The 44910-nt window shown below is 60.0% G+C and carries 41 protein-coding genes and 1 tRNA gene; 21 read left to right on the top strand and 21 right to left on the bottom strand.

The genetic code is table 11. The features are described 5' to 3' along the window. From P7A97_RS19845 to P7A97_RS19775, 15 genes are all read left to right on the top strand, one after another. Positions 1–650 (top strand): DUF932 domain-containing protein (locus tag P7A97_RS19845; protein WP_277692175.1); only part of this gene is annotated, 650 nt, incomplete at its 5' end. Between the two features lie 79 nt (positions 651–729). Further along, positions 730–1734 carry a lambda-exonuclease family protein gene (locus tag P7A97_RS19840; protein WP_277692174.1) on the top strand — a complete coding sequence of 335 codons (1005 nt, stop codon included), beginning with the start codon at positions 730–732 and terminating at the stop codon, positions 1732–1734. A 92-nt stretch (positions 1735–1826) separates the two neighbouring features. Beyond that, positions 1827–2777 carry a hypothetical protein gene (locus tag P7A97_RS19835; RefSeq protein ID WP_031299400.1) on the top strand — a complete coding sequence of 317 codons (951 nt, stop codon included), beginning with the start codon at positions 1827–1829 and terminating at the stop codon, positions 2775–2777. Beyond that, positions 2749–3297, top strand: a complete 549-nt coding sequence (locus P7A97_RS19830) for a JAB domain-containing protein (RefSeq protein ID WP_010487172.1) — start codon at positions 2749–2751, stop codon at positions 3295–3297. Before P7A97_RS19835 ends, P7A97_RS19830 begins: the two co-directional genes overlap by 29 nt. Positions 3298–3548: 251 nt before the next feature. After that, positions 3549–4706 (top strand): iron-containing alcohol dehydrogenase, encoded by a 1158-nt coding sequence (locus tag P7A97_RS19825; protein WP_010953427.1) that lies wholly within the window; start codon positions 3549–3551, stop codon positions 4704–4706. Positions 4707–4788: 82 nt separating this feature from the next. Further along, on the top strand, positions 4789–5466 hold the full coding sequence (locus P7A97_RS19820; protein ID WP_010953426.1) for a type 1 glutamine amidotransferase domain-containing protein: 678 nt from the start codon (positions 4789–4791) through the stop codon (positions 5464–5466). Between the two features lie 9 nt (positions 5467–5475). Next, positions 5476–5778: a DUF1330 domain-containing protein gene (locus P7A97_RS19815; protein WP_128663847.1), complete on the top strand. Its 303-nt coding sequence runs from the start codon at positions 5476–5478 to the stop codon at positions 5776–5778. Between the two features lie 69 nt (positions 5779–5847). Further along, on the top strand, positions 5848–6672 hold the full coding sequence (locus tag P7A97_RS19810; protein WP_010953425.1) for an NADPH-dependent oxidoreductase: 825 nt from the start codon (positions 5848–5850) through the stop codon (positions 6670–6672). 366 nt (positions 6673–7038) lie between these two features. Beyond that, positions 7039–8139, top strand: coding sequence for an NADH:flavin oxidoreductase/NADH oxidase (locus P7A97_RS19805; protein ID WP_010953424.1), 1101 nt, complete (start codon positions 7039–7041; stop codon positions 8137–8139). Between the two features lie 102 nt (positions 8140–8241). Continuing rightward, positions 8242–9633, top strand: coding sequence for an NAD-dependent succinate-semialdehyde dehydrogenase (locus tag P7A97_RS19800; RefSeq protein WP_010487163.1), 1392 nt, complete (start codon positions 8242–8244; stop codon positions 9631–9633). Between the two features lie 250 nt (positions 9634–9883). Then, positions 9884–11383: an aldehyde dehydrogenase family protein gene (locus P7A97_RS19795; protein ID WP_277692171.1), complete on the top strand. Its 1500-nt coding sequence runs from the start codon at positions 9884–9886 to the stop codon at positions 11381–11383. Positions 11384–11446: 63 nt separating this feature from the next. After that, positions 11447–12571, top strand: a complete 1125-nt coding sequence (locus tag P7A97_RS19790; protein WP_277692176.1) for an alkene reductase — start codon at positions 11447–11449, stop codon at positions 12569–12571. 66 nt (positions 12572–12637) lie between these two features. After that, complete coding sequence (locus P7A97_RS19785) at positions 12638–13621, top strand: LLM class oxidoreductase (RefSeq protein WP_277692170.1); 984 nt, start codon at positions 12638–12640, stop codon at positions 13619–13621. 138 nt (positions 13622–13759) lie between these two features. Further along, entirely contained in the window at positions 13760–14065 is a 306-nt protein-coding gene (locus P7A97_RS19780) for a helix-turn-helix transcriptional regulator (protein ID WP_010487150.1), read from the top strand. A gap of 282 nt (positions 14066–14347) precedes the next feature. Further along, positions 14348–14947, top strand: a complete 600-nt coding sequence (locus tag P7A97_RS19775; protein ID WP_024765057.1) for a nucleotidyltransferase family protein — start codon at positions 14348–14350, stop codon at positions 14945–14947. Here the strand turns inward: P7A97_RS19775 and P7A97_RS19770 are convergent. The 9 genes from P7A97_RS19770 to P7A97_RS19730 form a co-directional block, all read right to left on the bottom strand. After that, entirely contained in the window at positions 14925–15893 is a 969-nt protein-coding gene (locus P7A97_RS19770) for a radical SAM protein (protein ID WP_010487148.1), read from the bottom strand. The genes P7A97_RS19775 and P7A97_RS19770 overlap by 23 nt on opposite strands. Beyond that, a complete protein-coding gene (locus P7A97_RS19765; RefSeq protein ID WP_190977283.1) occupies positions 15890–16228 on the bottom strand; it encodes a putative quinol monooxygenase in 339 nt (112 codons plus the stop codon). Before P7A97_RS19765 ends, P7A97_RS19770 begins: the two co-directional genes overlap by 4 nt. A gap of 28 nt (positions 16229–16256) precedes the next feature. Then, positions 16257–17465 carry an XdhC/CoxI family protein gene (locus tag P7A97_RS19760; protein ID WP_196126159.1) on the bottom strand — a complete coding sequence of 403 codons (1209 nt, stop codon included), beginning with the start codon at positions 17463–17465 and terminating at the stop codon, positions 16257–16259. A 13-nt stretch (positions 17466–17478) separates the two neighbouring features. Beyond that, a complete protein-coding gene (locus tag P7A97_RS19755) occupies positions 17479–18699 on the bottom strand; it encodes a cytochrome c (protein ID WP_010487144.1) in 1221 nt (406 codons plus the stop codon). Between the two features lie 10 nt (positions 18700–18709). Next, complete coding sequence (locus P7A97_RS19750; RefSeq protein WP_277692168.1) at positions 18710–20902, bottom strand: molybdopterin cofactor-binding domain-containing protein; 2193 nt, start codon at positions 20900–20902, stop codon at positions 18710–18712. Position 20903: 1 nt separating this feature from the next. Then, a complete protein-coding gene (locus tag P7A97_RS19745; protein ID WP_004574298.1) occupies positions 20904–21365 on the bottom strand; it encodes a (2Fe-2S)-binding protein in 462 nt (153 codons plus the stop codon). A gap of 99 nt (positions 21366–21464) precedes the next feature. Continuing rightward, a complete protein-coding gene (locus P7A97_RS19740) occupies positions 21465–21707 on the bottom strand; it encodes a hypothetical protein (protein WP_004574300.1) in 243 nt (80 codons plus the stop codon). 120 nt (positions 21708–21827) lie between these two features. Continuing rightward, entirely contained in the window at positions 21828–22862 is a 1035-nt protein-coding gene (locus P7A97_RS19735) for an NADP-dependent oxidoreductase (protein WP_010953413.1), read from the bottom strand. Between the two features lie 112 nt (positions 22863–22974). Then, positions 22975–23568 (bottom strand): TetR/AcrR family transcriptional regulator, encoded by a 594-nt coding sequence (locus tag P7A97_RS19730; protein ID WP_010953412.1) that lies wholly within the window; start codon positions 23566–23568, stop codon positions 22975–22977. A gap of 390 nt (positions 23569–23958) precedes the next feature. On the opposite strand from P7A97_RS19730, the gene P7A97_RS19725 reads away from it, so the two are divergent. Beyond that, positions 23959–24579: a glutathione S-transferase gene (locus P7A97_RS19725; RefSeq protein WP_010487132.1), complete on the top strand. Its 621-nt coding sequence runs from the start codon at positions 23959–23961 to the stop codon at positions 24577–24579. A gap of 511 nt (positions 24580–25090) precedes the next feature. On the opposite strand, the gene P7A97_RS19720 is transcribed toward P7A97_RS19725, so the two are convergent. From P7A97_RS19720 to P7A97_RS19710, 3 genes are all read right to left on the bottom strand, one after another. Further along, positions 25091–26059 (bottom strand): inovirus-type Gp2 protein, encoded by a 969-nt coding sequence (locus P7A97_RS19720; RefSeq protein WP_277692159.1) that lies wholly within the window; start codon positions 26057–26059, stop codon positions 25091–25093. Between the two features lie 328 nt (positions 26060–26387). Further along, positions 26388–26618 (bottom strand): AlpA family transcriptional regulator, encoded by a 231-nt coding sequence (locus tag P7A97_RS19715; protein WP_103463265.1) that lies wholly within the window; start codon positions 26616–26618, stop codon positions 26388–26390. 60 nt (positions 26619–26678) lie between these two features. Beyond that, a complete protein-coding gene (locus P7A97_RS19710; RefSeq protein ID WP_277692156.1) occupies positions 26679–28040 on the bottom strand; it encodes a hypothetical protein in 1362 nt (453 codons plus the stop codon). A 205-nt stretch (positions 28041–28245) separates the two neighbouring features. Between P7A97_RS19710 and P7A97_RS19705 the strand changes: the two genes are divergently transcribed. Continuing rightward, positions 28246–28923: a hypothetical protein gene (locus tag P7A97_RS19705; protein WP_192576898.1), complete on the top strand. Its 678-nt coding sequence runs from the start codon at positions 28246–28248 to the stop codon at positions 28921–28923. Positions 28924–29198: 275 nt separating this feature from the next. Next, a tRNA-Met gene (locus P7A97_RS19700) sits at positions 29199–29275 on the top strand. A gap of 58 nt (positions 29276–29333) precedes the next feature. On the opposite strand, the gene P7A97_RS19695 is transcribed toward P7A97_RS19700, so the two are convergent. The 7 genes from P7A97_RS19695 to P7A97_RS19665 form a co-directional block, all read right to left on the bottom strand. Further along, a complete protein-coding gene (locus tag P7A97_RS19695; protein WP_277692150.1) occupies positions 29334–30275 on the bottom strand; it encodes a DMT family transporter in 942 nt (313 codons plus the stop codon). Positions 30276–30320: 45 nt separating this feature from the next. Then, on the bottom strand, positions 30321–31565 hold the full coding sequence (locus tag P7A97_RS19690) for a C69 family dipeptidase (RefSeq protein WP_277692148.1): 1245 nt from the start codon (positions 31563–31565) through the stop codon (positions 30321–30323). Next, positions 31558–32919 (bottom strand): flavin monoamine oxidase family protein, encoded by a 1362-nt coding sequence (locus tag P7A97_RS19685; RefSeq protein WP_277692146.1) that lies wholly within the window; start codon positions 32917–32919, stop codon positions 31558–31560. Before P7A97_RS19685 ends, P7A97_RS19690 begins: the two co-directional genes overlap by 8 nt. A gap of 89 nt (positions 32920–33008) precedes the next feature. Beyond that, entirely contained in the window at positions 33009–33461 is a 453-nt protein-coding gene (rimI, locus tag P7A97_RS19680) for a ribosomal protein S18-alanine N-acetyltransferase (RefSeq protein ID WP_277692144.1), read from the bottom strand. Further along, entirely contained in the window at positions 33458–34246 is a 789-nt protein-coding gene (locus tag P7A97_RS19675) for an energy transducer TonB (RefSeq protein ID WP_277692143.1), read from the bottom strand. Before P7A97_RS19675 ends, rimI begins: the two co-directional genes overlap by 4 nt. Positions 34247–34601: 355 nt before the next feature. After that, positions 34602–35846 (bottom strand): saccharopine dehydrogenase family protein, encoded by a 1245-nt coding sequence (locus P7A97_RS19670; RefSeq protein ID WP_277692142.1) that lies wholly within the window; start codon positions 35844–35846, stop codon positions 34602–34604. A 32-nt stretch (positions 35847–35878) separates the two neighbouring features. After that, positions 35879–36976 carry a carboxynorspermidine decarboxylase gene (locus P7A97_RS19665; protein WP_277692141.1) on the bottom strand — a complete coding sequence of 366 codons (1098 nt, stop codon included), beginning with the start codon at positions 36974–36976 and terminating at the stop codon, positions 35879–35881. Positions 36977–37213: 237 nt separating this feature from the next. Here P7A97_RS19665 and mksB point away from each other — a divergent pair, with 237 nt between their 5' ends. From mksB to mksF, 3 genes are read left to right on the top strand one after another with little or no spacing between them, the layout of a single operon-like run. Further along, a complete protein-coding gene (mksB, locus tag P7A97_RS19660; RefSeq protein WP_277692140.1) occupies positions 37214–38461 on the top strand; it encodes an Mks condensin complex protein MksB in 1248 nt (415 codons plus the stop codon). Continuing rightward, the gene (gene mksE, locus P7A97_RS19655) at positions 38458–39159 is read left to right on the top strand and encodes an Mks condensin complex protein MksE (RefSeq protein WP_277692138.1); all 702 of its coding nucleotides are present in this window, start codon (positions 38458–38460) and stop codon (positions 39157–39159) included. Before mksB ends, mksE begins: the two co-directional genes overlap by 4 nt. Beyond that, positions 39156–41975, top strand: a complete 2820-nt coding sequence (gene mksF / locus P7A97_RS19650; protein ID WP_277692137.1) for an Mks condensin complex protein MksF — start codon at positions 39156–39158, stop codon at positions 41973–41975. Before mksE ends, mksF begins: the two co-directional genes overlap by 4 nt. Positions 41976–42031: 56 nt before the next feature. On the opposite strand, the gene P7A97_RS19645 is transcribed toward mksF, so the two are convergent. After that, positions 42032–42340: a PepSY domain-containing protein gene (locus tag P7A97_RS19645; RefSeq protein WP_277692136.1), complete on the bottom strand. Its 309-nt coding sequence runs from the start codon at positions 42338–42340 to the stop codon at positions 42032–42034. A gap of 77 nt (positions 42341–42417) precedes the next feature. Continuing rightward, positions 42418–44724 carry an MlaD family protein gene (locus tag P7A97_RS19640; protein WP_277692135.1) on the bottom strand — a complete coding sequence of 769 codons (2307 nt, stop codon included), beginning with the start codon at positions 44722–44724 and terminating at the stop codon, positions 42418–42420. Between the last annotated feature and the right edge of the window lie 186 nt (positions 44725–44910).

Raw genomic sequence — 44910 nt, 5'->3', positions numbered from 1 at the left:
AGCTGGAAACCGCTGGCGTGCTCAAGGGCGGTCGCAAGTTCTGGGCGCTGGCGCGTACTGGGCAGGGCGCTGCACTCAAGGGCAACGATCAGGTAAATGGCTATTTGCTGCTAGCGACCTCCTGCGACGGCACCCTGGCTACCACTGCAACGCCCACCACCATCCGCGTAGTCTGCAACAACACCCTGACCATCGCCCTGGACGGCACCAGTCGTGCGATCAAGGTTCCGCACAGCACCCGCTTCGACGGCGACCTGGTGAAGAAACAGCTCGGACTCGCCGTCTCGCAATGGGACGACTTTATGTACCGCATGCGCCACTTGGCTGAGCGCAAGGTGCAATGGCACGAGGCGCTAGGCTTTTTCATGAACGTGATGTGCGAGACCAGCCCGACCGGCGCCCTGCCGGAGCAACTACCCAACGAGCGCGCTCTGCGCAAAGTGCAGGAGCTGTACGAAGGTCGAGGTCGCGGCAGCCAGCTGGACTCAGCACGCGGCACTGCCTGGGGCCTGCTCAATGCCGTCACCGAGTACGTCGATCACGAGCGCCGGGCACGCAGCACGGAGTATCGCCTCGACTCCGCCTGGTTCGGCCAGGGTGCCCAGATCAAGCAACGCGCCTTGGATACAGCCCTGCAATTGGTCGCCTGACCTTTTACCAACCCCAACCCATAACGCCCGACCCGTTTAGTTGCAGGTCGGGCGTTTCTATTTCTGCAAGGTGAACGCTATGAAAGCCACTTCATTGAATCGCAGCACCAGCAAATCTCGTCCAGCTCTGCGCCTGGTCAGCACTAAGGAGCTGCCACGCGAGGACTGGCTGCAGATCCGTAAGCAAGGTATTGGCAGCTCGGATGCAGCTGCAGCCGTAGGACTCAACCCCTACAAGTCGCAGCTGGAACTCTGGATGGAGAAGACCGGCCGTGATGCTGGCATGCCCAAGGCCGACCCACAGGATGAGGAAAGCCCGATGTACTGGGGCAACGTGCTGGAGCCCATCGTGGCCTGGCACTACAGCAAGCGCACCAAGAATAAGGTACGCCGCATCAACGCCGTGCTGCAGCATCCCAATCCGGAGCTGCCCTGGATGCTGGCTAACATCGACCGCGAGGTGATCGCGGCGGACGATGTGCAGATCCTCGAATGCAAGACAGCAGGCATAAATGGGGCACGACTCTGGAAAGAGGGCGTGCCTGAGTATGTGCAGCTGCAGGTGATGCACCAGCTCGCCGTCACCGGTAAGCAGGCGGCGGATGTAGCGGTACTGCTGGGTGGCCAAACGCTGGAGATCCACCGTATCGAACGGGACGAGCAGATGATTGCTCGCCTGATCGAGCTGGAGCGCCAGTTCTGGCACTACGTGGAAACCGACACCCCACCGCCGGCCGATGGCACCGCCTCCGCTGAGTCGGCCCTGCGCTGCCTCTACCCGGAGGACAACGGCCAGGTCGTCGACTTCAGCCAGCATGCTGGTCTGTCAGCGGCTTACATCGAGCTGAAGGCTGTTCGTCAGTCGATTGCTGAGCGGGAAAAACGAGAGGCTGAACTGAAGCAGATGCTGCAGCAGGCCATGGGCGATGCCAGCCGTGCGGAGTTCTCCAGCGGCTACGTCAGCTGGCGCAAGGCCAAGGACAGTATCGGTCTCGATGTCGCTCAGTTGCTCAAGGACAAGCCCTACCTGCAGGCCAAGTACCCACTGCTGAAACCGGGTGCACGACGCTTCCTGGTCGGCTGAAACCCAGCTGTTCCAACCCTTCCCTCCCCCTTGGCCAGCTGATGCAGTTCGCGCTGCGTGGCTGGCCTTTTTTCATTTCCAGGAGACTCACCATGCTCAAAGGTCTGGCTATCACTCCGCCGGTACTCGGGCGGATTTCCATCGGTAAGGTCATCGAGAAGAATGGCAAGCGACTGCCGGAGAAGGATGACCAATTCACCATCACGTCCCAGGTGCAGGGCAAGGACGGCTGGCTTCTGCACCCGCTCAATGACGAGCTGCGTCAGGGCAAGGACGACAAGCTGCGCAGCATTCCGGTACGCCTGCTGTTCAACGAACCGGAGCTGAATTTCCGGGCTGACTACACGCTGTTCGACCGGCAATCGGGGCGCCCGGTTTGCGTCGGCAATGGCGAAACCTGCAAGCGGGTCACGCAGGACGGCATGCAGTCGATGCCATGCCCGTCACCGGATGCCTGTCCGCTCGCCAAGGGCGGTGCCTGCAAGCCCTATGGCCGACTGAATGTGGTCATTGGTGATGAGGATCCGCTAGGCAGCTTCGTGTTCCGCACCACGGGCTTCAACAGCATCCGCACCCTGGCAGCTCGCCTGCATTACTTCCAGGCCATCTCGGGCAACCGCCTGGCCTGCCTACCGCTGGAGCTGCGTTTACGCGGGAAATCCACCCGACAAAGCCATGGCACGCCGATCTTCTACGCCGACCTCACGGTGCGCAGTGGCATGGATATGGCCGAAGCGCTGGTGACCGCCAATGAGCTCGATTCACGGCGACAGGCAGCAGGATTCAATCAGGATGCCTTGGATGAGGCGGCACGGCGTGGCTTTGGCAACGGCGCATTCGAGGACAGCGAGGAGGATGCCAGCGCCATCGTTGAAGAGTTCTACCCAGAAGGTGAAGTGCCCGCCTCAACAATCAGACCACAAGCCACCTCCAGCAAGCCCAGCCTGGCTGAGAAGCTGGAAGCGCAAGCCCAGCGCCATACCCCACCGACCGATAACCCTCAAGGAGCCCACCATGCGCTTGCACAAGCTGAAGGCCAGTGAATCGACCGGCACCTACCTGGTCGAGTCGCCGGTCACCGAAACCGAAATCCTGCTGATGGCCCGACAGTTGGCGAATCTGCGTCTGCGCCGGGGGCGAGCACTGACTTCACCAAAGGAAGTGTTCGGCCACCTGCAGGCGCTGCTGGGCGACTACGAGCATGAGGTATTCGCCCTGCTTCTGCTCGACAGCCGGCACCGGGTGATCGTCTTTCACGAACTGTTCCGGGGCACTCTGGACAGTGCCAGCGTCTATCCCCGGGAAGTCGTCAAGACTGCTCTGGAGCACAACGCCGCGGCAACCGTGCTGGTTCACAACCACCCTTCCGGTGAGGCACTGGGTCTCAGGCAGATCCTTCTGCTACAAAGCGAAGTCCGCGTGGTAACGCTTGGCTGCATCAGTCGATGCGCTGCCAATGAAGCTTCTGCTGCTTCATTAGCAACCATCGAAACAGCGTTGTATAGATTATCCACAACCGAAAGTAGACGACCGGTCTATTTTTTTGATACGGTAAACCTATGACTCCCGATGCCCTATCATCAGTGCCTAGCAACAACCCTCGACATCGCGCGGAGCTTACGCTGCTTGGCGGCAACGCCTTTGGCTCGGGACCAGGAATGCAGACGAATGCCACACCAACTTGGTTGCCTTTAGAAGCAAGCTTCTAACCAATCTTCAGCTATTTGGTGCGCAATGCGCGCCGACGAGCTTCTGCAATAAAAATTTCACCAAAAAATATACGACTGGTCTACTTTTAAGGAGTAGAGAAATCTATGCTCAATTTTGACTTCCACAACCCCACGCGAATTATCTTCGGTAACCAAACCATTGCCCGGCTGGATGAGCTGATTCCGACTGAAGCCCGCATTCTGCTGCTCTATGGTGGCCAAAGCGCTCGTGCGAGCGGGACGCTCCACGAAGTCCGAGAGGCATTAGGTTTCCGGGAGGTGCAGGAGTTCGGGGGTATAGAGCCGAACCCCAGCTACGAAACGCTAATCAGGGCCGTTGATACGGTTCGCATCCATCGCTTGGACTTTCTACTAGCCGTTGGTGGAGGCTCGGTCATTGATGGCACTAAGTTCGTTTCCGCCGCTGTTGGCTACGACGGTGATGCTTGGGACATCCTTGAAACGCGGGGCGCAAGTATTCGGCAAGCCTTGCCATTCGGTACCGTACTAACTCTGCCCGCAACTGGCTCAGAAATGAACAACGGCGGTGTGGTAACTCGCCGAGCGACACAAGACAAGTTGCCGTTTCGCAGCCCTCACGTGTTCCCGCAATTCTCGATTCTTGATCCTACTAAGACCCAGACCCTCCCTACCCGCCAACTCGCAAACGGCGTAGTAGATGCGTTCGTGCATGTCATGGAGCAGTACCTTACCTACCCAATCGATGCCCGCGTGCAAGACCGCTTCGCCGAAGGGCTGCTGCAAACACTGATCGAAATCGGTCCGCTGATGCTGGAGGAGTCTGCGGACTACAGCACCCGCGCCAACCTCATGTGGACGGCCACTCTGGCGCTTAATGGCTTGATCGGTGCGGGTGTGCCACAGGACTGGTCTACGCACATGATTGGTCATGAGCTGACCGCACAGCACGGCATCGATCACGCACGGACGCTGGCTATCGTGTTACCCGCAAATCTCGAAGTTCGCCGTGAAGCCAAGCGCGCCAAGTTGCTGCAATACGCCGAGCGGGTTTGGCATATAAGCCAAGGGGACGAAGAACAGCGCATTGATGCCGCCATACAACAGACCCGGACACTCTTCGAGAGTCTGGGCCTACCGACGCGCCTATCGGCCTACCAGCTTGGCGCTGACGTCATCGATGCGCTGATCAACCAGCTCGCCGCTCACCGCCTAACCGCACTCGGCGAACATGCCGACGTCAGCTTAGACGTCAGCCGCAGGGTGCTTGAAGCCAGCCTCTAAGCCGTGCCGCTAGCGTCGCACACCCACGCTAGCGGCGCATAACCAAACAGCCATAACTACTTTTATCCGCAAGGTAAATCACATGAAGATCCTCCTCGTTCTGACTTCCCACGAGCAACTTGGCAACACTGGTGAAAAGACCGGTTTCTGGCTCGAAGAGCTGGCCGCGCCCTACTACGCCTTTATCGACGCAGGCGCGCAACTGACCCTGGCATCGCCCAATGGCGGCCAGCCACCGCTCGACCCAAAGAGCAATGAGCCTGACTTCCAGACCGACGCCACCCGCCGCTTCGAGATTGATTCAGTCGCCACGCACGCGCTGGCCAACACGCTAAAACTCAGCGACTTAAACGGCGCCGAATTTGATGCTGTGTTCTACCCCGGCGGCCATGGCCCGCTGTGGGACTTGGCCGAAGATGCCGCGTCCATCGCCTTGATTGAGCGCTCCATCGCCGCCGGCAAGCCTGTTGCGGCGGTTTGCCATGCGCCCGCGGTGCTGCGTCACGTCAAGGGCAGCGACGGCCAGCCATTGGTCGCCGGCAAGGCGGTCACCGGCTTCAGCAACAGCGAAGAGGAGGCTGTAGGCCTGACCCAGGTGGTGCCGTTCCTGGTCGAGGACATGCTCAAGGCTCAGGGCGGCCACTACAGCAAGACCGCCGACTGGCAGGTACATGTCATCACCGACGGGCTGCTGATCACGGGCCAGAACCCGGCCTCCTCCGAAGCCACCGCCCACGCGCTGCTCAACGTGCTGAGCTAAGGAGGCCCGATGTCCGCCTTCGTGGTTTTCACCCGCGAGCACACCACCGACGCTGCTGAACTGCAACGTTACGCGCAGGAGGCGCCTGCCGCACGAGAAGGGCACGACGTCACACGTCTGGCTTTCTACGGTCAACTGGAGGTGTTGGAAGGTCCATCGATCGAGGGAGCGGTCATTCTACGTTTCGAAGATATGACAGCCGCTCGAGCCTGGTATGCCAGCCCGGCTTACCAGGCGGCGCTAAAGCATCGTCTCTCCGGTGCGGAGTACCGAGTTTTTCTAATCGAAGGCACCGACACATCACCTAACTGACACGCGTGCACAAGTCGTTATGAGCGTATATCTCGGCTTGTGCATGTCATTGCACTGGAACAATCCATCATGAGCCTTCAAGACGAAGCACTCAAAGCCTGGCAAGCCCGTTATGGCGAGCCAGCTAACTTACCTGCTGCCGACACCGTGATCGCGCAGATGTTGCAGCATCGATCAGTACGTGCCTACAGCGATCTTCCTGTGGATGAGCAGATGCTGAGCTGGGCGATCGCGGCGGCCCAGTCAGCCTCGACTTCCTCGAACCTGCAAGCTTGGAGCGTGCTCGCCGTGCGGGATCGCGAGCGTCTCGCGAGGCTTGCCCGACTGTCCGGTAACCAGCGCCATGTCGAGCAGGCACCGCTGTTCCTGGTCTGGCTCGTGGACTGGTCACGCCTACGCCGACTAGCCAGAACCCTTCAGGCACCGACTGCAGGTATCGACTATTTAGAAAGCTACACCGTCGGTGTTGTAGATGCAGCTCTGGCCGCTCAGAACGCCGCACTAGCTTTCGAGGCCCAAGGACTGGGAATCGTTTACATCGGCGGAATGCGCAACCACCCGGAAGCGATGTCCGAGGAGCTTGGCCTGCCAAACGACACTTTCGCTGTATTTGGCATGTGCGTCGGTCATCCCGATCCGGCACAGCCCGCCGAGATCAAGCCACGCCTGGCGCAATCAGTGGTGCTTCACCGTGAGCGCTATGAGGCCACCGAGGCAGAGGCGGTTTCAGTTGCTGCCTATGACCGAAGGATGAGCGACTTCCAACATCGTCAACAACGCGAAAACCGTTCCTGGTCCAGCCAGGCCGTGGAACGTGTAAAAGGAGCGGATTCACTGAGCGGAAGACACCGCTTGCGAGATGCATTAAACACCCTAGGTTTCGGCCTGCGCTGAGATAGTGAGATATCCCATGCCTATTCCCGCCGCCCTGAACCGGAGCACTAATACCTGGCAACTTTGCTTTGCTGCGCTCTCGCCGTTCCTTGTTGAAACGGTAGTGATCCATTGGTCGACATTCACCCGACACTCAAGGTTCCAGTGGCCGGATAGCCGCGCACTGCAAGACTTCGGGCTTTATTCACAACCAACCAACTACACCGACAGACACCTTTCCAGAACGGCAAGGTCAAGCGAGTTAAACCGTAAATGATCTAAGGACTTTAGTTGGACGAGCCTACCTCTTGGTTTCCGGAGCCTCATTGCACGGTTCTATCCGAGCGATGTGGGTGAGTTCCTCCATAATTCAATCGGAGAACCATCGTGTCAGCGCTATTCGAACCGTTCGAACTAAAAAGTCATTGCTTACGTAACCGCATTGCCGTGCCGCCTATGTGCCAGTACATGGCCAACGAGGGGCTGGTCAACGAGTGGCACCACATCCATTACGCGAGTATCGCGCGTGGCGGAGCAGGACTAGTGATAGTTGAAGCGACCGCAGTCTCACCTGAGGGGCGAATCACACCCAGTTGTGCTGGGTTATGGAGCGACAAGCAAGGCGAAGCCTTCATCCCCATTGCCCAGGCAATTAAGGCAGCTGGTTCCGTAGCGGGTATTCAGCTCGCTCATGCAGGTCGCAAAGCAAGCGCGAATCGGCCTTGGGAGGGCAATGGTCATATAGCCGAAGACGACCACCGTGGCTGGCAAACAATCGCACCGTCTGCCATCGCTTTCGGAGCCCATTTATCAAAGGTCCCCAGGGCAATGTCCTTGAGCGATATCGCGCAGGTGCGTGAAGAATTCGTCATGGCTGCACGACGAGCCTTGTCAGCCGGTTTCGAATGGCTGGAACTACACTTCGCGCACGGCTATCTAGGCCAGAGTTTTCTCTCTGCGCATTCCAACCGACGCAGCGATGGCTACGGTGGCAACGTGGAAAACCGCAGGCGTTTTCTCATCGAAACCATGTCTGCAGTGCGCGAAGTATGGCCTGAGCACCTTCCGCTGACTGTACGCCTCGGCGTAATCGAGTACGACAACCAGGATGAGCAGACACTGCTCGAAGCCATTGCGCTGATACGGCAACTCAAGAACGCAGGTGCCGACCTAGTCAACGTTAGCACGGGCTTCAACATCCCGAACACTGACACTCCCTGGGCACCGGCATTCCTTGCACCAATCGCCGAACGCATACGCCATGAGGCGGGCATTCCCGTTGCTGCGGCCTGGGGTATCGAGTCGCCAGCCCTGGCCGACCGCTTGGTGCGCGATGGCCAGGCTGATCTGGTAATGGTCGGCCGGGCCCACCTCGCTGATCCACATTGGCCATACGCGGCAGCTCGCACCCTTGGCGTCGAGCGCCCCGCATGGGTACTGCCCCCCCCTTACGCCCACTGGCTCGAACGGTATACGCCGGTGGAGTAATCCGAGTTTCAGCCCCTGTCACCACGTACGGAAAGACCGGAGCTTTTCATGCCACCATGCCACCATGCCACCATGCCACCATGCCACGAGTAGGAGAATCACATGGCTTACGCCACTATCAACCCCTATAACGGGGAATTGCTCAAGACCTTCCCAGAAACCACCGACGACCAGGTCAATCAGGCGCTGGACGACGCACATAGCGCGTTCCTCGACTGGAAAGAACGCAGCTTTACCGAACGCAGTGCCATTCTCCAGCGGGCAGCTGAGCTGCTACGCGCCCAGGCCAGCGACTATGCCCACCTGCTAACCTTAGAGATGGGCAAGATCACCGCTGAAGCTTTGGGCGAAGTCGAGATTTCAGCGCGAATTTTAGAGTATTACGCTAAGCATGCGGAGGGGCTGCTAGCTCCAGAGAAACTCCCTGTTGCAGAACCGTCCGAGGGAGAGGCAACTTTAACTCACGAGCCGCTGGGAATCATTCTAGCCATCGAACCATGGAACTTCCCCTACTACCAAGTAGCACGCATCCTCGCTCCGCAATTAGCAGCCGGCAACACCCTACTGCTCAAACATGCGTCAAACGTACCGCAGTGTGCTGCAGCCTTCGAACAGTTGATGCTAGATGCGGGCTTACCCTCGGGAGCTTTCCGCAATCTCTACGCAACGCGTCAACAGATCGAAAGCATTATCAGCGATGATCGTGTTCATGGTGTCGCTCTGACTGGCTCTGAAGGAGCAGGCGCCATCATTGCTGCGCAGGCCGGCAAGGCGTTGAAGAAGTCGACCCTGGAACTAGGTGGTGCAGATGCCTTCGTGGTACTGCGCGATGCCGAGCTGGATAAGACTGTGAAGTGGGCCGTAATCGGGCGTCACTGGAACGCTGGACAGGTGTGTATTTCCTCCAAACGCATGATTGTGGTGGACGAGGTCTATGAGGAGTTTCTGAGTCGCTACACAGAAGGAGTGGCGCAGCTTAAGGCTGGTGATCCCTTTGCCCAGGAAACCACGCTGGCCCCTTTGTCATCGCAGGCCGCCGCCGACGAGATTCGTCAGAAGATCCAGGTGGCAGTCGCTCACGGCGCGAGAGCCACCGAAGTCGGCCCCAGAGTCCCTAGACTGGGGGCCTTCGTGCAACCAACTATCCTGACTGACGTAGAGCCCGATAATCCCGCCTATTACTGGGAGTTCTTCGGCCCAGTGTCGATGATCTTCCGTGCCAGGGACGAGCAGGACGCGGTGCGTATTGCCAACGATTCGCCGTTCGGTCTGGGCGGCTCGGTATTCACCGCCGATACTAAGCATGGCGCCGAGGTGGCCAAACGCATCTCCACTGGTATGGTGTTCGTCAACCATCCCAGCACCTCGAGGGCCAACCTACCCTTCGGTGGTATCAAACGCTCCGGCTACGGGCGCGAGCTAATCGGCTTGGGCATCAAGGAATTCGTCAATCACAAGCTGATTAGCGTCATCGATATTGACGCGCCGTTCTAACTTCATCTGCACATCAACGCAAACATCAATACCTGATGCAGCCAGCCTCCTTGATGAATAGATCAAGGGGGCTGGACTACATAGGCAACCCTGGCGCGAAGCACGGCGCGTTCCCGGCTGATCCAGAAGTGAGCTGCAAGGGTGCGGAGATATGCATAAGTGCCGGAATACAAAGCTGCATATTGACATATGTGAATATTACGAATAGCCTGGACTCGTAAACCACCCTAGGCACCTCAGGAGGTACCCCATGAAAGATTCCAGCGATACCCATCCGAATCACCTTCCCGACAGCTGCTACGGCCTGTTTATCGACAACCAGTGGGTTACGGCCGAATACGGTGAAACCCTCGACATTATCAACCCCGCCAACGGAAAAATTCTCACCAACATTCCAAACGCCACAGCTGCCGACGTCGACCGCGCGGTGCAGGCCGCACAGCGCGCCTTCGTGACCTGGCGTACCACCTCACCAGCGGAACGCGCCAATGCGCTGTTGAAGATCGCCGACCTACTGGAAGCCGATGCCGATCGGTTCGCGGTTCTGGAAACCCTTGATGTAGGCAAACCCATTCGTGAAAGTCGCTCCGTCGACATCCCACTGGCGATTGATCACTTCCGCTACTTCGCTGGCGTAATCCGCAGCCAATCGGATGAGGCGGTCATGCTGGATGAGCAAACACTCAGCATCGCTCTCAGTGAACCCCTCGGCGTCGTGGGCCAAGTGATTCCGTGGAACTTCCCGCTGCTTATGGCCGCCTGGAAGATCGCTCCAGCCATCGCAGCGGGTAACACCGTAGTCATCAAACCTTCCGAGCTGACCCCGGTAACCATCCTCGAACTGGCGAAGATCTTCGCTAAGGTACTTCCAGCCGGCGTGGTCAACATCGTCACAGGCTTAGGCACCACAGTTGGGCAGGCGTTACTGGATCATCCGGACCTGCGCAAGCTTGCCTTTACCGGCTCGACGCGTGTCGGCGAACTCGTCGCCAATGCGGCAGCGAAGAAAATCATTCCCGCCACCCTTGAACTGGGCGGCAAGTCGGCCAACATCGTTTTCCCCGATGCGAACTGGGACAAGGCCGTGGAAGGCGCAGTCCTCGCCATCCTGTGGAACCAAGGCCAAGTCTGCGAATCCGGCGCACGGCTGTTCGTTCACGAATCCATCTACGAGCGATTCCTGGCTGAGCTCAAGCATAAGTTCGAAGCTGTGCGTGTGGGTGACCCACTGAACCCGGACACCATGATGGGTGCACAGGTCAGCAAGTCCCAGATGGAACGGATCCTCGGCTACGTCGATATCGCTAAACAGGAAGGCGCTGAGGTACTGATCGGCGGCGGTCGTCTCACAGGTGCCAATTACGATGCCGGCTTCTTCATCCAGCCAACGATTCTGGTCGGTGTTCGCAACGATATGCGCGTCGCCTACGAGGAAATTTTCGGCCCTGTTCTGTGCGTCATTCCTTTCAAGGATGAAGCGGAGGTCATCGCCATGGCCAACGACTCCGAGTACGGCCTAGCCGGTGCAGTCTGGACCCAAGACATCAACCGGGCGTTACGTGTGGCACGCGCGGTGGAAACCGGACGCATGTGGGTAAATACCTACCATGAGATCCCTGCCCATGCCCCCTTCGGTGGCTATAAGAAATCTGGCCTAGGACGGGAAACTCACAAGTCAATGCTGGAAGCCTACAGCCAGAAGAAGAACATCTACGTCAGCCTCAACGAAGCACCGCTCGGGCTCTTCTGACCTCCTTGAACCATGTTTTTTTGACTTATAACATCGAATATTTTAGATATGCAGGTAAGCAAAATGACACACTCAGAACTTTTTAAAACCACTCAGCTGGGCCCATACACCCTCAAGAACCGTATCGTTCTGCCGCCACTGACGCGTTCACGCAGCTCCCAACCCGGCAATATTGCGAACGACCTAATGGCCACATATTACCGTCAGCGCAGCGGTGCTGGCTTCATGGTGACCGAGGGCACACAGATCGAACCTCGAGGACAGGGTTATGCCTGGACACCTGGCATTCATAGCCCGGAACAGATACAAGGCTGGCGTAAGGTCACCGACGCTGTTCACGCCGAAGGGGGGGTGATCTTTGCTCAACTTTGGCATGTGGGCCGCGTGTCGCACACGTCGCTGCAACCCGGTGGTGAAGCGCCCGTCGCGCCATCAGCCATCCGCGCGGACAACGTCAAGGTGTTCATCGAAACTGGCCCCGGCACGGGTACACTGGCCGACCCTTCGACCCCACGAGCCCTGTCCACCAAAGAGGTAAAGGAACTGGTTGAGCTCTACGCCCAAGCAGCCCGAAATGCTTTGGACGCAGGTTTTGACGGGGTGGAGCTTCACTGCGCGAATGGGTACCTGGTAAACCAGTTCATTTCGGCGCATACCAACCAGCGTGATGATGAATATGGCGGTTCGCTGCAGAACCGTCTTCGCTTCCTGCGCGAAATCACCCTCGCCGTTGCTGGTGTCGTCGGCAAGGAGCGCGTTGGCGTTCGCTTCGCCCCGCTGTTCGCGACCACAGACGAAGACCGCGTCTACCTTGGCCTGGTCGAAGAAGATCCTCACCAAACCTACATCGAGGCAGTGAAGATCCTCGAGGAAGTAGGCATTGCCTACCTGTCGCTCGCCGAAGCCGATTGGGAAAGCGCACCCGAGCTGCCTGAGACGTTCCGGGAAGCTGTTCGTAAGACCTTCAGCGGCAAGATTATCTATGCCGGCAAGTACACCGCTGAACGAGGAAATCGCGTGATAAAAGCTGGCTGGGGCGACCTGATCGCTTTTGGCCGCCCCTTCATTGCGAACCCCGACCTGCCCGCTCGCATCGCCAACAACTGGCCGCTTAACCCAGTTGATCCAAGCAGCATGTACGGCGGTACCGATAAGGGCTACACCGACTACCCGACTTACAAATCCTAAACGCTCAGAGCCACGCCCCATAACTCAGGGGCGTGGCTTTGCGTTTGCTGACCGAGGAAGTTAAGCATGTACCAACCGAGCACGATCCCCTACCAAGAGCATAGGGGATTCAAACGAACCTTCAGGCAGGGTCATCTAAGCCTTGGGCTGTTCTTTCCCCTGGAGGCTTTCGAAGGTGATACACCGAGCATGCTAGATCAGGTAGCGCTGGCCAAACGTGCAGAGGCGCTTGGTTTTTCGGCGCTTTGGTTTCGCGACGTCCCACTCAGGGACCCAAGCTTCGGCGATGTCGGCCAGGTTTTCGACCCTTGGGTGTACATGGGATATATGGCCGCCCATACAACAAAAATCGCATTAGGCACGGCCTCCATCGCCCTTACACTGCGTAATCCCCTGCACACGGCAAAGGCCGCAGCAAGCATTGATCAGTTGAGCGGAGGTCGCTTGCTCCTGGGAGTAGCCTCTGGCGATCGTCCCGTGGAGTTTCCCGCATTCAGCATCGATCCCGAAAAGCGTGGCGAGACCTTTCAAGAAAACTGCGAGGTGATACGTCAAGCTCATCGAACACACTTCGAGCCCATTCGCTGGAGTGGAGGCGAGTTGTTGGGGGCCGATCTCATTCCCAAACCCACGACCCGTGAAATACCGCTATTTGTAACCGGACACAGCCGCCAGTCGCTCGATTGGATCGCGCGCGAAAGCCATGGATGGATCAACTATCCACGCCCACCGAAAATACAGCGACTGATCGTGGAGGATTGGCGACAGGAAATATTGAAACAGTGTGGTCCCACCTACAAGCCGTTCTTGCAGTCGCTTTATATCGACCTTGACGAACACCCGTCCACGCCGCCCTCGCATATCCATCTTGGATTCCGCCTGGGACGTGACCACCTTCGGGCCTTACTGGATACGCTTGAGGAAATCGGTGTGAACCACGTCATCCTGAACCTCAAGTACGGTAAACGCCCCGCAGCAGAGGTTATCGAGGAACTTGGCAAGCACATCATCCCGCACTTCGACACACAGACGTCCGATAGCCCGACCTGATAGGGCAATAGGATTTCAGTCCAGAGCAGCCAGTCTTTTTGACAGGCGGGCGCGCAGAGGTCACGGAGACGCCTTCCAATTTTCTACGCGAACTAGGAAAATATCTAAATATCGCAAAAAATAGGTATAGAAAAATCTATGACCATTGATGTCAACGAAGCCCTTAAAGCATTGGCGAACCCGATGCGCCTAGCCATCCTTAATTGGCTCAAGGATCCCAGGACAAACTTTCCCGAGCAGGAGGTAGATCCAGAGACGGTAGGTGTGTGCGTCAGTATCATCCAGGAACGCACGGGCCTCTCGCAGTCAACGACATCGCTTTATCTCGCAGCTCTACAGCGCGCGCAATTGGTGACATCGCAGCGGATCGGCCCCTGGACCTACTACAAACGCCACGATGAGAATATCGATGCCTTCTTCAAGGCGCTGCAAGAAAGAATCTAGGGCTGCACACCCTTGTATTTCTGACTGATTTCAGTCTTTGCCGATGTCAAAAACAGCAATCTGACCAAATAACGATCAGATCATCCGAAGCTTCGAGTGATCGAACAGCATTACCAGTGATGCGGTGCGCGGAAAAAACGCTCCTATAGCAAAACTGCCACTTGATAACGCTGAAACCAGGGGCTGTACACGCAAACGACAGCACACTCCAGAGAGGACGCGAAGCCCTTCAAGTGCTCTTCTACGGCCAACCTTCTTTCGGGGGCAACATAGATTTTCAACATGACAGAACCGCGCCGCAACCCTGAGTGTATTGGCCTGGTACTCGCCGCCGGCACCGGGCAGCGCTTCGGCAGCGACAAACGCTGCGCCAAGCTGGCCGACGGCAACAGCCTGCTACGCGCAACAGTGCTGCGCACGCAAGAAGCCTTCAGCGATGTTCGAGTCGTGCTAAAAGCCGAGGACGATGCCCAGGCCCTGGCTATACCGCCTGGCGTTCAGCTGGTACGTGCGGCCCACGCCAAACAGGGCATGGGCTCAAGCCTGGCTGCCGGCATCCAGAGCCTGGCACACTCGCAGGCCACTGCGGTGGCGGTGCTGCTTGGAGATATGCCGTGGATTTCTGCCGCCACCCTGCGGCAACTGCGAGCGCAGGCCGACGCTGAACATATCGTCGTGGCTTACTGCGAGGGTCAGCGCGGCCACCCGGTGTTGTTCGGCCGGCGCTTCTGGCCGGAGCTGATGCAACTGCAAGGCGAGAATGGGGCCAGGGGCTTGATCGCCAGCCATGCGCAACAGGTGATTGCCGTGACGCTCGATGACCACGGCATTCTGCGGGACGTCGACAGGCCGGACGACCTCAGCCACCCACCGATTTCATAATCAGCGCGCTGCCGGTAAACGTAGCGTCCTGCTTGTCCGCCAGCGCACGGCCGAGCAACGCGGTGAGCTGCGGCTGTGCCTGCTCAGTCGGCAGATCCAACAGCGTGCCCATAAAGTGCCCGCGATTGGATGACAGACATCCGTATAAACTGCCGGTAGACGACAGGCGCAGACGGCTGCAGCTCCGGCAAAAGGGCGCGCTTTCGTTGGCAATGATGCCGAACGCCCCGCGCTCGCCAACGCTATAACGCAGCGCGGTGGAGTCTACCGGCGCCTCAGCCTGGGTGAAGGCATAACGCTCGCCGATAAGCTCCAGCAGCTCGCGCTGGCCGACGAACTGGGTACGAAAAGCCTCTGCATTCTGGGCCAGATGGCCCATGCGCATAAGTTCGATAAAACGCAATTCGTAGCCCTGCTGAAGGCAGAACGCCAACATGGGCAAAACTTGATCGAGGTTGCTACCACGCATCGGCACCATGTTGATCTTGATGCTCATGCCGGCTCGGCGCGCCTGCTCAATGCCGTTGAGCACCGTCTGCAGGTCGCCGCCCTTGGCGATCGTGCGGAAGGCACTCGGGTCGAGCGTATCGAGGGACACATTGAGCCGCTGGATGCCGGCGCTGCGCAATAACGGCAGTTTGCCGGCCAGCAACTGGCCATTGGTGGTCAGGCTAATGTCCTGCAACGCCAGCTTACCTACGCCCTGCAGAAAGGGCTCCAGCCGGTCACTCAGCAGCGGCTCGCCGCCGGTAATGCGCAGTTCCTCAACCCCGGCAACATCCCTGAGCAACTCGACGGCACGCAGCATCGACGCGGACGTCAGCTCATCGCGTGCGGCCACCAAGCGACGGCCATCGGCCACACAGTAGGTGCAGGCGTAATTGCATGCGGCAGTCAGACTCAGACGAAGTTTGCGAAAACGCCGACCATGTCGATCAACTATCACTCGACAACGCCCGTACGGGGATCAATGGCGGGTTCGATGTCCTCCGCCAGCGCTTCAAGCACATAAACCTGACGATCGCTTAGCAGCTCGCCCAAGGCATTGGCCATGGCCGTGTAATGTGGCATCTGCCGATGGCGCGCTATCGCCTCATGGCTGGCCCAGCGCTCGACGAAGACAAAACGCCCGGCCTGTTCAATACAGCGATTCAGGACGTAAGACAGGCAGCCGTCTTCGGCGCGCGATGGTTGCACACAGGCGCGCAGAATCTGCTCGACCTGCGACTCTTTGCCAGCCTTGGCTATCAGTATCGCTACAACGCGTATGGCTTGACTCATGCTGATGGGTTCCTCGGTTGATAAATTGTTAACGCTGCACGGCCACCAGCCGACAACCTTCTGCCGCAACATCCGTTTGATCCCGGCCAGCCATTAGCACAGGGTCGCTGTCATGGATGCTCGCAGATCTGAAGCGCAGGCTGCCGCCATTGCGGCCGTTGAGCACTGCCTGAATTTCCGCCAGCACCGCCATGGCCACGCTTTCCGGGGTGTCGCCACCCAGGTCCAGGCCGATCGGATAATGCAAACATTCCAGCCCCGGCAGCTCGTCCTGTGGTTTAGCCAATTGTTCGTGGATGCCGGCCAACAAGCGCTCGGTGCGCTCACGCGGCCCCAACTGACCGACATAGCAGGGTTCACTGTGCAACACACCCTTTAGCCAATGCGCGTCTTGCACCAGGCTGTGGGTCATCACCGCCACCGCAGCCCCGCGCACCAGCTCGTGGTAATCGAAAGGCTGCTCTACATCGCCGACCAGCACCTGGTCAGCCTCGGCAAAACGCTCGGCCCGGGCAAAGTGCGCCCGGCCGTCGATCACCGTCACATGCCAACCCAACAGCTTGGCCATGCGCACCAGCGGCTGGGCATCATGGCCCGCGCCGAAGATCACCAGACGCCGCACCGGCGGCAAGTACTCCAGAAGCACTTCCACTTCGCCGAGACCATTCGGGTAGAGACCACGGGATGACTTGCCGCGCAGCAAGGTCTGCTGCAGGTCGGCGCTGATTTGCTCAACCAGCACCGAGCGCAGCAACTCGCCCGCGGCCTCCTGCCCAGGCATCAAGCACAACCGCTCGCCTAAGCGTGGCGCAGCCGCGCCCGAGCTGGCGATTACCGTGGCGATGGCCGCAGGCTGCTGGCGGTCGCGCACGCTGAGCAAAGCATCGACCAAGGCGCAAGGGCCGGCCGGCAGGCGCTCGAACAGCACGTGAACCTTGCCGTTACAGCCCAGGCCGAAGCTCAGCGCTTCCTCGCTGGCGTCATCCGCCTCTGCGGTGCTGTAGCTGCGCAGCGCCGGCCCGGCTTCGGTCAGCCACCAAGCCTTTTTCGCCACTTCCGCCTCCAGGCAGCCGCCACTGATGGTGCCCTCGGGCCGGCCGAAGCGCGACACCAGCATGCGCGCACCGGGCCGCCGATACGCCGAACCTTCGACCTTGACTACAGTCGCAAGCACCGCTTCGCGGCCAGCCTCGCGCTCGGCCAGGAGCGCATCCAGCAATGTGTTCAGGCCCGACATGCAGAACCTCCGCTCAATGCAGGGACTCGGTCCGGCGCTTAGCCACAGCCGGCACCGAAACCTGCGCACCACTCTCGCCGAAACGCTGCAACATAAAGCTGCTCAACGCGGCCAACTCTTGATCGGTATAAATGTTGCCGAACGATGGCATACGCCGATTCACTGGGGCGTCGGCGGCGCCGTGGCCACTCAACAGAATGCCGAGCAAGTTGCTGGCGGCCGGATCGTTGACCGTCTTCAAGCCCAGCAGCATGGCCGTCTGGCTCTGGTTGCCCGTGCCGTCCCAGCGGTGGCAACTGGCGCAGGCTTCGGCGAACAGCTTGTTACCGAGTGCACTGCCGCTGCCCGGTTCTGCAAGCGTGACCTGCTGCGGGCGAGGCACGCCTTCACTGCGCGGTGGCGAGTCCTTGAGGAACACTGCAATCGCCTGACGGTCAGCGTCAGTCAGGTGGCGCAAGCTGTTTTCCACCACCTCCGCCATGGGCCCTGAAGACAAACCCAGGCCTGGCGCTGCGCCATCCTTCAAATAGCCAGCTAGCACGTCCGTGGGCCAGGCACCAATGCCGTGCACGGGGTCGGCACTGATGTTGTAGGCGTTCCAACCCTGGATCAGGTTACCGGCCAGCGAGCGCTCGCTGCTGACAGCCTGAAACAGGTTGCGCGGTGAATGGCATTCGCCGCAGTGACCCGGCCCTTCGACGAGGTATTTGCCGCGATTCCACTCAGCAGAGCGCTGGCTGTCCGCCTGAAATGGCTCATCGTTAAGGAACAGCAAATTCCAGAAAACCATGCCCCAGCGCTGATTGAACGGGAAGCCGATGTGGTTTTCGCGCGGTGCTTGCTCGACCGGTTCCAGGCTATCGAGATAACCCTTGATCGCGAGGATGTCATCGCGCGACATCTTGCTGTAGGAGGTATAGGGAAACGCCGGGTAGTAGTGCTTGCCGTCACGGCCAATGCCGGTCTGCAGCGCACTGACGAACTCGTCATCCGTCCATGCACCGATGCCGGTTTGCGTGTCCGGGGTAATGTTGGGCGAAAACAGCGAGCCGAACGGCAGCTTGAACTCAACACCACCGGCGAAGGGTTGACCGCCAGACACGGTATGGCAAGCCACACAGTTGGCAGCGCGCGTCAGGTATTCGCCCTTAGCCAGCAAGTCCTCTTGCGCATAGGCCGCTTGCGCCAGCAGAGCCGCGCTGGCGAGCGTCAGTAGGTTGCTTATTAATTTCATCAAGTGCTCCTTAAACCGGGTAGTAGCCGAAGCGGCTCAGCGGCAGGCGACGGATGCGCTGACCCGAGGCGGCGAACAGGGCGTTGACCAGGGCCGGACCGATCAACGCAGTACCGGCCTCGCCGACGCCACCCGGCGCCTCCAAGCTAGGCAGCAGGTGCACCTCCACCGCCGGCGCTTCGCTGATGCGCAGCTGCCGGTAGTTGTGGAAGTTGGTCTGCTGCACCTGGCCGTTTTCGATGAGGATTTCGTTGAATAGCGAGGCGGACAGTCCGAACAGCGTGCCGCCCTCGATCTGCGCCTTAACCGAGGTCGGGTTAGTCGCAAAGCCGCAATCCACCACACTGACCAGCCGCTTGATGCGTATGCCCAAGTCGCCCTGCATCTCCAGTTCAACCAGGGTCGCCACATAGCTGCCGAACACCGCACTGACCGCCACACCACGGCCTTGCCCTGCGGGCAACGGCTTATTCCAGTCAGTCTTTTCGGCCAGCAAACGCAGCACCGCCTGGGCACGCGGCTGCTCCGCCATCAGTTCCAGGCGGTAGGCAACCGGGTCGGCCTTGGCGTTGTGCGCCAGCTCATCAATAAAACACTCCAGGGCATAGGTGCCGCGCAGCGGGCCCACGCCGCGCCACCAGGACACGGGCACAACGCTCGGCTCCTGGCGGATATAACGAACCTGCAAATGCGCCAGGCTGTAGATGGGGTCTACCGCCACTTCCACGGCATCACTATCCACGCCATTGGGCGGCAAGCTGCCGACATAACGGGCGAGAATCGAGGCGCCGGCGATGCGGTGCTCCCAACCCAGCGGCCGTCCCTGCTCGTCGAGGGCGGCCTGCATACGGTCGGCATACAGCGGCCGGTAGAGGTCGTGGGTCATGTCTTCCTCACGGCTCCAGATCAGCTTGATCGGGTAATCGACCTGGCATGCGATGGCCACCGCTTGGGTGATGAAATCAAACTCCAGACGCCGGCCGAATGCGCCACCGATCAATTGGTTGTGCACCTGGATTTTTTCCACGGGCAACCCGGTGACTTGGGCGGCCGTCTGCTGGGCAAACACCGGTACTTGGGTGCCGACCCACAGCTCGCAGGCATCTTTGCGCACATGGGCCACACAACTCATGGGTTCAAGCGGCGAATGGGACAACAGCGCCTGCTCGTAAACCGCTTCGAACTGGCTGGCCGATTGCTGCTTGGCTTGCTCAATGTCGCCGCTGCGCTTGGCGACCACGCCATCACGGCTACTGGCGGCGAGCAGCTCCTGGTCCAACTGCGCTGAACCAATCGCGGCATGTGGGCCGAGGTCCCACTCGATCTTCAGCGCCCTGATGGCCTGCTGACAGGCCCAGAAGTTGCTCGCAGTGACGGCCACGGCATTGTCCAGGCGCACGATGTCGCGCACCCCAGGCACTCGTCGCGCCTGACTGTCATCAACGTTGAGCAGCCGCCCGCCATACACCGGACAGGTGATACTGGAGGCCACCAGCATGCCGGGGATTTGCAGGTCGATGGTAAAGTGCGCCTTGCCGTTGACCTTCGCAGGCGTATCCAGACGCTGCGCGGGGGTGCCCAGCAACTTGAACTGCTCGGGGGTTTTCAGCGGCACTGCGTCGGGCAATGGCAGCGTCGCAGCCGCCTCGACCAAGTCGCCATAGGCCGCCTGCAGGCCATTGGGGCCAAGCACCTGGCCGTTCTGCGCATGGCACAGGCTCGGCGCGACGCGCCATTGCAGAGCAGCCGCCTGGATCAACAGGATGCGCGCCGTAGCGCCCGCCCGACGCAGCGGCTCCCAGGTAACACGAGTAGAAGTCGAACCACCGGTGGCCTGAAACTGCATCAGGCTGTCGGTATACAGCGCCGAGTTCGGTGGCGCTTCCTGGATCACTACCTGATCCAGGGGCACTTCCAGCTCCTCGGCGACCATCATGGCAATACCGGTTTGCGCACCCTGGCCCATTTCAATTTTCGGCGAGATCACCGTGACCACGCCATCGGGGCCAACGCGGACAAAGGCACCGTAACCCTCCGCGGAGTGATCACCAAGCCGACCTGCCGCAGCCGCCTCGGCGGCTGCGCTTTTGGCCACCAGCGGCGGTAGCCAGGTACTCAACACCAAGCCACCGAGGGCGATACCGCTGCCCTGCAAGAGGCGGCGACGGGACATATCAACAGTCACTTCGTTAGGCTTTTTCATCTCACGCCTCCTCAACCTGGCCAACACTGTGAATGGCCGTGCGAATCCGGGTGTAGGTGGCGCAGCGGCACAGATTGCCCGCCATGGCGGCATCAATTGCCTGATCATCGGGCTTCGGCTGGCTCTGCAGCAGCGCCGTGGCGGCCATGATCTGCCCTGATTGGCAGTAACCGCATTGCACCACCTCATGCGCCAGCCAGGCCTGCTGCACGGCTTGGCCCACGACCGTCTCACCGATGGCCTCAATGGTGGTGATAGCGCGGCCCGCCACGGCGGAAATCGGCGTCACGCACGAACGAATCGGCTGGCCATCGAGGTGCACGGTGCACACGCCGCACTGGGCAATGCCGCAGCCATACTTGGTTCCGGTTAGGCCCAGCACATCGCGCAGGACCCATAGCAGAGGCATATCGGGGGCAACGTCAACCTGCTGCGACTGTCCGTTAATGATTAACATTTGCATGGTATTTCCTCTGCTTAAAGTGTTGATGCCGACAACCTTGGTTATCGCTTTGATCATGTGGGTGCGCGACGTGAGGCAGACTTAAACAGCGTCATGCCCTCACGAATCTATTCGCCTTAAACGGGCAACCAGCCACCCGGCCAATGGAAAGGAAATAAGCTGGGTGACAGGCACCAATACCAGCACTTCCACCAGCACCATTACCGGGAAACTCAGATCACGGGTCAGCGGGGCTAATACACTCAGCACCAACAAGAGTGTTGGGTAAAGCCCCAGACAACCAACCACTACACGCCAGAACATGGCGTTTATTTTATGCGAGCGCTTACTGGGTGTATGCATAACTCCCCCTGCAGGCATTGCCTGTAACTTAGCAATCTGGATTTTTTAAATAAAAAAGCCCTACCAGCAAGGAGCTTGAGCTGGCAGAGCAATAACCTGTGTTATCCCAACAAGCGGCAATCAGTCCTCACTGACGCGAACCACTAACTTGCCAAAATTTCGCCCCTCGAGCAGGCCGATAAAGGCCTTAGGCGCCTCCTCCAGACCACTCACTAATTCTTCACGGTATTTAATCCGGCCCTGCGCAAACCAGCTCGACATATCGTTAAAGAACTCGTTGTAGCGGTGGCCGTAATCATCAAAAATAATGAAACCCTGAACATGAATACGCTTGCGCAGAATGCTGCCCATCAAAGCAGGCAAACGATCTGGCCCGTTGGGTAAAGCGGTATCGTTGTAGTGCGCAATAATGCCGCAGACGGGCACTCGGGCCTTGGTATTGAGCAGCGGCAGCACCGCATCGAAGACCTTGCCGCCGACATTCTCGAAGTAGATGTCGATACCTGCCGGGCAGGCCTTGGCCAGTTGCTCGGCGAAGTCCGGCGCACGGTGATCTAGACAGGCATCAAAACCCAGCACCTCGACCGCATGCCGGCATTTTTCCGCGCCACCGGCGACACCGACCACATGGCAGCCCTTGATCTTGCCGATCTGCCCCACAGTCGCGCCAACCGGCCCGGTGGCCGCCGCCACCACCAGGGTTTCACCCGCCTGCGGCCGGCCAATATCGAGCAAGCCCATATAAGCGGTGAAGCCCGGCATGCCAAAGATGCCCAAGGCATAAGAAGGATGCGCCGGCGACTCACCCAACGCGGTCAGATCGCTTCCATCGGACAGCGTGTAGTCCTGCCAGCCAGCAAAGGACAGCACCCAGTCACCGACCTTGTAGGCCGGGTTTTTCGAAGCCTCCACACGGCATACAGTGCCACCCACAATCACTCCACCGATTTCCACCGGCGCAGCATAGGACGGTGCATCACTCATGCGACCACGCATGTAAGGGTCAAGTGAGAGGTAAACGGTACGCAACAGAACCTGCCCTTCTGCTGGCTCAGGAATGGGGCTTTGCTCAATGCGAAAATTCGCTTCGAGAGGCGCACCGTGGGGACGTGAGGCCAGAACGACGCGCCGATTGATTAGCTTTGATTGGGGCATGTGCAAACTCCTGGGGTTGCTGAAGTTGGGCTTGTCTCGATCACCCTGATTAGACCAGTCGACTAGTTGGTCAGTGAAAAAAATGCCCACCAACAGGTGGGCAACCGCGCCATCAGATGTTGTCAGAGGTCAGAATGGTCTGAGTTGTGGCCATGGCGTTTTCCAGCGGCCGACTATTACGGTGTAGCTTGCTCAGCAGACTCGCACCGAGCCACAACTGGTAAAGGGCCGTCGCAGTGTGGAAAGCATCGCCCATTGCCAGAGAACCGTCTCGCTGCCCCTGCTCAATACATTCAGAAATCCGCGCAATGATTTGATCTGCACCATCGCGCAGCGTGAGGCGCATGGGCTCCGAAAGATCAGCTACCTCTGCGCTCAGCTTCACCACCAGGCACTTCTGGTCGTCGCAGGGCTCGCAGTAGCTGTCTAGCCACTTCTGCCAATACCCCATCAGGCGCTCGCGAGCCGTGTTGCCCGTGACGGCAAAACGCTCATCCATGCTCGCCAAATAATTGCGAAAGTAATCCTCAAGCAACGACTGGCCGTACTGCTCTTTGGACTTAAAATAATGGTAAAACGAGCCTTTCGGCACGTTAGCGGCCTGCAAAATCTCGTTAAGGCCCACACCAGTGAAGCCCTTAACCACCATCATGCGGTGGCCGGTATCGAGTAGATGCTGACGCGTATCGTCGTAACGTAGTTTCATCGGATTAATGTATCAATAAATAGACCAGTCGTCTATAGTGAATTTCTGAGAGAATTGTTAGCCATTCTTGATGACACTCAGACAGTATACAGACCAACCCACACACAGCGAGCTCATGGCGGCGCAGTACGGCGAAGCACCTACCTGAAGCTAACGGGGAACCTTCAAACCGCCCTTCGCTCGTGCCCAGAAGGAAAGCCGCTGGATAGAGACCTCAGTGGATCCGGAGGGAACCTAAAGGGCATCGCCGCACTCAGCTTGCCATGCCAGTAGACTGGTCGCTTAGTGACAGATAAAATTTTGATCGCCGGTTGCTGCCCCCCCCCCTGCCGAGATCCCTCATACAAAGCACACCTCCCCTCCCACGATAACTTACAAGGCGTAATAACGATGATAAAACTCCACCATCTAAATGATTCTAGGTCGTTTCGTATTCTGTGGCTACTGGAAGAAATAGGCCAACCATATGAAATCATTCGGTATCAGCGTGATAAAGAAACCCATCTGGCCCCCGAAACCCTGAAGGACATTCACCCGCTAGGCAAATCTCCGGTTATTGAGCTCGACGGCAAGATAATTGCGGAGTCAGGGTCGATTACAGAAGTTTTGATTAAAGAATTCGCCCCCCATCTAGCACCAAACGAAAAAAGTCCAGAATATATTGACTACCTACAATGGATACACTTCTCAGAGAGCTCAGCGATGCTCCCGCTCCTACTTAAAATATTCAATGAGTTCGAAACACGATCCGGAACCGACCTAAAATTCCTCAAGAACTATGCAGAAATTGAATTCAACAAAGTTTTTTCATACCTAAACAATCACTTGAATAATAAAAAATTTTTAGTCGAAGACAGACTCACAGGAGCAGACTTCATGCTGGGTTTTGTAGTGAAAGGCGCACTTAATCTGCTCAAGTCTAGCGGTGCATTTCCACATATCGAAAGCTATATTACTAATATTGAAAATCAGATAAGTTACAAGCGAGCACTGGATATAGATGCCAATTAAACCTGGCTCCGCAAAAAAAGCCTCCAAGAAACCAACGCCGGTCTGAGAGCAGCATTGCTCAATTCATACCCCAAAAGGACTCAACCGAGTGACTCAACCGAAAACCCGGGTTCGACCCGGGTTTTTGCTTTTTTACAGACGCACTTTCTCTATATCAGCCAGCAAATAGCCCAACTTCTAGCTCACGGACCACCGATCATGGGATATATCTGACCCACGAGGAGAAACTTTCGAACTAACCCCTGGGCATCCCTTCAATAACACCGACGAGCATTTCAACGATATTCTGCGTTGCCACTCAGACCGTAGAATCGACACTGTTGCCCTGAGGCTAGCAGCAATATTTCAAGAACCGAATGGAGAAGGCTGAATAAAATTCTTGCGTCCCAGTTCAACACCTTCGAGGGGTGATATATCAAGCGGAAGCGGCACTAGGGCTATTTTGATGGCACCACGCATAGGTGTCGAGGCCCGTAGCTTTCATACCAGCTCAGCAAGCAGCACCGAACCATCACCGACGAGAACGACTAAGAGTCCCCTTGCGCAGACAGCGAGCCCCCGCAGGCTTCAAGCGCAGGTGCTGATTGTCCTTGACCAGGTACCTCATTGCCTCGTGGGTATTAGGCCGCTTCGACTGATCCTCCCTATGGATCTGGCCGATGCCTAGCTTGTCGCCGTACTGTTCCTTATCATGGTTGCAGCTGTGGGCATAGCCCTGACGACGAGTGATCTCCTCCCACAGCTTGCCAATCCTAGTTGCCTTACAGACATCCCGGCACACTATGTTGCCATTGAAGAAGTAGGCTGCATGGATGTGGTAACCCCTGCCGTCATTTCGATCCCCCTGCTCAACGGCGTAGATGTATCCGATAAGATGCTCGAAGATCGGATGGCGGTGGTGCTTGGTAATCAGGGCATCCAAGTGATTGAACACTTGTTCGATACGTAGCCTGGCTTGTCCCTCAGACCAGTAGTACAGGTTCAACCTGATGATCGCGGTACGCGAGTATCGGCTCATCATCGCATCCGTGTACTCGGTGATTTCCCTATCCTGCTGCTTGGCCAACTGCTGCCGGTCCCACTTCCTACGCCGATACCACTGCTCTCGTGTCAGTTCACGGATCCGTGCGGTCAGGACGTTCATGCTCTGGTGATGACTGAGCCAGTACGTCTCCGTCTCGCTCATGCAGACAGGACCATTGGGTGAACGCTGAAGACCGATGTCGTCACAGGCTTCCCGGAACGCTAACAGGTGCTCGCTATAGTCGTACGGCACTCGATCATCGAACAGGTTGTACATCTGCTGGACGTTGGTGAAGTACCGGGAGAGTCTGGTCTGCTCGACCTGCTCATAGCCTGACCGTTTGTGCGTGATCCGGAATGCGGGTGTATCGCTGCGCTCGATAGCCTGGACGAGTGACTCGATCTGCAGGGCTATGTCGGACTGGGATAGGTGGGTGTTGAGCTTGCGGTTGTTCATGGCTGAGTACCTGGTTGGTTTTTGGTGCATACCAGGTACGTGATGTGTTTCTTTTTACTGGTCTTCTTTCCCTCCGGTGTAGTCAGTGGTGATGGGTAGTGATGGATAGTAAGAGTTGGTAGTTAATAGCTATTAGCTATATCAATAGATGCAGCCCCGCCCATAACCGACCGTCCCGATCAGGCCGGGCAATGGGGAGCAACATTGCCGAGCCTGTCGAGAGATTTGCCGCATTGCGCTTTGGGAGAGTTAGCTGAGAGCCCAAAGCTGTTCGAGTCGGCATAAGCGCCATGACCAGCCGAAGCCGATCATGGCGCAGGTGGCGGTTCTAGCTGGCCATGCTCAGATGGCCGATGGGACGCGTGGACGCTCCCTCAGCTTGGTCACGCTCCTCGATCCGGGCCAGGATCCAGTCGTGCACCTCGCTATCGACCCAGCCGACGCAGCGGTCGCCCAGCGATACCGGCTTCGGAAACGTGTTATCCGAGATGTATTTGTAGATCGTCGACCTAGATAGGCCGGTAGCGATTATCACATCTTGCAAGCGGAGAATTCGCATGAATAGGGCTCCTCTGTTTGTCCCAGAGGATTTGCGAGGGCCGTATAAAAAAACTGCCTGTTACCCAGCAGCCCGTGCCGGCGTGAGCAACCCTGACTTTTCGCGCAGCTCCAGCGGAATATCCACCTCCCTCAACACGCTTTTCACCACAGGATCATCGCACCCCTTGGTGACCATCCAATGCTTGGCCAGACCTTCGTCCGAGGCTCTTTCAGTCAACAGAGCGATGCAACGGTGGCCAGTCGACACATGCGCCGGGACCAAGCTGTAGCTAACCCTGGCCAGATCAATGCTGGATACCTGCGAAAAACGTTGGACCACCTCTCTGGCCAGCTCAAGGACTTGGTGGTGGAGGAAGTCGAAAATCTCCTCGTGGTCCAGAATCGCTTTGTCTTTGGGATCAAGCATCGGCAGTCGAAAGAATGCCGCCACTTGCTCCTTCACCGTCGAGTCCACACCGCGCACCTTTCCCCATCCGGCGGAATCAGCCTGAACCCAGTGGCGCGACAGAAAGCCCAATACGCAGTCACAAATAAAAAGCTCAAGCTGATCAAACGCATGATCTGGCGCTCGCCTGAAGAGACGAACCACGCTGCGAGGTGCCAAGTATTCCCCTCGCCTTAGGAAGGAGTTGCGATCAAGTCTGACGCCAGCCAAAAACTTGTAGTCGATGTCTTGATCGGCGGCCTTCTTATGCACCACGACGGAAACAACGTCGTCAGCAGGTGAAAGCTGAAGGTGGTTCAGATTAAGCCAATAAACGCTCCTGAGCTTCTCAGCGAAAATCGGACTCGCCAACCCAGGTATGTGTCTACGAATGAATCCCAGCTCCGTAAGCCTGCGCAAGCGCTGCTTAAGAGAGGCCGCATCCATTCCCGTCAGCAAGCAGAGCTCCTTGCTACTCAGCCCCCTGGCAACCCCAAACGGATCTGCATGGCTTAGCAATATCATGAGCAGCAAACGATTCGCCAAGCTGAGCTTCCCCTGCCGCACTGGAGCAACTCGCTTCTCGTCTCGCGAGCGTGTGTTGAGCTCCTTCGCAGTCGGCGCATCGTCCTTCCAGCCAGACCAGATGGCCCTGATGCGCTCGCCACCCAAGACATGCTTGACCAAACCGGGGTGGTTCAGCGTCCTTTCCTCAACATCCCGCAGAGCCGACTGGATAGCTTTGCTCATCTCGTAGGTACACCTTGGCCGCCCCTTCCCTTCGGGCTGAGTAACGACTCGCAGTACCCCCACATCAACCAGTTGGGCAACCGCTTTTGAAACGGCTTGCACCGGAAGCCGCAGGTCTTCAGCCAATTGCTTCTGCGAACGAGGCTTAGGCGTCACCGCGCCATAGTGCTCCCAGAATGCAATGAGCAAAAATTTAGCATCTGGATCACCTGTCCTTAGCTTCGCATCAAGAATCCTAGCAAGCATATAACCTCCAATTTTTAACTCGTAAATATACCCTATATCTACGATACCTTAGTTACAGTAACGACTCATATAACAACACGTAACGTTTTACTCACATATCAGTGTCAAAGCTGATAACGGTTGCGTAACGAAACAGTAACGGTATAAATCTTTCCCGAAGGATTGGCTTTGGCTCATAGCCCAAATGGCCCGCCTGGAAGATGAGATGTCAGAAAATGAGAAACCACTGAAGTGGCTGCGCAAGCAGGATGGTGAGTGGGAATGGGCAGCCGATTACCTCAGGCACCGGCTCGATGCCGAGTACATGAGGAGGCTCAAGGGCGATGCGTTTACCCGGTTTTCGACCTACGAGAACGTCGTTGCTGCTATCAGGCAGATCCAAGAGGACAGGCTGGACCTGGTCATAAGACTGCAGGGAGCTATACGGCAGCGTCGCTACCGCTCTGACAGCAATGGCCGAAAACCTCGAACATTCACCCTCAGCAAACAAACCCTTTCCAAGCTGGACTCAATCGCAAAGCGAAATAACACTGACGAGACAGCTGTAATCACAGCGCTCATAGAAAGAGAAGGACTGGCCGCCGAGGCCGAGAGGGATTACAAAAAGCAGCTCAAGGAATCAGTCGCGCGCGAGCAAAAGAACGCAGCCCAGACAGTTGCGACCATGACCGCTCAACGGGACGAGGCGTTGAAATACGCCGAGCGGTATCTGAGGCTTTTAGTTCAATGGGAGCTAATGTGGCCTGACGAAACGCCACCCACCGCAAGCGATGAGGATGTGTCGAAGCTTGTGGAGTCCAAAATGAAAGACCTAAAGGACAAGCTAGCCTACATTGCCTTCAGAGACGCAGTGACAACTGACCGAGGGCATGACGAGCGCTAATCATCTCACCTCGCACTGAAGCAGGCACGAAGCACAAAACCGGGTACAAAACCGGGTACATAATTTTCAGATATTGAAACTCCCTCAGGACTGGTGGCCGCCTCAGGCCTGACTTAGTGGATAACGTCTGACCCTTGCAAAAGCCCCGCTATCGCGGGGCTTTTCATTTCCAGCCTCCGGCCTAGGCCGCTCTGCTAAGCGCTTGATAAAGAATCAATTTATCTGCAAAACAGGGTTGACAGCCCGCACCGACAAGAGAATAATGCGCGCCACTCGGCTACATAGCTCAGTCGGTTAGAGCGCAGCATTCATAATGCTGATGTCCCAGGTTCAAGTCCCGGTGTAGCCACCATACAAAACAAAGGGTTAGCGAAAGCTAGCCCTTTGTCGTTTCTAAGGGGTATTTCCCCCTACTTCTCCGCCACTCTCCCCGCCAGCAACAAGCCACTGACAATCAGCGCACCACCCACCCAGTGGTAGGGCTGCAGGCTCTCGCCCAGCAGCACCCAACCGAGAATGGCGGTGAACACCGGCATCAGGTAGTTGCTCATGGAAGTACGAGCAGGGCCCAGTTCGCGCAGGCCGATGTTCCACAGCTGGTAGGCCAGCACCGAGGCGAACAGCGCGGTGTAGCCGATGGCGGCGAGGTTGGGCAGGCTGGGCTCGAAGCGCGCCCCCTGCCACAGCTCCCAGGCATACAGCGGCGCCAGCATCAGCAGGCCGAGCAACACCAGGGCACCGAGCAAGGTGAAGGGCGGTAGCGGGAAGTGTGCACGCCAGCGCCGCAGCAGCAGCGAGTACAGAGCCCAGTCCAGGGTGGCCAGCACCATCAGCAGGTCACCCGGTGCAAAGGACAGGCTGGCCAGTACCTGCCAGTTGCCCTGACAGATCAGCCAGAGCAGTCCCACTAGCGCCAGCAGCAGGCCGAGCCAGGCCTTACGCGCAGGCCACTCGCCGAGCAGCAGCCCGGCACCGATAAAAGTCGCCAGCGGCAGGCAGGTACTGACCAGGCTGAGGTTGATCGCCGCCGTGCTCTGCGCGGCGGTGTACAGCAGGCAGTTGTAGGTGGCGATGGCCAGCGCGGCCAACATCCACAGGCGCCAGCCGGCCTGGCGCAGGATATGGCGATGCTGCCACAGCGAGGGACCGACCAGCGGCAGGAGGATGGCCAGGGCCGTGGCCCAGCGCCAGAAGGCCAGCGACAGGGGCGGAATCTCACCGCTGAAGGCGCGCGCCACCAGCGAGTTGCCGGCCCAGCACAGACTGGCCATGACCAGACCGGCCCAGGCCAGGATGACACTACGGCTCATGCCGGAGGGCGTGGGTTGCTCGGGCTGCTGTCGGTCGCTCATGGTCATCTCCGGGTTCGCCGCGACCATACGGAGGCGACCCGAGATTTACAAGCGGGCGCTGCGCCGCCACCAGCGCGGCAGCACTACATCGCACTCAGCTGCTTCCGCCCGCCACTGGGCATGCCAGGCACTTCCCGACGCAGCCAGGGCCACCCAGTCCGGGTTCGATTGATCGAGCCCACTCAACAGCTGCGGCTCCAGGGCATCGCGACTGGCACGCAGGGCCTGGCGAAACTCGGCATCGACCAGGGCGCGGCGGTGCGCCGCCTCGAAGCGCCACCACAGTGATTGCTCGACAGACTGCCCTGCCACGCTGAGCAACCCCGCGCCCGACGCTGGCGTCAGGTCGAGCGGCTGAAACAGGCTCAGGCATGGCGCCGAGGTAGCGGTGACGGCGATTTGCGTGGCAGCCCCCTGCAGCCGGGCGATCAGGCTGGCGGTGGTCTGCGATGGCCGCCAGAAGGCGCCGGCATGCAGGCACACCTGGCGGTTGTCGTGACCGTGCAGGTCGTCGCCGCGCGCGCCGTGGCTGCGCAGTGCGGCCGTCAGCTCGCGCCAGCCAGGCTGCGCCGGGCAGGCGGCGAGGAAATCCTGGTTCAGCGCCCGACGCCGATGCGCACCGCCGATCCAGGGCAGCAGACGGGTATCGAAGGCGCGGGCGAAGTGGAAGTCGCCGCGCCCGTCCCAGCAGCCCAGCTTGCGCGCCTGGCCGGGAAGATCGGCGCTGCACAGGTCGAACTCATGCCCCAGGGTGAGGGCATTGGAGATGGCCCAGCGCTCCACGCGCTTGGCTGCCCACAGTTGGCCGGCAGTTTCCAGCACCCAGGCCTCGCCGGCGTCGGCAATCAGGAAACTGTTGTCGTAGCGAAAGCCCTTGTCGCGGTAGCCAGCCGGGCCGCCCTGACCATGCCGTTCGAGGTGCTCGACGATCACCTGCAGCGCCTCGCGTGCCGTGGCGCCGCGCTCCAAGCCCAGGCGCAGCAGGTCCATGCCGAGCAGCGCCTGGCCGCGCTTGCGGGTCAGGCGGGTGAACACCGCCTCGTTGCCGATGGCTACGCCGTGCTGATTGACGCCCATCTCGCCGCCCCAGATCCAGCTGGGTTGACTGAGGACCAGCCCGTAACGATCCGCCGTCTGCGGGATACGCAGGTAGGTAGCCTGCAGCTCGGCACTGCGGTCGCCGCGCACTTCATCCAGACGCAGCAGGCGTTGCGGCTCGGCGGCCTCGCGGTCGCTGTTCTTGGCAAACCAGGTCTGGCCACTCTGCCGCAGCACCAGGGTGTCACACATGGCCACGCCCCTCGGCGCTCAGCACTTCGGCCGCAGCCCGTTCGCCGGCCTGCACGGCGCCGTCGAAGTAGCCCAGCCAGCGGGTGGCGGTTTCGGTGCCGGCGAAGTGCACGCGCCCGACCGGCTCGCGCAGGCGCGCCGCGCCGCTGGTCCACAGCCCCGGCGGGAACAGCGCGGCGTAACAGCCTCGAGCAAAGGGCTCATCGGCCCAGCACTTGTCCACATAGTCCAGCGGCTGGCGGGCCTGCTCGCCGAAGTAACGGGCAAAGCAGTCGAGCACCACGGTGCGCCGCTCGGCCTCGCTGCGCGCCGCCCACTCGCGCGCGTCCTCGCCCTCGATAAAGCCCATCAGTACACCACGTGGCGAATCCGGCAGGCTGTTGTCGAAGGTCAGGCGCACCGGCCCGACATCACTGGTGATCTGCCCGGACAGGCCCTGATCGCGCCAGAACGGCCGCTCGTACAGCGCCATGCACTTGACCACCGCGCCCTGCGGTTGGCGCTGCAATAACTGGTCACGCCAACCCGACAATGGCGGCTGCTGGTCGATGCGCAGGAGCATGGTCGGCGGCACGGCGAAGATCACCCGCGCCGCGCGATGACTACCCTGCTCGGTGATCAGCTCGACGCCCGCCGCGTCATGGCGCAGGGCACGCACCGGCTCGTTCAGGCAGATGGCAGCGCCGAGGCGCTCGGCCAGGGCCAGACAGATGCGCTGCGAGCCGCCGACGATGCGGTCTTGCTGGGCGCCACCCTCGACCGCGAGGATGGTGTCGAAGTCGGTGCCGCTCTTCACGTAGAACAGCACGTGGAGGAACGACAGCTCGTGGGAAGCGGCGGCGAATACCGCGCCGCTGAGCAGCTCGAATACCTGGCGGCCATGGGCGGTCTTCAGGGTGCGGCGAATCCACTCCGCGAAAGTCATGCGATCCCATTGCGCGGCCTTGGGGTGACGCGCCGGATCGTCCAGGGGGATCTGCCTGCACAGCCGCTCGAAACGCAGCTGCGCCTGCAGCACGTCGAGCAGCACGTGAGGAGCGAAGCGCGGGATGGTACCGCGATAGCGCTTGAGCGCCCCGCCGAACAGGGTGAGGTTGTCGCCCTGGTTCCACAGCGGGAAGGTTTGCAGGCCCAGCTCGGCGATCAGGGAGAGAACGCGATCCTGGGTCGGGCCGACCCACTGGCCGCCCACCTCTACCTGCTCGCCGGTGGCGAAGGCGTGGTTGAGCGTGCGCCCGCCGACCCGATCATTGGCCTCCAGCACCCGTACCGAAAGCCCCGCCTGTTGCAGGCGCCAGGCCGCGGTCAGCCCGGAAATGCCTGCCCCCACTACCAATACATCGACCGGCTGCATGGCCCCATCCTTTCTTGTGGTTATGCAGCGATGCTAGCGGGGCGCGGACAGGGCGACAAAAGCCGTAACCGCCAAAGGGGGCGACTTATTCAGTCGATCAGGGTGCAGGCCATGACTAGGGCATCTTCGCGCCCGCCGGGTGCCGGGTAGTAATCGCGGCGGCGGCCGATCTCGTTGAAGCCGTAGCGTTCGTACAGACGGTAGGCGCCCTGGTTGCTGGCGCGCACTTCGAGGAAGCACTCGCCGGCCTTGAGCTCCATTGCCCGGCGCATCAGGTGTTCGAGCAGCTTGAGCCCCAGGCCCTGGCCCTGGCTCTGCGGGCGCACGGTGATATTGAGCAGGTGCGCCTCGTCGAGAATGATCTGGATCACGCCGTGGCCGATCTGCTCCTCGCCCTCGAACATCAGCCAGCAGTCGTAGGACTTGAGGCCGTCGGCGAACAGGTTGCGGCTCCAGGGGTGACTGAAGGCGGCAGTTTCGATCTGCACCACGCGGTCGAGATCCGCCTCGGTCATCGGGCGGAAACTGATGGCACCGCTCATACGGGAGCTTTCCAGCGCGGCATGATGCGGCGCATGGCGCGCCACACGTCTAGCTTGCGCTCGGGTTCATCCATCAGCAGCTCCAGGCTCGGCAACGCCCAGGCGGTGCCCAGGCCTTCGACCTGAATCTCGCGGTAATAGGCCTCGTCAGCCGCCTCGCCAGCAAAGCGTACGGCCGGCAGGCCGATCAACCACAGGCAGCGACAGGGTTCGGCTTCCAGCTGCCCGGCCAGCACGCCCTGCACGTAGTCGCGCGCGGCGTCCGGCCCCTGATCCAGGTTACCGCGCGACAGCAATGGCCAACGGATCGGCGAGCCATCACCAACCTGCTGCGGAGCATCCGGTAGGCCGGCGGCGCGCAACATATCCTTGAGCAGCAGATAGGAAGGGTCGCGGCTCTGGAACGGCTCGCCGGTGGCCAGCTCCACCAGCAGCGCGCAGTCACCGGCACGCAGCAGCTGCAGGGCGAAGCGCGGCGGCGGCACGACCGGTTTGGCTTCAACCACCTCGGGCTGCTCCGGCTCGTCCTTGGGCTCGGGTTTGGCGAACACCTTGGCAGCCGCTGAAGGGCGCTGTACTTCGACAGCTGGGCGCGGCGACGCAACAGGTGCTGCAGCAGGCGTCTCGCTGATCGGCACAGCAGCTTCGGCCTCGGGCTCTGGTTCGGGCAACGGCTGCAGCAGCTCCGCGCGCGAGGGCGCAGCGAAGGGCAGCTCCACGCGCGGCAACCAGCTGGCCACCTGCATGGCGCTCAGATAGGCGCGGCGACGCAATTCGGCAATCACGGACGAACCTGCGGGAAATGAATGTTGGAGATGCGGTTCAAGGACACGGGCCTTTCACGGGAGCGCATGGCCGGGCATTGTCGCGTGAAACGCGGCGTGCGGAAAGCCGCCCTGCGGAAAGCCGCCCCTCGGAAAGTCGCCCTGCGCCAAGCCCGAGTCATGCTGCTGGCTGATACCCCGCAGCGAATCCCCTCTCCCCCGCCCCTCTCCCGTAAACGGGCGAGGGGTGACGAACTTTGTAGCCCGGATGAAATCCGGGGGCTGAGCTGCTTACTCCCCGGATCGCATCCGGGCTAAGTGCCCACCTGCCCCCAAATGCACAAGGCCCGCCGATTGGCGGGCCTTGCTCAGCGGATCAGAGCGCCTGATCCCAGGGGCGGTCGCCGTGCTCGTCCTTGATGCGGGTGGGCAGGCCCATCACATCGAGGAGTTTGAGGAACGGCTCGGCCGGCAGTTCCTCGACGTTGACCATGCGCTGCGCATCCCACTCGCCACGCGCCACCAGCAGGGCGGCGGCGACCGGAGGCACGCCGGCAGTGTAGGAGATGCCCTGGCTGTCGGTCTCGGTGAAGGCTTCTTCGTGGTCGGCCACGTTGTAGATGAACAGCTCGCGCGGCTGGCCATCCTTGCTGCCCTTGACTAGGTCGCCGATGCAGGTCTTGCCGCTGTAGCCCGGCGCCAGCGAGGCGGGGTCCGGCAGCACGGCCTTGACCACTTTCAGCGGCACGACCTGTTGGCCTTCGGCGGTGGTGACCGGCTGCTCGGAGAGCAGACCGAGGTTCTTCAGCACGGTGAACACGTTGATGTAGTGGTCGCCGAAGCTCATCCAGAAACGCACGTTAGGCACGTTCAGGTGCTTGGACAGCGAGTGCACTTCATCGTGGCCGGTCAGGTACAGGTTCTGCTCACCCACCACAGGCAGGTCGTCGGTACGCTTGACCTCGAACATGCTGTTGGCGGTCCACTGGCTGTTCTGCCAGCTCCAGACCGTGCCGGTGAATTCGCGGAAATTGATTTCCGGGTCGAAATTGGTGGCGAAGTACTTGCCGTGCGAGCCGGCGTTGACGTCGAGGATGTCGATCGACTCGATCTTGTCGAAGTACTGTTGTTGCGCCAGCGCGGCATAGGCGTTGACCACACCCGGATCGAAGCCGACGCCGAGAATCGCGGTGATGCCCTTGTCCTGGCACTCGGCCAGGTGCTTCCACTCGTAGTTGCCGTACCACGGCGGGGTTTCGCAGATCTTGCTCGGATCTTCGTGAATCGCGGTATCCAGATACGCCACGCCGGTGTCGATACAGGCGCGCAGCACGGACATGTTGAGGAAGGCGGAGCCAACGTTGATGACGATCTGCGATTCGGTCTCGCGGATCAGTGCCTTGGTCGCTTCCACGTCCAGAGCATTCAGCGCGTAGGCCCGGATATCCGCGGGCTGCTTCAGGCTACCTTTGGCCTGCACGCTGTCGATGATGGCCTGGCATTTGGAGATGTTGCGCGACGCAATTGCAATGCGACCTAACTCGTCATTGTGTTGCGCGCACTTATGGGCCACCACCTTGGCAACACCTCCTGCACCAATGATAAGAACGTTCTTCTTCAATTCGTTATCTCTCCTTTACCCGTGTACCAGCCTCAGGAGAGGCTGGAGAGGTAATCGTCAAAGGTAAATTCGCGAACCACTTCGACGCTGCCGTCGAGTTGCTTCACGACGATGGACGGCATTTTCAGGCCGTTGAACCAGTTTTTCTTGACCATGGTGTAGCCTGCCGCGTCGATGAACGACAGCCGATCGCCGATGGCCAGCGGACGATCGAATTGGTACTCACCGAAGATATCGCCGGCCAGACAGGACTTACCGCACACCATGTAGGTGTGCTCGCCCTCGTTGGGCGCCATCTTGGCGTTGAGGCGGTAGATCAGCAGGTCGAGCATGTGCGCCTCGATCGAGCTGTCGACCACCGCGAGGTTCTTGCCGTTGTACAGGGTGTCGAGCACGGTGACTTCCAGCGACGCACTCATGGTGATCGCCGCTTCACCCGGCTCCAGGTAGACCTGCACACTGTACTTCTCGGAGAAGGCTTTCAGCCGCGCGCAGAAGGCATCCAGCGGATAGCCCTCGCCAGTGAAGTGGATGCCGCCGCCGAGGCTGACCCACTCGACCTGGGCGAGCAGATGACCGAAGCGCTCCTCAATGGTGGTGAGCATCTTGTCGAACAGCTCGAAGCTGCCGTTCTCGCAGTTGTTGTGGAACATGAAGCCGCTGATCTTGCCCATCACCGGGGCGATCTTCTCGGCGTCCCACTCGCCCAGGCGGCTGAACGGACGCGCCGGGTCGGCAAGCAGGTAGTCGGAACTGCTCACCTGCGGGTTCACCCGCAGGCCACGGATGGTGCCCTCGGTAGCCGCCTCGAAGCGCTCCAGCTGGCTGATCGAGTTGAAGATGATCTTGTCGCAGTTGGCGACCATCTCCTCGACCTCATCGTCGGCCCAGCCCACGCTGTAGGCATGGGTCTCGCCGGCGAACTTCTGCCGACCGAGCTTCAGCTCATATAAGGAAGAGGACGTGGTGCCGTCCATGTACTGCTGCATCAGGTCGAACACCGACCAGGTGGCGAAGCACTTGAGCGCCAGCAGCGCCTTGGCCCCGGAGTGTTCACGCACGTAGGCGATCTTCTCCAGGTTGGTCAGCAGCTTCTGCTTGTCGATGAGGTAGTACGGCGTCTTGATCATCTCGTAGCCCTGGCAAGGTCGACCGATGGAGGGTTTTCAGCCCCCCGAAAAAAAACGGACGCGAATTGTGCCGACAACCGGCGCATATCGAAAGAGCAGTGTGCATTTTTCGATCAAAGGAGTGAGCCGACAGCCTGCCGCAGCGCCATTGCAGCGACATGACGGACGCGGGTATCGCCCTCGGATCGATAGGCTACAATCGCCCCCTTTTGATCCTACGGATATCATGGCCTCGCGATGATCGATCCCAAGCGCGTACTGCGCGCCCTCGCCGAGCACTGGACGCTGCTCGAACCGCTGTGCGAACGCTTCGACACCGGTACCCTGAGCCTGGTCGAGCTGCGCAACCAGCTCGGCACGCAGCTGCCCGAAGGCAGCCCCGCCGACATCACCGCCCTGCTCGACCAGTGGATCCGCCTGGACATCCTGGTGCCGGTGGCCAAGAGCCCCAACCGCTTCGAGCTGAACGCACAGATCCACGACTTCCTCGCCTACCTACGGCGTGAGCACCGCCTCGGCCTGTGCCTGGAGATCGAGGCCTACCTGCGTCACCTGGAGCGCCTGGCCGGCTATATCCAGGACGCCTTCGAGGTTCGGGATGGCAACGACCTGGCGCGCCAGCTGCGTCTGCTCGATATGCGCGTGCGCGACGTATTGAAGAAGCTGGCCAACGACGAGCAGGCCCTGGTCGGCGTGGCCGAACGAGCCAAGACCAGCGACCGGCAGATTCCGCTGCGCCAGCGCTATGCCGAAGTGCTGGCCACCTGGGATGAATACGTCGAGCCGATGATTCAGCTGGTTTCCGCCGACGGCGCCTTCGAGCAGGGCGTACGCCGCGTCGAGCAGGTGCTGCTGCGCCTGCTCGGCGAGCAGCAGCGCCTCGGCCAGCTGGTCGACGACGACCTGCTGCTGCGCACCCACGCGCGCATCCTGGAAATGCAGACCGTCGCCCAGCTGACTCTGCGCAAAGCGCGCGAGCTGCTGCTGCCACTGCGCGAGGAAGCGCGCCGGCATAACGCAGTGACCCGTGGCGCCGCGCTGGCCCTGTCGGTGATTCGCAAGAAAGGCCTGGACGCCCTGCCGCAAGCATCCATGCCACTGTTCAGTCGCCCACAGAGCACCTTCCTCGGTACCGCCAGCCAGGTCGAGAGCTACGTCTACGCCCTGGCCCGCTTCCAGCCCAAGCCCAACCAGTTCCCGCGTGCCAGCGGCGCGCGCAAGGGCGCAGCGCCCAAGGCGCCACGCACCGCCCGCGAGATGATCGAGCGCTGCGAGCAGGCCCTGCCGCTGCCGGACCTGATGGTCTGGCTGCTGGAACAGGAGCCGGAAGGCGCCACCGACGAGCTGCTCTACTGGTTCTCGCGCCTGTCGCGTGACAGCCGCTTCCAGCGCGAGCGCCTGGAGCGTCGCGACTACCTCACCCGTGAGCATCAGGTCAGCCTGAGCTCCTATGCCCTGATCAAGCCGGCCGGGACCACCGCATGAATATCGATCTGAAAGAACTGACCCAGCTCGCCCCAATTTTCCGTGAGCTGTTCAAGGGCTACCACATCAGCCGCTCCGCCCCCGAGCTGTACACCCAGCTGAGCGCGCAGCAGGACGCCTACCGCGCGCTGTTCAAGTCGCTCGGCTACGAGCTGGTCTGCGACAGTCGCGGCTTCTACTACTTCGTCCCCGAGCAGATGGGCGCCCAGGTCAACAAGACCGCCCAGCGCCTGGCGCTGTTCACCTTCATCCTGGTCGAGCACCTGGCCGACCAGGGCCGCGACCCGCTGGCCGTGCTCGACGGCGGCAGCCTCGGCCGCGACGAGCTGCCACCGCTGCTGGAGAAGTACAAGGACCTGTTCCTGCAGGCCGAGGTCACCACCCAGGATGAGCTGGAAGAGAAGGTCATGCGCCGTCTTACCCAGCTCGGCTTCGCCAGCGAAGACAATGGCGTGTACCGCTTCCTCGCTCCCATGCACCGCTTCCTCGACGTGTGCCTGTCGGTGCAGCAGGACCGCGACCTCGCGGCCACCCTGCACAGCAACCTGCCGCTACCGACGCCGGAGCTGGTGGTCGACGAAGCCGAGGAAGACATCGTGCGCATCGAGCCGCTGCCCGCAGCTACCGAGGAATCCGAAGAAGAGGCCCTGGCACGCGCCATGGCCGAGGAACGTGACGCCCAGGAGATCGACGCATGAGCCAGGAACGCTACGGCATTCGCCGCTTCGCCCTGCTGAACACCGCCGGCTACAGCCTCGGCATCTTCCCGCTGGAAAACCCGCTGTCGGTGTACGGCGCCAACAACCTGGGCAAGTCGGCGTCGATCAACGCGCTGCAGTTCCCCATCCTCGCGCGCATGTCCGACATGAGCTTTGGCAAGTACAGCCTGGAAGCCTCGCGCAAGTTCTACTTCGCCTCGGACACCAGCTACATCCTGGTCGAGGTCGCCCTGCCCCACGGCCCGCACGTGATCGGCGTGGCCGGTCGCGGCCCCGGCGGCGGCTTCGGCCACCAGTTCTTCGCCTACCAGGGCGAGCTGGACTTGCAGCACTACCAGCAGGACGGCGTCTGTCTGCGTCAGCGCGAGCTGTTCAAGAACCTCGGCCAGGCCGGCATCACGCCCTATGAGCTGAAGCCCGAGGAACTGCGCCGCCTGCTGGTCGGTGGCCATACCAGCATCCCGCTGGACCTGACCCTGATTCCGCTACGTTCCACCAGTGAACAGAGCCTGAAGACTTTCCGCGCGCTGTTTATCAACCTGCTGCATATGCGCGAGATCACCGCCGCCAAGCTCAAGCAGCTGTTCCTTGATGCCTTCGAGCACAGCCTGCGCTCCGGCAGCGTCGACTACATCGCCGCCACCGAAGAAGCCTTCCGCGACGTGCGCCGCATGGAGCAGGACTACCAGGCGCTGGTCGCCGCCGGCCCACTGGTCGAGGCTCTGAGCGGCGGCGTGGCCCAGCGCGACGTGCTGCGCGGCAAGCTGCACCGCCTCTCGCCGCTGCTGGATAACCTGCTCGGCGCCTGGCAAGACTACTCCGGCGCGCGCAAGGAAGAGCTGGTGATCCAGGCCGAGCACTACCGCCGCGAGCAGGACGGCCTGCAGAACGAACAACGCGGCGGCACCGCCGAGCTGATGCGCCTGGAGCGCGAGATCAGCGAGATCCAGCGCTGGCTCGGCGAACTGGCGGTACTGAAGAACCGCTTCGCCCTGGTCACCGACGCCAAGGTGCTGGAAGAGCAACTGCTCGCTGCCAAGGACGCCCACGACGAACTGGCCGGCGCCCTGGCGCAGTCGCGCCAGTTCTCCAGCGAAGACCTCGACGAGCGCGTGCGCGACCTGGAGAAGCGCCTGAAGTCGGTCAAGCAGCAGCTCGACCACGCCGACAACAACAGCTACTCACGCCTGCGCGAGGAGTTCAGCCAGCAGGACGTCGACCGCCTGATGCGCCTGTTCAACGGCCAGCTGTTCAGCCTGCCGCTGGGCGAGAAAGGCATCCAGGCCGAAGGCGATGACTGGGTCAAGGCCGTCGAAGCGGTGCTCGATCGCTTCAAGGGCGACACCTTCACCGTGCCGGGCCTATCCATCGACCTCTCGCACATCGAGCCGCCGGCCCTGCAGGCCCTGGCTGACCGCGCCGCCCTGCGCGACCAGAAGGACCGCCTGGAGCGCGAGCTCAAGCAACTGAAGACCCAGCAGGCCGTGGCCGGCGACCGTGCGGCGAGCAAGGCTCAGGCCGAGCAGCTGTACCAGGCCGTACTGGATGCACAGAAGGCCCTGGAAGACTTCCGCAAGAGCCAGACCCTGGCCGCCGAAGAGCCGGCCAAACTGGAGCAGCTGGCCCAGGCCGAGGCCGCCCAGGACGAACTCAAGCGTGCCAGCGACGCCTTTACCGAGCGCGTGCAGCAGCTGTCCGCCAAGCTGCAGCTGATCGGTCGCCAGCTGGCCGATCTGGAAGCCAAGGAGCGCACCTTGGAAGATGCCCTGCGCCGTCGCCAGCTGCTGCCGGCCGACCTCCCCTTCGGCACACCGTTCATGGAGCCGGTCGACGACAGCCTGGAGAACCTGCTGCCACTGCTCAACGACTACCAGGACAGCTGGCAGGCACTGCAGCGCATCGACGGCCAGATCGACGCACTGTATGCGCAGGTGCGCCTCAAGGGCGTGGCCAAGTTCGACAGCGAGGACGATCCGGAGCGTCGCCTGCAGCTGCTGGTCAACGCCTATGCACACCGTCAGGACGAGGCCCTCACTCTGGCCAAGGCGCGTCGCGCGGCGGTCACCGACATCGCCCGCACCCTGCGCAATATCCGCAGCGACTACGACAACCTGGAACACCAGCTGGCGCTGTTCAATCGCGAAATCAACAAACGTCAGGTCTCCAACCTGGAGAGCTTCCGCATCGTCCTGGCACCCAACCGCGACGCGCTCAAGCACATCGACCAGATCATCCACAGCGCAGGCCAGTATGAAGAAGGCGAGACCCTCTCGGTGTTCGACCTCTCGCAGAGCGCCGAGCAGGACGCGAAGAACGAGGAGGCCAAGGACTACCTGTCGCGCCTGGTGGCCGCCAACGGTAACCAGCTGGGCCTCAAGGACCTGTTCGAGCTGGCCTTCGAGATCACCAAGGTCGGCGGTCAGCCGGTGATGCACACCGACATCGACGGCGCCGCTTCCAACGGCACCACCATGACCATCAAGGCGCTGACCAACATGTACCTGTTGCTGCACCTGATGGACCGCGAGCAGGCCGGCAAGGTACGCCTGCCCTACTACCTCGACGAGGCGGCAGACATCGACGAGCGCAACCAGCAGGCGCTGATCGAGACCAGCCTGCAACTCGGTTTCGTGCCGATCCTGGCGTCGGTGAAACCGCAGGTCTCGGCCCATGTGGCCATCGACCTGGAAGGCGGCAGCGGGCCGAACGGCATCTATATCGACGAGGCGGACTGGAAGTTCATCAGGCGTCGCGAAACCACCAAGGCGACAGAGGAACAGGCCGAGCTGGCCTGATTCCTTCGCGCAAACGAAAAGGGCCGCTGATGCGGCCCTTTTTCTTGGGGATGGGATCAATCGTCCTGGTGATCCTGCAGGACCTGGCCATTAATGGCGTCCAGCTCTAGGTCCCACTTCACGCCTTGGGCGTCGCGCACCTCTACTTGGTATATGTAGCGGCCGTACTCTTCTTCCAACTCGGTCTCGGTGACCTGACCGCCGGGGTGCTTGGCCAGCGCCGCAGCGTTGAGCTTGTCGAAGCTCTGGATGGTGCCGGCATCGCGCAGCTTGAGCGCTTCGTCGGGGCCGAGGTCACGGGCCTGGGCGATACCAGCAGTGGCGGCAAGGGTGGTGATGGCGAAAAGGGCAGTCAGCTTGTTCATCTCTATGCTCCGTCGGGAGTGAATGGTTTCGACGGAGATCAAGATAGCCAAGCCGACTTAAACCAAACTGAATGGACCTAGTTCTCCAGACGAATTTTCGGCGCCCACTTCAACCACTCTTCGTTGACCTCATCATTGAGCGCAAAGGTCTGACCGGGGAGCGCTGGTCCGCCCATCACCGGGTTATCCGGTGTGGCGAAGGCAATACCCCCCTCCAGCAGAGCCTCCAGAGATTCGGTCCGCACTTTGACCCCTTTGAACAAGCCAGCATCCACGCCAATACCACTGGCATTCCAGAAGCGCGTTCCGCTGCGCACCAGGGGCGCATAGCGTGGCTCGATCAGTATATGAATCAAGACGCGATCAGACGTCGGCCCCAACTCTAAGTCGGTCACCTTGCCTACGGGAATTTCGCGATAGCTAACCACCACACCGGGCTTGAGCGAGCCACGGCGGGCAGCACTGAGCACGAGTCGCAAGCCATTTTCGCGAACAGACATAGCAGGCGCCTGCTGGCGAGCCTCGAAATAGGTCTGCGTCTTGCCGGCTTTGGTTGCGGGCAGTACTTCCAGATATTGCCCACTGACCAAGGTGTCCAGATTAGCGGTACGCACCAGACCGAGTTCAGGTTTGACCACCCAGAACTCGCTGCCAGCGCTGGCAATACGCCCTGCTGCTTTGGTAATACGCGCATTGAGCAGTACCGCCTTGAGATCGTCAGTGAGCTCTACGCTTTCAACCTTGCCGACCTCGATGCCCTTGAAGCGAATGGCCGTGCCGGGATTGATGCCATCGCCTGTCGGGACCTTAATCTGGATGGCCACACCTTCCTGCATAGCCGTGTCGCGGTCTGCATGCAGGGTGAAGCGCTGGACCTTACGATTGACAGGCGCACTCATGTTCGGCGTCTCGAAGGTCACACCACCAGCCATCAGCGTCTGCAGCGACTCGCTTTTAACCTCGATACCGCTAGAGATTCCACCTTTCAGCGTGATGCCACTGGAGTTCCAGAAGCGCGTTGAGCTATTCACCAAGCCGGCATAGGTAGGCTCGATATGAGCCCCCAGAACAACTTTCTTGCGATCACGCGAGAACTGAAAGCTTTGGATACTGCCAACCTTCACCTGCCGGTAGAGAATCGGACTGCCGATCTCCAGTGAGCCCAGCGTATCGGCGAACAACACCATATGCAGACCAGGCGCCCCCACGTCCAGCGGCGGAGCCTTCGCGCGCGCCACGAAGTCGCGAACCGGAGGACTCCCCCTAGGCCCTGGCTTGATGGCAATGTAGTTTCCTTTAACCAGCGCTTCCAACCCGGTGATACCTGCCAGGGATATGGATGGCTTGACCATCCAGAACTCAGCACCCTCGGTCAGGTAATCCTCCGCACGCGGATCCAGCATCAATTCAACCTGAGCAGACTCGAGGTTCTCAGCAACGTTCAGCGTCTTGCGCAAAGTACCAATCGCAAAACCCTTGTACATGACCGGCGTACGGCCCGGGTCCAGCCCCTCGAAATCCTGTAGGGTCAGCGTCACCCTGATCCCTGCCTGAGCGGCCTCAAAGTCTTCATATAAACGAAAGGGAATTGCCGGGTCGGTGGGCGGGCTGTCCTTCCGATGCTCGGGTGTGGCAAAGGCGATCCCGCCAGCCACAATGCTCGAGAGCGACTCGGTACGCACTTTGACCCCCGATAGCCCGGCATCGATGGACACCCCACTGGCATTCCAGAACCTCGTATGCTTCCGCACCAGGCTCGCGAACTCGGGCTGAATGAACACCTTGACCTCGACTGTGGTTTGATCTTCAGCCAACTCAAAGCTTTTAACCCGACCGACTTGAATCTGCTTGTAGAACACCGGGCTATCGCGATTTAGCGAGCCCAGACGCTCAGCCTTGAGAGTCAGGTGCAGTCCAGGAACACTGTCAGCGAGCGGAGGCTGCTCAGCCAAGGCAACAAACTGGCGAGTAGGCTCACCATCACCTGGACTGGCGGTGATGTAGTTGCCGGACACCAGCGTTTCCAGTCCAGTTATCCCCGCCAGGGAAACATTCGGTTTTACCAACCAGAAACGCGTGTTGGTGCGCAGCTGAGACTCTACTCTTTTGTCCATCTCAAGCGTCACACGAACACCGCGCTCATCGCCATGATCGTCCAGCTCCATGCCGATGACTTTGCCGATGGTCATACCCTTGTAGATAACCTCGGTCTTGTTGACCTGGATGCCCTCACCGGACGGAAAGAACACCTCAATCTCGATCCCGGCCTGCTGATAAGCCTGCCACGCTAGCCATCCTCCGATCAGCAAAGCTATCAGGGGCAATATCCAGATCGCAGACCAATTGGTGGTATGACGGGTCTTGGCTGTACTGATTTGACTCATGGTCGGGAAAGACTCCGTTCCTTTTGATCAGACATAGAGGGGGCGCATCAAGCTAACAATAGAAACCTTGGCAATAGCAAAGCCTATCGTAAAGAACCGAGCAGACTATGAAAGTTTCTCAGCCCAAAGACAAACCCCCGACCAGCGTGAGCGGGTCGGGGGTTTGGGATAGGAGCTTGACGATGA

It is taken from the genome of Pseudomonas sp. GOM6 (genome assembly GCF_029537485.1).
Taxonomy (GTDB): Bacteria; Pseudomonadota; Gammaproteobacteria; order Pseudomonadales; family Pseudomonadaceae; genus Aquipseudomonas.
Note: the sequence above shows the minus strand (reverse complement) of the source record. Positions and strands in the feature narration are given on the sequence as shown.

Bases quoted from the DNA above. Each gene is read 5' to 3' on its own strand.
- rimI (WP_277692144.1), bottom strand. From the start codon at position 33,461: ATGAGCGGTGCCATCAGTTTCCGCCCGATGACCGAGGCGGATCTCGAC.
- P7A97_RS19740 (WP_004574300.1), bottom strand. From the start codon at position 21,707: ATGCATACACCCAGTAAGCGCTCGCATAAAATAAACGCCATGTTCTGG.
- P7A97_RS19785 (WP_277692170.1), top strand. From the start codon at position 12,638: ATGTACCAACCGAGCACGATCCCCTACCAAGAGCATAGGGGATTCAAA.
- P7A97_RS19720 (WP_277692159.1), bottom strand. From the start codon at position 26,059: ATGAACAACCGCAAGCTCAACACCCACCTATCCCAGTCCGACATAGCC.
- P7A97_RS19810 (WP_010953425.1), top strand. From the start codon at position 5,848: ATGAGCCTTCAAGACGAAGCACTCAAAGCCTGGCAAGCCCGTTATGGC.
- P7A97_RS19715 (WP_103463265.1), bottom strand. From the start codon at position 26,618: ATGCGAATTCTCCGCTTGCAAGATGTGATAATCGCTACCGGCCTATCT.
- P7A97_RS19775 (WP_024765057.1), top strand. From the start codon at position 14,348: ATGACAGAACCGCGCCGCAACCCTGAGTGTATTGGCCTGGTACTCGCC.
- P7A97_RS19825 (WP_010953427.1), top strand. From the start codon at position 3,549: ATGCTCAATTTTGACTTCCACAACCCCACGCGAATTATCTTCGGTAAC.
- P7A97_RS19755 (WP_010487144.1), bottom strand. From the start codon at position 18,699: ATGAAATTAATAAGCAACCTACTGACGCTCGCCAGCGCGGCTCTGCTG.
- P7A97_RS19745 (WP_004574298.1), bottom strand. From the start codon at position 21,365: ATGCAAATGTTAATCATTAACGGACAGTCGCAGCAGGTTGACGTTGCC.
- P7A97_RS19705 (WP_192576898.1), top strand. From the start codon at position 28,246: ATGTCAGAAAATGAGAAACCACTGAAGTGGCTGCGCAAGCAGGATGGT.
- P7A97_RS19830 (WP_010487172.1), top strand. From the start codon at position 2,749: ATGCGCTTGCACAAGCTGAAGGCCAGTGAATCGACCGGCACCTACCTG.
- P7A97_RS19835 (WP_031299400.1), top strand. From the start codon at position 1,827: ATGCTCAAAGGTCTGGCTATCACTCCGCCGGTACTCGGGCGGATTTCC.
- P7A97_RS19665 (WP_277692141.1), bottom strand. From the start codon at position 36,976: ATGATCAAGACGCCGTACTACCTCATCGACAAGCAGAAGCTGCTGACC.
- P7A97_RS19820 (WP_010953426.1), top strand. From the start codon at position 4,789: ATGAAGATCCTCCTCGTTCTGACTTCCCACGAGCAACTTGGCAACACT.
- mksF (WP_277692137.1), top strand. From the start codon at position 39,156: ATGAGCCAGGAACGCTACGGCATTCGCCGCTTCGCCCTGCTGAACACC.
- P7A97_RS19760 (WP_196126159.1), bottom strand. From the start codon at position 17,465: ATGTCGGGCCTGAACACATTGCTGGATGCGCTCCTGGCCGAGCGCGAG.
- P7A97_RS19735 (WP_010953413.1), bottom strand. From the start codon at position 22,862: ATGCCCCAATCAAAGCTAATCAATCGGCGCGTCGTTCTGGCCTCACGT.
- P7A97_RS19780 (WP_010487150.1), top strand. From the start codon at position 13,760: ATGACCATTGATGTCAACGAAGCCCTTAAAGCATTGGCGAACCCGATG.
- P7A97_RS19795 (WP_277692171.1), top strand. From the start codon at position 9,884: ATGAAAGATTCCAGCGATACCCATCCGAATCACCTTCCCGACAGCTGC.
- P7A97_RS19730 (WP_010953412.1), bottom strand. From the start codon at position 23,568: ATGAAACTACGTTACGACGATACGCGTCAGCATCTACTCGATACCGGC.
- P7A97_RS19800 (WP_010487163.1), top strand. From the start codon at position 8,242: ATGGCTTACGCCACTATCAACCCCTATAACGGGGAATTGCTCAAGACC.
- P7A97_RS19710 (WP_277692156.1), bottom strand. From the start codon at position 28,040: ATGCTTGCTAGGATTCTTGATGCGAAGCTAAGGACAGGTGATCCAGAT.
- P7A97_RS19815 (WP_128663847.1), top strand. From the start codon at position 5,476: ATGTCCGCCTTCGTGGTTTTCACCCGCGAGCACACCACCGACGCTGCT.
- P7A97_RS19765 (WP_190977283.1), bottom strand. From the start codon at position 16,228: ATGAGTCAAGCCATACGCGTTGTAGCGATACTGATAGCCAAGGCTGGC.
- P7A97_RS19750 (WP_277692168.1), bottom strand. From the start codon at position 20,902: ATGAAAAAGCCTAACGAAGTGACTGTTGATATGTCCCGTCGCCGCCTC.
- P7A97_RS19645 (WP_277692136.1), bottom strand. From the start codon at position 42,340: ATGAACAAGCTGACTGCCCTTTTCGCCATCACCACCCTTGCCGCCACT.
- P7A97_RS19725 (WP_010487132.1), top strand. From the start codon at position 23,959: ATGATAAAACTCCACCATCTAAATGATTCTAGGTCGTTTCGTATTCTG.
- mksB (WP_277692140.1), top strand. From the start codon at position 37,214: ATGATCGATCCCAAGCGCGTACTGCGCGCCCTCGCCGAGCACTGGACG.
- P7A97_RS19640 (WP_277692135.1), bottom strand. From the start codon at position 44,724: ATGAGTCAAATCAGTACAGCCAAGACCCGTCATACCACCAATTGGTCT.
- P7A97_RS19790 (WP_277692176.1), top strand. From the start codon at position 11,447: ATGACACACTCAGAACTTTTTAAAACCACTCAGCTGGGCCCATACACC.
- mksE (WP_277692138.1), top strand. From the start codon at position 38,458: ATGAATATCGATCTGAAAGAACTGACCCAGCTCGCCCCAATTTTCCGT.
- P7A97_RS19695 (WP_277692150.1), bottom strand. From the start codon at position 30,275: ATGAGCGACCGACAGCAGCCCGAGCAACCCACGCCCTCCGGCATGAGC.
- P7A97_RS19685 (WP_277692146.1), bottom strand. From the start codon at position 32,919: ATGCAGCCGGTCGATGTATTGGTAGTGGGGGCAGGCATTTCCGGGCTG.
- P7A97_RS19690 (WP_277692148.1), bottom strand. From the start codon at position 31,565: ATGTGTGACACCCTGGTGCTGCGGCAGAGTGGCCAGACCTGGTTTGCC.
- P7A97_RS19840 (WP_277692174.1), top strand. From the start codon at position 730: ATGAAAGCCACTTCATTGAATCGCAGCACCAGCAAATCTCGTCCAGCT.